General features: G+C 36.2%; 45 protein-coding genes and 4 tRNA genes (2 of these 49 cut by a window edge). 24 read left to right on the forward strand and 25 right to left on the reverse strand.

What is annotated here, in order from left to right; genetic code table 11:
- The 17 genes from ACHRV5_RS20525 to ACHRV5_RS20605 all read left to right on the forward strand — a co-directional run.
- Positions 1 to 879 carry the 3' portion of a tyrosine-type recombinase/integrase gene (locus ACHRV5_RS20525; RefSeq protein ID WP_395427996.1) on the forward strand. Its footprint begins 15 nt before the window's first position, so 879 of the gene's 894 nt are visible here — the last part of the coding sequence; its start codon lies beyond the left edge, outside the window; the stop codon is at positions 877 to 879.
- 34 nt (positions 880 to 913) lie between these two features.
- Positions 914 to 1,216, forward strand: a complete 303-nt coding sequence (gene hpf, locus ACHRV5_RS20530) for a ribosome hibernation-promoting factor, HPF/YfiA family (RefSeq protein ID WP_041517713.1) — start codon at positions 914 to 916, stop codon at positions 1,214 to 1,216.
- Between the two features lie 100 nt (positions 1,217 to 1,316).
- Positions 1,317 to 1,390: transfer RNA gene (locus ACHRV5_RS20535), tRNA-Thr, on the forward strand.
- Between the two features lie 123 nt (positions 1,391 to 1,513).
- Positions 1,514 to 1,594, forward strand: a tRNA-Tyr gene (locus ACHRV5_RS20540).
- Between the two features lie 89 nt (positions 1,595 to 1,683).
- Positions 1,684 to 1,755 (forward strand) — tRNA-Thr (locus tag ACHRV5_RS20545).
- Positions 1,756 to 1,810: 55 nt separating this feature from the next.
- The gene (gene tuf / locus ACHRV5_RS20550; RefSeq protein ID WP_047777914.1) at positions 1,811 to 2,998 is read left to right on the forward strand and encodes an elongation factor Tu; all 1,188 of its coding nucleotides are present in this window, start codon (positions 1,811 to 1,813) and stop codon (positions 2,996 to 2,998) included.
- A gap of 59 nt (positions 2,999 to 3,057) precedes the next feature.
- Positions 3,058 to 3,128 (forward strand) — tRNA-Trp (locus ACHRV5_RS20555).
- Between the two features lie 18 nt (positions 3,129 to 3,146).
- The gene (secE, locus tag ACHRV5_RS20560) at positions 3,147 to 3,344 is read left to right on the forward strand and encodes a preprotein translocase subunit SecE (RefSeq protein ID WP_047777913.1); all 198 of its coding nucleotides are present in this window, start codon (positions 3,147 to 3,149) and stop codon (positions 3,342 to 3,344) included.
- 10 nt (positions 3,345 to 3,354) lie between these two features.
- Positions 3,355 to 3,906: a transcription termination/antitermination protein NusG gene (gene nusG / locus ACHRV5_RS20565; protein ID WP_029273444.1), complete on the forward strand. Its 552-nt coding sequence runs from the start codon at positions 3,355 to 3,357 to the stop codon at positions 3,904 to 3,906.
- Positions 3,907 to 3,973: 67 nt separating this feature from the next.
- The gene (gene rplK, locus ACHRV5_RS20570) at positions 3,974 to 4,411 is read left to right on the forward strand and encodes a 50S ribosomal protein L11 (RefSeq protein WP_007807442.1); all 438 of its coding nucleotides are present in this window, start codon (positions 3,974 to 3,976) and stop codon (positions 4,409 to 4,411) included.
- A 13-nt stretch (positions 4,412 to 4,424) separates the two neighbouring features.
- Positions 4,425 to 5,114: a 50S ribosomal protein L1 gene (rplA, locus tag ACHRV5_RS20575; protein WP_007807440.1), complete on the forward strand. Its 690-nt coding sequence runs from the start codon at positions 4,425 to 4,427 to the stop codon at positions 5,112 to 5,114.
- Between the two features lie 22 nt (positions 5,115 to 5,136).
- On the forward strand, positions 5,137 to 5,643 hold the full coding sequence (gene rplJ / locus ACHRV5_RS20580) for a 50S ribosomal protein L10 (RefSeq protein WP_047777912.1): 507 nt from the start codon (positions 5,137 to 5,139) through the stop codon (positions 5,641 to 5,643).
- Positions 5,644 to 5,732: 89 nt separating this feature from the next.
- Positions 5,733 to 6,104, forward strand: coding sequence for a 50S ribosomal protein L7/L12 (rplL, locus tag ACHRV5_RS20585; protein ID WP_007807437.1), 372 nt, complete (start codon positions 5,733 to 5,735; stop codon positions 6,102 to 6,104).
- Between the two features lie 265 nt (positions 6,105 to 6,369).
- A complete protein-coding gene (rpoB, locus tag ACHRV5_RS20590) occupies positions 6,370 to 10,182 on the forward strand; it encodes a DNA-directed RNA polymerase subunit beta (RefSeq protein ID WP_047777909.1) in 3,813 nt (1,270 codons plus the stop codon).
- 272 nt (positions 10,183 to 10,454) lie between these two features.
- A complete protein-coding gene (rpoC, locus tag ACHRV5_RS20595; RefSeq protein WP_230004746.1) occupies positions 10,455 to 14,765 on the forward strand; it encodes a DNA-directed RNA polymerase subunit beta' in 4,311 nt (1,436 codons plus the stop codon).
- 11 nt (positions 14,766 to 14,776) lie between these two features.
- On the forward strand, positions 14,777 to 15,088 hold the full coding sequence (locus ACHRV5_RS20600; protein ID WP_047777907.1) for a DUF3467 domain-containing protein: 312 nt from the start codon (positions 14,777 to 14,779) through the stop codon (positions 15,086 to 15,088).
- Positions 15,089 to 15,777: 689 nt separating this feature from the next.
- Positions 15,778 to 16,518 (forward strand): hypothetical protein, encoded by a 741-nt coding sequence (locus ACHRV5_RS20605; RefSeq protein WP_395427997.1) that lies wholly within the window; start codon positions 15,778 to 15,780, stop codon positions 16,516 to 16,518.
- 274 nt (positions 16,519 to 16,792) lie between these two features.
- Here ACHRV5_RS20605 and ACHRV5_RS20610 read toward each other — a convergent pair whose 3' ends face one another.
- Positions 16,793 to 18,382, reverse strand: coding sequence for a peptide chain release factor 3 (locus ACHRV5_RS20610; protein WP_047777904.1), 1,590 nt, complete (start codon positions 18,380 to 18,382; stop codon positions 16,793 to 16,795).
- 346 nt (positions 18,383 to 18,728) lie between these two features.
- Positions 18,729 to 20,171, reverse strand: coding sequence for an alpha-amylase (locus ACHRV5_RS20615; RefSeq protein ID WP_395427998.1), 1,443 nt, complete (start codon positions 20,169 to 20,171; stop codon positions 18,729 to 18,731).
- A gap of 541 nt (positions 20,172 to 20,712) precedes the next feature.
- On the opposite strand from ACHRV5_RS20615, the gene ACHRV5_RS20620 reads away from it, so the two are divergent.
- The 4 genes from ACHRV5_RS20620 to ACHRV5_RS20635 all read left to right on the forward strand — a co-directional run bounded on the left by ACHRV5_RS20620 (position 20,713) and on the right by ACHRV5_RS20635 (position 29,269).
- Entirely contained in the window at positions 20,713 to 22,143 is a 1,431-nt protein-coding gene (locus ACHRV5_RS20620; RefSeq protein WP_230004750.1) for a peptidylprolyl isomerase, read from the forward strand.
- A 77-nt stretch (positions 22,144 to 22,220) separates the two neighbouring features.
- Positions 22,221 to 23,174 (forward strand): MoxR family ATPase, encoded by a 954-nt coding sequence (locus ACHRV5_RS20625; protein ID WP_230004751.1) that lies wholly within the window; start codon positions 22,221 to 22,223, stop codon positions 23,172 to 23,174.
- A 935-nt stretch (positions 23,175 to 24,109) separates the two neighbouring features.
- On the forward strand, positions 24,110 to 26,881 hold the full coding sequence (locus tag ACHRV5_RS20630) for a bifunctional aconitate hydratase 2/2-methylisocitrate dehydratase (protein WP_047777898.1): 2,772 nt from the start codon (positions 24,110 to 24,112) through the stop codon (positions 26,879 to 26,881).
- A gap of 123 nt (positions 26,882 to 27,004) precedes the next feature.
- Positions 27,005 to 29,269, forward strand: coding sequence for an aconitate hydratase (locus ACHRV5_RS20635; RefSeq protein ID WP_395427999.1), 2,265 nt, complete (start codon positions 27,005 to 27,007; stop codon positions 29,267 to 29,269).
- Positions 29,270 to 29,750: 481 nt separating this feature from the next.
- Here ACHRV5_RS20635 and ACHRV5_RS20640 read toward each other — a convergent pair whose 3' ends face one another.
- From ACHRV5_RS20640 to ACHRV5_RS20655, 4 genes are read right to left on the reverse strand one after another with little or no spacing between them, the layout of a single operon-like run.
- Positions 29,751 to 30,149: a hypothetical protein gene (locus ACHRV5_RS20640; protein ID WP_395428000.1), complete on the reverse strand. Its 399-nt coding sequence runs from the start codon at positions 30,147 to 30,149 to the stop codon at positions 29,751 to 29,753.
- On the reverse strand, positions 30,146 to 30,646 hold the full coding sequence (locus tag ACHRV5_RS20645) for a hypothetical protein (protein WP_395428001.1): 501 nt from the start codon (positions 30,644 to 30,646) through the stop codon (positions 30,146 to 30,148). The genes ACHRV5_RS20640 and ACHRV5_RS20645 overlap by 4 nt, the downstream gene beginning before the upstream one ends.
- A gap of 1 nt (position 30,647) precedes the next feature.
- Positions 30,648 to 31,265: a hypothetical protein gene (locus tag ACHRV5_RS20650; protein ID WP_395428002.1), complete on the reverse strand. Its 618-nt coding sequence runs from the start codon at positions 31,263 to 31,265 to the stop codon at positions 30,648 to 30,650.
- Between the two features lie 56 nt (positions 31,266 to 31,321).
- A complete protein-coding gene (locus tag ACHRV5_RS20655; RefSeq protein WP_395428003.1) occupies positions 31,322 to 31,915 on the reverse strand; it encodes a Crp/Fnr family transcriptional regulator in 594 nt (197 codons plus the stop codon).
- Between the two features lie 394 nt (positions 31,916 to 32,309).
- Here ACHRV5_RS20655 and ACHRV5_RS20660 point away from each other — a divergent pair, with 394 nt between their 5' ends.
- Complete coding sequence (locus ACHRV5_RS20660; protein ID WP_395428004.1) at positions 32,310 to 33,458, forward strand: NlpC/P60 family protein; 1,149 nt, start codon at positions 32,310 to 32,312, stop codon at positions 33,456 to 33,458.
- A gap of 12 nt (positions 33,459 to 33,470) precedes the next feature.
- Here the strand turns inward: ACHRV5_RS20660 and ACHRV5_RS20665 are convergent, their stop codons facing one another.
- The 5 genes from ACHRV5_RS20665 to ACHRV5_RS20685 form a co-directional block, all read right to left on the reverse strand.
- The gene (locus tag ACHRV5_RS20665) at positions 33,471 to 33,866 is read right to left on the reverse strand and encodes a response regulator (protein ID WP_230004759.1); all 396 of its coding nucleotides are present in this window, start codon (positions 33,864 to 33,866) and stop codon (positions 33,471 to 33,473) included.
- Entirely contained in the window at positions 33,856 to 35,280 is a 1,425-nt protein-coding gene (locus tag ACHRV5_RS20670) for a HAMP domain-containing sensor histidine kinase (protein WP_230004760.1), read from the reverse strand. The genes ACHRV5_RS20665 and ACHRV5_RS20670 overlap by 11 nt, the downstream gene beginning before the upstream one ends.
- 495 nt (positions 35,281 to 35,775) lie before the next feature.
- Entirely contained in the window at positions 35,776 to 37,170 is a 1,395-nt protein-coding gene (locus ACHRV5_RS20675; RefSeq protein ID WP_395428005.1) for an alpha/beta hydrolase family protein, read from the reverse strand.
- 436 nt (positions 37,171 to 37,606) lie between these two features.
- Complete coding sequence (locus ACHRV5_RS20680) at positions 37,607 to 38,365, reverse strand: methyltransferase domain-containing protein (protein WP_395428006.1); 759 nt, start codon at positions 38,363 to 38,365, stop codon at positions 37,607 to 37,609.
- A 147-nt stretch (positions 38,366 to 38,512) separates the two neighbouring features.
- Entirely contained in the window at positions 38,513 to 38,911 is a 399-nt protein-coding gene (locus ACHRV5_RS20685) for a hypothetical protein (protein ID WP_395428007.1), read from the reverse strand.
- Between the two features lie 350 nt (positions 38,912 to 39,261).
- Here ACHRV5_RS20685 and ACHRV5_RS20690 point away from each other — a divergent pair, with 350 nt between their 5' ends.
- Entirely contained in the window at positions 39,262 to 40,674 is a 1,413-nt protein-coding gene (locus tag ACHRV5_RS20690; protein ID WP_395428008.1) for an APC family permease, read from the forward strand.
- 307 nt (positions 40,675 to 40,981) lie between these two features.
- Here the strand turns inward: ACHRV5_RS20690 and ACHRV5_RS20695 are convergent, their stop codons facing one another.
- The 5 genes from ACHRV5_RS20695 to dinB all read right to left on the reverse strand — a co-directional run bounded on the left by ACHRV5_RS20695 (position 40,982) and on the right by dinB (position 47,998).
- Positions 40,982 to 41,443, reverse strand: a complete 462-nt coding sequence (locus ACHRV5_RS20695) for a DUF1810 domain-containing protein (RefSeq protein WP_047777879.1) — start codon at positions 41,441 to 41,443, stop codon at positions 40,982 to 40,984.
- A 165-nt stretch (positions 41,444 to 41,608) separates the two neighbouring features.
- Complete coding sequence (locus ACHRV5_RS20700) at positions 41,609 to 42,232, reverse strand: alpha-ketoglutarate-dependent dioxygenase AlkB (protein WP_047777878.1); 624 nt, start codon at positions 42,230 to 42,232, stop codon at positions 41,609 to 41,611.
- 11 nt (positions 42,233 to 42,243) lie between these two features.
- On the reverse strand, positions 42,244 to 43,635 hold the full coding sequence (locus tag ACHRV5_RS20705) for an exonuclease domain-containing protein (protein ID WP_395428009.1): 1,392 nt from the start codon (positions 43,633 to 43,635) through the stop codon (positions 42,244 to 42,246).
- Between the two features lie 125 nt (positions 43,636 to 43,760).
- On the reverse strand, positions 43,761 to 46,817 hold the full coding sequence (locus tag ACHRV5_RS20710) for a DNA polymerase III subunit alpha (protein WP_395428010.1): 3,057 nt from the start codon (positions 46,815 to 46,817) through the stop codon (positions 43,761 to 43,763).
- Positions 46,817 to 47,998 (reverse strand): DNA polymerase IV, encoded by a 1,182-nt coding sequence (gene dinB / locus ACHRV5_RS20715; RefSeq protein ID WP_395428011.1) that lies wholly within the window; start codon positions 47,996 to 47,998, stop codon positions 46,817 to 46,819. Before dinB ends, ACHRV5_RS20710 begins: the two co-directional genes overlap by 1 nt.
- A gap of 86 nt (positions 47,999 to 48,084) precedes the next feature.
- On the opposite strand from dinB, the gene ACHRV5_RS20720 reads away from it, so the two are divergent.
- A complete protein-coding gene (locus tag ACHRV5_RS20720) occupies positions 48,085 to 48,861 on the forward strand; it encodes a LexA family transcriptional regulator (RefSeq protein ID WP_047777870.1) in 777 nt (258 codons plus the stop codon).
- A gap of 10 nt (positions 48,862 to 48,871) precedes the next feature.
- On the opposite strand, the gene ACHRV5_RS20725 is transcribed toward ACHRV5_RS20720, so the two are convergent.
- The 9 genes from ACHRV5_RS20725 to kdpB form a co-directional block, all read right to left on the reverse strand.
- Entirely contained in the window at positions 48,872 to 49,312 is a 441-nt protein-coding gene (locus ACHRV5_RS20725; RefSeq protein ID WP_395428012.1) for a DinB family protein, read from the reverse strand.
- A 17-nt stretch (positions 49,313 to 49,329) separates the two neighbouring features.
- Entirely contained in the window at positions 49,330 to 49,650 is a 321-nt protein-coding gene (locus ACHRV5_RS20730; RefSeq protein WP_230004768.1) for a helix-turn-helix transcriptional regulator, read from the reverse strand.
- The gene (locus tag ACHRV5_RS20735) at positions 49,650 to 50,078 is read right to left on the reverse strand and encodes an SRPBCC domain-containing protein (protein ID WP_395428013.1); all 429 of its coding nucleotides are present in this window, start codon (positions 50,076 to 50,078) and stop codon (positions 49,650 to 49,652) included. Before ACHRV5_RS20735 ends, ACHRV5_RS20730 begins: the two co-directional genes overlap by 1 nt.
- Before the next feature lie 284 nt (positions 50,079 to 50,362).
- Positions 50,363 to 51,130 carry a phosphatase PAP2 family protein gene (locus ACHRV5_RS20740; RefSeq protein WP_395428014.1) on the reverse strand — a complete coding sequence of 256 codons (768 nt, stop codon included), beginning with the start codon at positions 51,128 to 51,130 and terminating at the stop codon, positions 50,363 to 50,365.
- A 251-nt stretch (positions 51,131 to 51,381) separates the two neighbouring features.
- Complete coding sequence (locus ACHRV5_RS20745) at positions 51,382 to 53,103, reverse strand: ATP-binding protein (protein WP_395428015.1); 1,722 nt, start codon at positions 53,101 to 53,103, stop codon at positions 51,382 to 51,384.
- 242 nt (positions 53,104 to 53,345) lie between these two features.
- Positions 53,346 to 54,473, reverse strand: a complete 1,128-nt coding sequence (locus ACHRV5_RS20750) for a sensor protein KdpD (RefSeq protein WP_047777860.1) — start codon at positions 54,471 to 54,473, stop codon at positions 53,346 to 53,348.
- Positions 54,474 to 55,022: 549 nt separating this feature from the next.
- A complete protein-coding gene (locus tag ACHRV5_RS20755) occupies positions 55,023 to 56,099 on the reverse strand; it encodes a porin (RefSeq protein ID WP_395428016.1) in 1,077 nt (358 codons plus the stop codon).
- 99 nt (positions 56,100 to 56,198) lie between these two features.
- A complete protein-coding gene (locus tag ACHRV5_RS20760; protein WP_395428017.1) occupies positions 56,199 to 56,750 on the reverse strand; it encodes a K(+)-transporting ATPase subunit C in 552 nt (183 codons plus the stop codon).
- A 126-nt stretch (positions 56,751 to 56,876) separates the two neighbouring features.
- Positions 56,877 to 57,671: the final stretch of a potassium-transporting ATPase subunit KdpB gene (kdpB, locus tag ACHRV5_RS20765; RefSeq protein ID WP_395428018.1), read on the reverse strand. 1,263 nt of this gene lie beyond the right edge of the window; 795 of the gene's 2,058 nt are visible here — the last part of the coding sequence; its start codon lies off the right edge, out of view; it ends in the stop codon at positions 56,877 to 56,879.

Below are 57,671 nucleotides of genomic sequence, written 5' to 3' on the forward strand. Positions count from 1 at the left end.
GAGGCATTTCGTGATTATCTGCAATTAGAGAAAAAATATTCCCTTCATACGGTTAATGCGTATCTGGGTGATATCTCATTTTTTGAAATGTTTAATCAGTCTCAATTTGAGCAGGAAAATATAGAGCAGGTTCATTACGGTCAAATTAGAAGTTGGATTGTTTCTTTGGTGGATCAGGGTGTTTCTAATGTTTCTGTGAATAGAAAAATGGCTTCTCTGCGGGCTTTTTATAAGTTTCTTTTAAAAACAAAACAAATAGAAGTAAATCCGATGTTGAAGCATAAGGCTTTGAAAACGCCTAAAATTGTTCAGATTCCATTTTCTGAAAAAGAACTTGTTGATTTGATGGAGGAGGTTAGTAGTCCGATTGGTTTTGAGGAGATCAGGGATAAGCTTGTTGTGGAGTTGTTTTATGCGACCGGAATTCGAAGAGCAGAGCTGATTAGTTTGATGGTTTCTAATGTGGATTTGTCTTCAGGGGTGATAAAGGTTTTGGGTAAAAGAAATAAAGAGCGCATAATTCCGGTTCTTCCTGTTGTTTTAGGGCAGTTTGAGTTGTATTTGAAGGAAAGATCTTCTTTAGAGAAAATAGTGGATCAGAATTATTTTTTTATTTCAAGGAAAGGGTTAAAATTGAGTGAATCTTTTGTGTATCGTTTAATAAATTCATACTTTAGTAGGGTCTCTGAAAAGGTAAAAAAAAGTCCACATGTCCTCAGGCATACTTTTGCGACTCACTTGTTAAATAACGGAGCGGATTTGAATTCAGTTAAAGAATTATTAGGGCATTCGAGTTTGGCGTCTACGCAAGTTTATACTCATAATAGTTTGGCAGAGTTGAAGAAAGTGTATGGTGACGCGCATCCGAGAAATAAATAATAGTTCTTAAATGTTTAACCCTAAAATTTATATTATGAAGGTAGATGTTCATGCAGTTAACTTTACTGTTGACAGAAAGTTGGTAGATTTTATTCAGGAAAGAATGGATAAGTTGGAAAAATACTACGATCGAGTGGTTTCGGCAGATGTTTTTTTGAAAGTGGAAAGAACAAGTGATAAGGAGAATAAGGCGGTAGAGATAAAGATTAATGTTCCTGGGGATGATTTTTTGGTTAAAAAGCAGTGTAAAACGTTTGAAGAGGCGATTGAGCTTTCGGCAGAATCTTTAGAACGATTGCTTGTAAAGAGGAAAGAAAAAATTAGAACACATATATAATTGAATTTAATTGAAATTTTTTTCAAAAAATGTTTTGATTAAAGGATAAATTAGCTACATTTGCAGTCCGTTAGAAATAGCGGACTTTTTTAATGAGTTTGCCAGCGTAGCTCAGTTGGCTAGAGCAGCTGATTTGTAATCAGCAGGTCGTGGGTTCGAGTCCCTCCGCCGGCTCAAAAAAAGTTTCAAATGCGATTTGAAACAGGTTCTTTTAAATTATTGAAAAAAGTATTTATGATCAAAGAAAGATTTTAGGTTTTAATCTAAAATCAGAAATCTAAAATCATAAATTATTTCGGGGAGATACTCAAGCGGCCAACGAGGGCAGACTGTAAATCTGCTGTGTGAACTTCGCAGGTTCGAATCCTGCTCTCCCCACAAAAAAAGAAGTTAAGATTTCGGGTTGTAGGTTAAGGATATTGAAAGTCTTAAATCTAAGATTCAAAAATCTAAAATCAGAACTCTCTGCCGACTTAGCTCAGGGGTAGAGTGCTTCCTTGGTAAGGAAGAGGTCACGGGTTCAATTCCCGTAGTTGGCTCAAGTAAGTAGGAAATTGAAAATTAATATATAACTAAGATTAAAAATTAAGTAAAATGGCAAAGGAGAATTTTAATCGTTCCAAACCGCACTTAAACATAGGTACAATTGGACACGTAGATCACGGAAAAACTACATTAACTGCAGCAATTACAAAAGTATTGTCTGACGCTGGTTACTGTCAAGCTAAATCGTTTGATCAAATCGATAACGCTCCAGAGGAGAAAGAAAGAGGTATTACTATTAATACATCACACGTAGAGTATGAAACAGCTAACCGTCATTACGCTCACGTTGACTGTCCAGGTCACGCGGATTACGTAAAGAACATGGTTACTGGTGCTGCTCAAATGGACGGTGCTATCTTAGTAGTTGCTGCTACAGATGGTCCAATGCCACAAACTCGTGAGCACATCCTTTTAGGTCGTCAGGTTGGTATTCCAAGAATGGTTGTATTCATGAACAAAGTGGATATGGTTGATGATGCTGAATTGTTAGAGCTTGTTGAAATGGAAATTAGAGATTTATTATCTTTCTACGAATATGATGGAGATAATGGTCCTGTAGTTCAAGGTTCTGCTTTAGGAGGATTGAATAATGATCCTGCTTGGGTTCCTAAAATTATTGAATTAATGGAAGCTGTTGATGCTTGGATCGAGGAGCCAATCCGTGATACTGCAAAACCTTTCTTAATGCCTGTTGAAGATGTATTTACAATTACTGGTCGTGGAACTGTTGCTACAGGTCGTATCGAAACTGGAATTGCTAATACTGGAGATGCAGTTGAAATTATTGGTATGGGAGCTGACAAATTAACTTCTACTATTACAGGAGTTGAGATGTTCCGTAAAATCCTTGACAGAGGTGAAGCTGGAGATAACGTAGGTTTATTGTTAAGAGGTGTTGATAAAGAATCTATCAAAAGAGGAATGGTTATCATTAAGCCAGGATCAGTAAAACCACACGCTACTTTCAAAGCTGAGGTTTATATCTTGAAAAAAGAAGAAGGTGGACGTCACACTCCATTCCATAATAACTACCGTCCACAGTTCTACGTACGTACAACTGACGTAACAGGAGTTATTACTTTACCAGAAGGAGTAGAGATGGTAATGCCAGGAGACAACTTGACAATTAATGTTGCTTTATTAAGCCCAATCGCAATGAGCGTTGGTTTGCGTTTCGCTATCCGTGAAGGTGGTAGAACTGTAGGAGCAGGTCAGGTGACTGAAATCGTAGGATAATCCTATAAAATTATAAGAAGCCAGTTGATTTTCTTAACTGAAATCACTGGCTTTTAATTACGGGCGTAGTTCAAGGGTAGAATAGCGGTCTCCAAAACCGTTGATGGGGGTTCGAATCCCTCCGCCCGTGCAATAAAAAATATATCAAATGACAAAAGTTACGAATTATTTATCAGAGGCTTTCGAAGAGTTAAAGTCAAATGTTACTTGGCCGGCTTGGGCTGAGGTTCAGAAATTGACAATTGTTGTGGCTGTATTTTCGATACTGTTTGCTTTGGCAACATGGGGAACAGACGAATTTTTTGCAAAAGCTTTAGCTGGATTTTTTAACTGGTTAAAAGGATAATTTTTTTGTGATGGCAGATAATAATGTGAAAAAATGGTACGTAGTTAGAGCTGTAAGCGGACAAGAAAATAAAGTCAAAGCTTATATCGAAACTGAGATTGCCAGATTAGGTATGGGTGATTATGTTTCCCAAGTTTTAGTACCTACAGAAAAAGTAGTTACTGTAAAAGAAGGAAAGAAAATGTCTAAGGATAAAGTTTATTTCCCTGGATATGTTATGATCGAAGCCAACTTGGTTGGTGAGATACCTCATATTATTAAGTCAATTACCAGTGTAATTGGTTTTTTAGGAGAGATCAAAGGGGGCGAGCCTGTTCCATTGAGACTTTCTGAAGTAAATCGTATGTTAGGAAAAGTAGATGAGCTTGCTGTAAATACAGATACTCGTGCAATTCCGTTCAACTTAGGTGAAACTGTAAAAGTGATCGATGGTCCTTTTAATGGATTTAACGGTACGGTTGAGAAAATAAACGAAGAGAAGCGTAAACTTGAAGTAATGGTTAAGATTTTCGGAAGAAAAACACCATTGGAATTGAGTTTTATGCAAGTTGAAAAAGTATAATTTTTGTTACATCTATAATAACCACTATAATTGCTTCCTATGATTATGGTGTTAAATTTTTTAAAAAATGGCTAAAGAAATTAGTAAGGTAGTTAAACTACAAGTTAAGGGAGGTGCTGCGAACCCGTCGCCACCGGTTGGACCTGCTTTAGGAGCTGCTGGGGTTAATATCATGGAGTTCTGTAAGCAGTTCAATGCTAGAACACAAGATAAACCTGGCAAAATATGCCCAGTACAAATTACTGTGTATAAAGACAAATCATTTGATTTTGTTGTAAAAACTCCTCCAGCTGCTGTCCAATTATTGGAAGCTGCAAAGCTAAAGTCTGGATCAGGTGAACCAAATCGTAAAAAAGTAGCTAGCGTTACTTGGGACGTTATCAAAGCAATTGCTGAAGATAAAATGGTAGATTTAAATGCATTCACAATCGAATCTGCAATGAGCATGATCGCTGGAACTGCTAGATCTATGGGTATAACTGTATCAGGAGATGCTCCTTTTTAATTAAGAGAAAGAAATGGCAAAATTAACAAAAAAGCAAAAAGAGGCTGCTTCAAAAATTGAAAAGAACAAACTATACTCTTTGAAAGATGCTGCTGCATTGATTAAAGTTATAGCTTCTGCAAAATTTGATGAGTCTGTTGATATCGCAGTTCGTTTGGGTGTTGATCCAAGAAAAGCGAATCAAATGGTTAGAGGTGTAGTTACATTACCTCACGGAACTGGTAAAGACGTTAAAGTATTAGCATTAGTTACTCCAGATAAAGAAGCGGAAGCTAAAGAAGCTGGAGCTGATTATGTAGGTCTTGACGATTACTTACAAAAAATTAAAGATGGTTGGACAGATGTTGATGTAATCATCACTATGCCAGCTGTTATGGGTAAATTAGGTCCATTAGGTCGTATTTTAGGACCTAGAGGTTTAATGCCAAACCCTAAAACAGGTACTGTAACTATGGATGTTGCAAAAGCTGTTGCAGAGGTTAAAGCTGGTAAAATTGACTTTAAAGTTGATAAAACTGGTATCGTACATGCAGGAATTGGTAAAGTTTCTTTTGGAGCTGAGCAAATTTATGACAATGCACACGAAATTATTCAAACATTAATCAAACTTAAACCAACTGCTGCTAAAGGTACCTACATTAAAGGTATTCACCTTACAAGCACTATGAGTCCAGCAATTGCTTTGGACCCTAAAGCAGTATAATTGGTAGTTAATAATTTTTAGTATGACTAGAGAAGAAAAATCAATCGCGATTGAAGATTTAACTGCGCAGTTAGCTGGTACAAATATTATTTATGTATCTGATATTTCTGGATTAAATGCAGAAACAACTTCAAACTTGAGAAGAGCTTGTTTTAAAGCAGGTATTAAATTAGAAGTTGTAAAAAACACTTTGCTTGCAAAAGCAATGGAAGCTTCTGCTAATGACTATGGTGATTTACCTTCAGTATTGACTGGTAACAGCGCTATCTTTATTTCAGACGTTGCAAATGCACCTGGAAAAATAATCAAAGATTTCAGAAAAAAATCAGCTAAACCTTTATTAAAAGGAGCTTATATCAATTCTGAAATTTACATTGGAGATGATCAATTAGATGCGTTAGCAACTATTAAATCTAAAGAAGAACTTCTTGGAGAGCTTATCGGATTGTTACAATCACCAGCTCAAAGAATTATTTCTGCACTTCAAAACAAATTTGCTGGAGAAGAAGCAGCAACTGAAGAAGCATAATACAAAAGACAGCTACTGTCTCTTGTGTTGATAAATTCGCACACACAAATAAATTATAATTTTACAAATCATTTTAAACGATAGAAAAAATGGCAGATTTGAAACAATTCGCAGAACAATTAGTTAACCTAACAGTTAAAGAAGTTAACGAATTAGCAACAATATTAAAAGATGAGTATGGTATCGAGCCTGCTGCTGCAGCGGTTGTAGTTGCTGCTGGTGGTGGAGAAGGTGCTGCTGAAGAAGCACAAACTGAATTTACAGTAGTATTAAAAGAAGCTGGAGCTTCTAAATTAGCTGTTGTAAAATTAGTTAAAGAACTTACAGGTTTAGGTCTTAAAGAAGCTAAAGATGTAGTTGACGGTGCTCCAAGTAACGTTAAAGAAGGTGTTTCTAAAGAAGAGGCTGAAGGTCTTAAAAAATCATTAGAAGAAGCTGGAGCTGTAGTTGAACTTAAATAAGTTTACTCGGTTTTAAGAACTAGGTTTAGGTCTTGAGTCAAAACTCAATGGCCTAAACCATTTTTCGTATAATAAAATATAGCATGTTTTATTATCAAATAGTTTAAAATACGAAAAAGTTTTTGATCAATACGAAGAAAAAAAATTAAGCCTTATTTTCTTGGTTTATTTTTAAAGATGTATTGATTACAATAAGAAAGTATACATTAAACAATGTGTTTTTACACAAAAAACTACTTTTTTTTAATCAAAATTTTGTTCATTGATGATAACAAATCAGACTGAAAGATTGAATTTTGCCTCTACAAAAAATATTCCTGACTATCCGGATTTTCTAGATGTTCAGGTTAAATCCTTTAAAGATTTTTTTCAATTAGAAACTAAATCTGACGAGAGAGGCAACGAAGGGTTGTACAACACCTTCATGGAAAACTTTCCAATCACAGATACAAGAAATAACTTTGTATTGGAGTTCCTGGATTATTTTGTAGACCCGCCACGTTATACAATTCAAGAATGTATAGAGAGAGGACTTACTTATAGTGTGCCTTTAAAAGCCAGGTTAAAACTATACTGTACAGACCCGGAACACGAAGATTTTGAAACTATTGTACAAGATGTTTATCTTGGAACAATTCCTTACATGACGCCAAGTGGTACCTTTGTAATTAATGGTGCTGAGCGTGTTGTAGTATCTCAACTACACCGTTCTCCTGGGGTTTTCTTTGGACAATCATTCCATGCAAATGGAACAAAATTATATTCTGCCAGAGTAATTCCTTTTAAAGGTTCTTGGATAGAATTTTCTACAGATATCAACAGCGTTATGTACGCATATATCGATAGAAAGAAAAAATTACCGGTTACAACTTTATTCCGTGCAATCGGATTCGAAAGAGATAAGGATATCCTTGAAATTTTCGACCTTGCTGAAGAAATTAAAGTTTCTAAAACAGGTATCAAAAAGTATATTGGAAGAAGACTTGCTGCACGTGTATTGAATACATGGCATGAGGATTTCGTTGATGAAGATACCGGTGAGGTAGTTTCTATCGAGCGTAACGAAATCATCCTTGATCGTGATACTATTATCGACAAAGATAATGTGGAAGAGATCATCGATTCTAACGTTAAATCTATTTTGTTACACAAAGAGGATAATAACCAAGCAGATTATGCTATTATCCACAATACATTACAAAAAGATCCAACAAACTCTGAAAAAGAAGCTGTAGAGCACATTTACCGTCAGTTGCGTAACGCTGAACCGCCTGATGAGGAAACGGCTCGTGGTATTATAGATAAATTGTTCTTCTCTGATCAACGTTACAACTTAGGTGAGGTAGGTCGTTACAGAATGAACAAAAAACTTGGTTTAGATATCCCGATGGAAAAGCAAGTGCTTACCAAAGAAGATATCATTACCATTGTAAAATATTTGATCGAATTGATCAACTCTAAAGCAGAGATTGATGATATTGATCACTTATCTAACCGTCGTGTTAGAACAGTTGGAGAACAATTGTCTCAACAATTCGGTGTAGGTTTAGCACGTATGGCTAGAACTATTAGAGAGCGTATGAACGTTAGAGATAACGAGGTGTTTACACCAATTGATTTGATTAATGCTAAAACATTATCATCAGTTATCAACTCTTTCTTTGGAACAAACCAGTTGTCTCAATTTATGGATCAAACGAATCCATTAGCTGAGATTACACACAAGAGAAGATTATCTGCACTTGGACCAGGTGGACTTTCGAGAGAGAGAGCCGGTTTCGAGGTTCGTGACGTTCACTATACACACTATGGTCGTTTATGTCCGATTGAAACTCCAGAGGGACCAAACATTGGTTTGATTTCATCTCTTGGTGTTTATGCAAAAGTTAACGGAATGGGTTTCATCGAAACTCCTTACCGTAAAGTTACTGAAGGTGTAGTTGATTTGGAAAGTACTCCTATTTATTTGAGTGCTGAAGAAGAAGAAGGAAAAATGATTGCTCAGGCAAACATTGAAATGGATGCTACAGGTAAAATTACAGCGAGCAATGTTATTGCGCGTGAGGAAGGTGACTTCCCGGTTGTTGAGCCATCAGCAGTACATTATACAGACGTTGCTCCTAACCAGATTGCTTCGATTTCGGCTTCATTGATTCCTTTCTTGGAACATGATGATGCGAATAGAGCCTTGATGGGATCTAACATGATGCGTCAGGCGGTTCCTTTGATCCGTCCGGAAGCACCAATCGTTGGTACAGGTTTAGAGCGTCAAGTAGCTTCAGATTCTAGAGTATTGATTAATGCTGAAGGAGATGGAACTGTAGAATATGTTGATGCTAATATCATTACTATCAAATACGACCGTACTGAAGATGAAAGAATGGTTAGTTTTGATGCTGATGAGAAAACATACAACTTAATTAAATTTAGAAAAACCAATCAAGGTACAAGTATTAACCTGAAACCAATCGTAAGAAAAGGAGACAGAGTTAGTCTTGGTCAAGTATTATCAGAAGGATATGCTACTCAAAATGGTGAATTAGCTTTAGGTAGAAACTTAAAAGTTGCGTTCATGCCATGGAAAGGGTATAACTTTGAGGATGCGATTGTAATTTCTGAAAAAGTAGTTCGTGATGATATTTTTACTTCTATCCACGTTGATGATTATTCATTAGAGGTTAGAGATACTAAGTTAGGAAATGAAGAGTTAACAAACGATATTCCTAACGTTTCTGAAGAAGCTACTAAAGATTTAGATGAAAACGGTATGATCAGAATTGGAGCAGAGGTTAAACCTGGCGACATTTTGATTGGAAAAATTACACCAAAAGGAGAATCAGATCCAACTCCGGAAGAGAAATTGCTTCGTGCAATCTTCGGGGATAAAGCGGGTGATGTAAAAGATGCTTCATTAAAAGCTTCTCCATCTTTACATGGTGTAGTTCTTGACAAAAAATTATTTGCAAGAGCCGTAAAAGATAAACGTAAACGTACTCAGGATAAAGATGCTTTAGGTGCTTTAGAAATGGAATTTGAAACTAAATTTGTTGAATTAAAAGACAGATTAGTTGAAAAATTATTCTTGATCGTTAACGGAAAAACATCTCAAGGTGTAATGAATGATTTGGGTGAAGAAGTTTTACCAAAAGGTAAAAAATATACTCAAAAAATGCTTTACGCAGTAGAAGATTTTGCTCACTTAAGTAAAGGTCAATGGGTTGCTGATGATGCTACAAATAAAATGGTGAATGATTTAATTCATAACTATAAAATTAAGCTTAACGACTTACAAGGATCTTTAAGAAGAGAGAAATTTACGATTACAGTTGGAGATGAATTACCATCTGGAATCTTGAAATTAGCTAAGATTTACATTGCTAAAAAACGTAAATTGAAAGTTGGGGATAAAATGGCAGGACGTCACGGTAACAAAGGTATTGTTGCAAGAATCGTTCGTCATGAAGATATGCCTTTCCTTGAAGACGGAACACCGGTAGATATCGTATTGAATCCACTTGGGGTACCTTCACGTATGAACATTGGTCAGATTTATGAAACTGTTCTTGGATGGGCCGGTATGAACTTGGGTAGAAAATTTGCTACTCCAATTTTTGACGGTGCTTCTTTAGATCAAATTAATGAATTAACTGATGAAGCTGGAGTTCCACGTTTCGGACATACACACCTTTATGATGGTGGTACTGGAGAGCGTTTCCATCAAGCAGCGACTGTGGGTGTAATTTACATGCTTAAATTAGGACACATGGTTGATGATAAGATGCACGCACGTTCTATCGGACCATACTCATTGATTACGCAACAACCTCTTGGAGGTAAGGCGCAATTCGGAGGTCAGCGTTTTGGAGAGATGGAGGTTTGGGCACTTGAGGCTTATGGAGCATCAAGTACACTTAGAGAAATCTTAACTGTTAAATCGGATGACGTTATTGGTAGAGCTAAAACTTACGAAGCTATCGTTAAGGGAGAGTCTATGCCAGAACCAGGTTTACCAGAATCATTCAACGTATTGATGCACGAATTAAAAGGTCTTGGACTAGATATTCGTTTAGAAGAATAAATAAGTTTTCAGTCGCAGTCTCAGTATTCAGTTCAACACTGAAAACTGAGACTGTAGCTGTTTACTAAAATTAAAGTTTTTAGGATTTATACCCGTAAACCGTTCCGATTTTTTATAAAACTGAATATGTTTTATATCTAGCGCTTCAAAATTTAAAGGTTTGAAGTTTAGAGAAGTAACCCGAGGTAGTGTTAACAGTCATAAAGTCAGCAGTGGCTTTCGACTTAAACAAAAATCAATTTTTAATTGCAAATAAATCAATAGTAAAAACTATGATGAATAATAGAAACAATAATAAAGATAAAAATCCGGTAAAAAGATTTAATAAAATCTCTATTGGATTAGCTTCACCTGAATCTATCTTGAAAGAATCAAGAGGAGAGGTTTTAAAGCCAGAAACAATCAACTACAGAACACACAAACCTGAAAGAGACGGACTTTTCTGCGAAAGAATCTTCGGACCTGTTAAGGATTTTGAGTGTGCTTGTGGTAAATATAAAAGAATTCGTTACAAAGGGATCATCTGTGACCGTTGTGGTGTTGAAGTTACTGAGAAAAAAGTACGTCGTGATAGAGTAGGACACATCAACCTTGTTGTGCCAATTGCTCACATCTGGTATTTCCGTTCTCTTCCAAACAAAATTGGTTATATCCTTGGTCTTCCATCTAAGAAATTAGATATGATCATTTACTACGAAAGATACGTAGTAATTCAAGCTGGTATTGCTAAAAATGCAGATGGAGAATCCTTACAAAGATTAGATTTCTTAACAGAAGAAGAATATTTGAATATTTTAGATACTCTTCCACAAGAAAATCTTTATTTAGATGATATGGATCCTAATAAATTTGTTGCCAAAATGGGAGCAGAGTGTATTATGGATTTATTAGCGCGTATTGACTTAGATGAGTTATCTTACCAACTAAGACACAGTGCTAACAACGAAACGTCTAAACAACGTAAAACTGAAGCATTAAAAAGATTACAAGTTGTTGAGTCTTTCCGTGAGTCTAACTTAAACCGCGAAAACCGTCCGGAATGGATGATTATGAAAGTGGTTCCTGTTATTCCACCAGAATTACGTCCGCTTGTGCCACTTGATGGAGGTCGTTTTGCAACTTCAGATTTAAATGATTTATACCGTCGTGTAATCATCCGTAACAATCGTTTGAAAAGATTAATGGAGATTAAAGCCCCTGAAGTGATCTTAAGAAACGAAAAACGTATGTTACAAGAATCTGTAGATTCATTATTTGATAACACTCGTAAAGCTTCTGCTGTTAAAACAGAATCTAACAGACCATTAAAATCATTATCAGATTCATTAAAAGGTAAACAAGGACGTTTCCGTCAAAACCTTTTAGGAAAACGTGTGGATTATTCTGCTCGTTCGGTAATTGTTGTTGGTCCTGAATTAAAATTATTCGAATGCGGATTGCCAAAAGATATGGCAGCTGAATTATACAAACCTTTCGTTATCCGTAAATTGATTGAAAGAGGTATTGTTAAAACAGTAAAATCGGCTAAGAAAATCATAGACAAAAAAGAGCCGGTAGTTTGGGATATCCTTGAAAATGTAATTAAAGGACACCCTGTATTACTTAACCGTGCTCCTACGTTGCACAGACTTGGTATCCAGGCTTTCCAACCAAAATTAATTGAAGGAAAAGCAATCCAGTTACACCCGTTAGTATGTACGGCATTTAACGCGGATTTTGATGGGGATCAGATGGCAGTTCACTTGCCATTAGGACCAGAGGCTATTTTAGAGGCACAATTATTAATGTTGGCTTCTCACAATATTCTTAACCCTGCAAATGGTGCTCCAATTACGGTACCTTCTCAGGATATGGTCTTGGGTCTATATTATATGACCAAAGAACGTATCTCTACACCAGAACACATTATTTTAGGTCAAGACTTAACATTCTATTCTGCTGAAGAAGTAAATATTGCATTAAACGAAGGAAGATTAGAATTGAATGCTCGTGTAAGAATTAGAGCAAAAGATTTTAATGAGGCTGGAGAATTGGTGTATAAAATTATCCAAACAACTGCAGGACGTGTATTATTTAACGAAGTAGTACCGGAAGCAGCAGGATATATCAATGACGTATTGACTAAGAAAAACCTTAGAGATATTATCGGACACATTTTAAGTGTGACGAATGTACCTACTACAGCAGCTTTCTTGGACAATATGAAAGACATGGGGTATAAATTCGCATTTAGAGGAGGTTTATCATTCTCTTTAGGTGATATTAGAATTCCAGAACAAAAAACAAAATTAATTGCAGATGCCAGAGAGCAAGTTGAAGGTATTTCTGTAAATTATAACATGGGTCTTATCACGAATAACGAGCGTTACAACCAAGTTATTGACGTTTGGACTTCTGCGAATGCACAGCTTACAGAATTAGCAATGAAAAATATTAGAGAAGACCAACAAGGTTTCAACTCTGTATATATGATGCTTGACTCTGGAGCGAGGGGTTCTAAGGAGCAGATTCGTCAGTTAACAGGTATGCGTGGTTTGATGGCTAAGCCTAAAAAATCTACTGCCGGTGGTGGTGAGATTATTGAAAACCCGATTCTTTCTAACTTTAAGGAAGGACTTTCGATCCTTGAGTACTTCATTTCTACTCACGGTGCTCGTAAAGGACTTGCGGATACGGCTCTTAAAACGGCTGATGCCGGATACTTAACAAGAAGGCTTCATGACGTTTCTCAAGATGTTATTGTAAACATCGAAGATTGTGGAACTTTAAGAGGTGTTGAAGTATCTGCTTTGAAGAAAAATGAGGAAATTGTTGAATCTTTAGGAGAAAGAATTTTAGGACGTGTTGCGTTGCAAGATGTTATTAATCCTCTTACTAATGAAGTAATTGTTCAATCAGGTCAACAAATCACTGAAGCAATTATGAAGGTTATCGAAGCTTCTCCTATTGAAAGAGTAGAAGTTAGATCTCCATTAACTTGTGAGGCTTTAAAAGGTATTTGTGCGAAATGTTACGGTAGAAACTTAGCTACCGGTAAGATGACACAAAGAGGTGAAGCAGTTGGAGTTATTGCAGCTCAATCTATTGGTGAGCCAGGTACACAGTTAACACTTCGTACGTTCCACGTTGGAGGGGTTGCAGGAGGTATTTCTGAAGAATCTAGTATTGTTACAAGATTCAACGGTAGACTTGAGATTGAAGATTTAAAAACAGTTAAAGGAGAAGACAGCGAAGGTAATGCAGTTGATATCGTGGTATCACGTTCAACAGAATTAAAATTAGTTGACGAGAAAACCGGAATCGTTTTAAATACACATAATATTCCTTACGGATCTAGTATTTTCGTTAAGGATGGTGAAGTAGTTACTAAAGGATCTGTGATCTGTAAGTGGGATCCATATAATGGTGTAATTGTTTCTGAATTTACAGGTAAGATTGCTTACGAAGATTTAGAGCAAGGACAATCGTTCATGGTTGAAATCGATGAGCAGACAGGTTTCCAGGAAAAAGTAATTTCTGAAGCAAGAAATAAAAAATTAATCCCAACTTTATTGGTTTACGGTAAAGAAGGTGAATTGATTCGTTCGTATAACTTACCAGTAGGAGCACACTTAATGGTTGAGAACGGTGAGAAAATTAAAGCAGGTAAAGTATTGGTAAAAATCCCACGTCGTTCTTCTAAAGCAGGCGATATTACAGGAGGTCTTCCAAGAATTACCGAGTTGCTTGAGGCTCGTAACCCTTCTAACCCAGCAGTTGTTTCTGAAATTGACGGTGTTGTTTCTTTTGGAAAAATCAAAAGAGGTAACCGTGAGATTGTTATCGAATCTAAATTTGGTGAGATTAAAAAGTATTTAGTTAAACTTTCAAGCCAAATCTTAGTACAAGAAAATGACTTCGTAAGAGCAGGAGTACCATTGTCTGACGGTGCAATTACACCGGACGATATTTTAAGAATTCAAGGACCGGCTGCTGTTCAACAGTACTTGGTAAATGAAATTCAAGAGGTATACCGTTTACAAGGGGTAAAAATTAATGACAAGCACTTTGAGGTAGTTATTCGTCAAATGATGCGTAAAGTAAGAGTTCAAGATCCAGGTGATACTTTATTCTTAGAAGATCAATTAATTCACACTAAAGACTTTATCGTTCAAAATGATAAATTATACGGTATGAAAGTAGTTGAAGATTCAGGAGATTCTGCTGTATTGAAACCAGGTCAGATTATTACACCTCGTGATTTACGTGATGAAAATTCATTGTTGAAACGAAATGATAAAAATCTGGTTGTAGCCAGAGACGTAATTACTGCAACTGCAACGCCAGTTTTACAAGGTATTACAAGAGCTTCGCTACAAACTAAATCATTCATCTCTGCTGCTTCTTTCCAAGAAACAACAAAAGTACTTAACGAAGCTGCTGTAGCTGGTAAAGTAGATGATTTAGAAGGATTGAAAGAAAATGTAATTGTTGGACACAGAATCCCTGCCGGAACCGGTATGAGAGAATACGATAACACTATCGTTGGTTCTAAAGACGATTACAATGAAATGATGGCTAATAAAGAAGAATATATTTATTAATTTAGGACACTATGAGTAATTCGAAACAACAACAAGAGCAAATTAATATTGAGTTAGACGAAACAATTGCAGAGGGAATTTATTCTAATCTTGCGATTATCAATCACTCTTCATCAGAGTTTGTTTTAGATTTTGTGAGCATTATGCCCGGTATTCCTAAAGCCAAGGTAAAGTCAAGAATTGTATTGACACCACAACATGCTAAAAGATTATTAAAAGCAATAGGTGAAAATATTCATCGATTTGAAGCAGCCCACGGCGAGATCAAAGAGACGGAACAAGCACCAATACCGCTTAATTTTGGTCCTGCGGGACAAGCATAAATTTTAAAAGCCCCAGTAATGGGGCTTTTTTTATGGAAATAAATGAACGATACAGAGACGGGTAGTTTAACTGATTTTCATTACGTTCATCGAGTAAATTTCGTGGTATGATTCTATTGTTTTAATTTGCAACATCTAATAAAAGGATTTATTTTTAGAATATAGAAACTAATAAAGGTTGGTTTAATTCAAATTTTAAAAAAAGCGCTGATTTTTTAATTAGCGCTTTTTTTATGCCGTATTTGTTGTGAAATTTTTTTGCGTTTGATTTTCTAACCGTAAAACGCGCAAAGCTTTTCTTTTGCACGCAGATTTAGCAGATTAGGCGGATCTTATTTACCCTTTATTAAAAATCTGCGCAATCTGCTAAATCTGCGGGTAAAAAAATTGGGGACAGAATTAAAAAAGGAGTTGTAATGCTATAATTAGACTTTACGAATCTTGCCCTTTATGAAAAATCTGCGCAATCTGCTAAATCTGCGAGCAAAAAAATTAGGTAAAGAATTAAAAAAGGAGTCGTAATGCTATAATTAAACTTTGTCGTATAATCACCTCCGGTTTTGGCAAACCTAATACGATTTCTGAAAATTAAAAAAATATTTCACGCTCTTCCCAACCTTTTTGACAAAAATGTACTCTATATAAATAAGTGGTTATTCATGAACCGCTTTAATCTAAAAATGTAGTGTATGAAAAAGAAATTCACCTTAGAAATAGCAAGTCCTTGTTCTGAAAATTTTGATAAAATGACGGTTAATTCAAACGGTTCATTTTGTGATTCTTGTATGAAGAATGTAATTGACTTGAGTGCCAAAACAAATTCAGAAGTGGCTAAATTCATTGCAGGAAATAAAGATAAAAATATTTGTGCGCGACTAAAAACGACTCAGTTAGAAGAAGAATTTGAGCACAATGAGATTTCTAGAATCAATACTTTAAAATATGCTGCCGTAGCAGCATCAGTTTTGTTGACGTCGAATCTGGTGGCACAAGAAAAAAGATCGGTTGCAACCGAAGTGAGTTGTCCAAAACCTAATGTTCTTATAATGGGTGCAGTAGTCTCAAACCAAGTTGTTGAAAAAGAAGTTTCAATATTGGTGAAAGGAAAACTAATCGAAACAAAAACAAACAAACCTTTTGATGGTAAAACCTACCCGAATTTGATGCTTAGCATTAATGGTTATGAAAGTGTAGTGAAAATAAATCCAAAAACAGGGGAGTTTTCTGTTCCGATGCGCGTTTTAAAAACGGACAAAACGCTTGAGATTGTTTTAAAAGGAGACGATTATTATCTTTCAAAAGCGATACCTTTTACTTTTAGTTCGGTTAAGAATAAGGTTTTGTTGCAGGACATTAGTATAGCTGCAGAGGAACTTTCCAGAATTTATATTGCCGGAGGATTAGGGATTAATTATTCAAATAAGAGATAAATAAAAGCGGGGGCAATTACTTTTAACACATGGAGGCATAGTCGGTAAGGCTTAAAAGAGGTGTTTTGCTACTACTATAATTCATAAGACTTTGGGGGGAATTGTGATTTTCTTGAAACGCCTTAGTAGGTTCTTTTGTAGCTATGTTTCTGTGCGTTAAGTAGTATTTTTTTTAATTACAATAAAGGGTTTATTATTCAGGTTTTTATGAAGAAAAAAAGGCAGTCTAAAAATTTTAGACTGCCTTTTTGTTTTTTCTTAACTCGATTAGTGTTTATTCAAATTCAGAGGTGAAAAATAATTTCACACTTGGATATTTATTTTGTGTCATTTGAATTGTAAAATCAGAATCGGCTAAAAACACCAATTGACCGTACTTATCATGTGCCAGGAATTTTTGCTTGATACGCTTAAATTCTTTGAATTCATTATTTTTAGCATCATCAGGTTTTACCCAACATGCCTTGTGTACCGGGAAGTTTTCATAGGTACATTTTGCACCGTATTCGTGTTCTAAACGGTATTGAATTACTTCATATTGAAGCGCTCCAACGGTTCCGATTACTTTACGATTGTTCATTTCTAAAGTAAACAACTGCGCAACCCCTTCGTCCATTAACTGATCAATTCCTTTGTCAAGCTGTTTGGCTTTCATCGGATCAGCATTATTGATGTATCTGAAGTGTTCCGGAGAGAAACTTGGAATTCCTTTGAAACTCATGATTTCACCTTCTGTCAAAGTATCACCGATTTTAAAGTTTCCGGTATCGTGTAAACCTACGATGTCTCCAGGATAGGAAATGTCTACAATTTCTTTTTTCTCAGCAAAAAAAGCATTTGGACTCGAGAATTTTAAATTTTTCTTCTGACGAACGTGGTAGTACGGTTTGTTTCTTTCGAAAGTACCAGAAACGATTTTAATGAATGCCAGACGATCACGGTGTTTCGGATCCATATTAGCGTGGATTTTAAATACAAATCCTGTCATTTTTTCTTCTTTCGGATCAACCAAACGCGTTTCAGAATCTTTTGCTCTTGGAGATGGTGCAATGGCAACAAAACAATCTAAAAGTTCACGAACTCCAAAATTATTTAAAGCGGAACCAAAAAACACCGGTTGAATTTTCCCGTCTAAATAATCCTGACGGTCAAATTTAGGATATACTTCGTCAATTAATTCTAATTCTTCACGGAGTCTGTCAGCAGGTTTCTGACCAATAATTTTTTCCAGTTCCGGATTTTGAACGTCTGAGAAAGCAATGGTTTCCTCAATATTTTTACGGCTGTCTCCACTAAAAATATTAATGTTTTGTTCCCATAAATTATAGATTCCTTGAAAATCGTACCCCATTCCGATTGGGAAACTTAAAGGAGTAACCTTCAAACCTAATTTTTGCTCTACCTCATCCATCAAATCAAAGGCATCTTTACCCTCACGATCTAATTTATTGATGAAAACAATCATCGGAATGTTTCGCATTCTACAAACGGCAACTAATTTCTCCGTTTGTTCCTCAACCCCTTTTGCAACGTCGATTACAACAATAACACTGTCAACAGCAGTTAAAGTTCTAAAAGTATCTTCTGCAAAATCCTTGTGACCAGGGGTATCAAGAATGTTGATTTTTTTGTCTTTATAGTTAAAAGCAAGGACAGAGGTTGAAACCGAAATACCTCTTTGGCGTTCGATTTCCATGAAATCACTCGTTGCTCCTTTTTTAATTTTATTGTTTTTTACAGCACCAGCCTCTTGAATAGCCCCTCCAAACAATAGTAATTTTTCTGTTAAAGTGGTCTTACCGGCATCGGGATGCGATATAATTCCAAACGTTCTTCTGCGTTGTATTTCTTTTAAAAAGCTCATATTTCGTATAAATAGGTTGCAAAAGTACTATTAATTACGGCTTAATAAAAATATTCACTTCTTAAATTGGAACTCTTTGTCGTTTAAAATAAAAGTTTTGCAGAATAAAGAAGGCTGTTTTTTTAGAACAGCCTTGTTTGTTATTGTTAACCCGTTGGGAGTATTTATTTTTACTACATAGAGCCCTAGTTTATAAAGCTCAAAAAAAGACGTTTCATTCAAAATAAATCATATAAGACTATGTGAAAAAAATAGGAGTTTCTTGAAACGTTTCAATTTTAAAAAATTAAAATCTATGTTTCTATGTGTTAAAAAAGTTTTAGCTGAATTACATCCAACTGGTTTATTATTGATTAATTGACCAAACAGTATATCCTTTAGGCGGACATTGGATTTTTACCCATTGATCTCCCTGAGTTGTCGGGTACCAAGAAGAGTTTCCTGTGAAATCTTTGATTTGAGTATTGGCCCAATTCGTCTGAATCCATCTTTCCTGCCAGGTAGTCGAATTGTTAATGTAAACGACCAATCCCGGGTTTCCATTGTAACCGTTTCTTCTGGCGATATATTCATCATTATCAGAATATAAAATGGAAGTGTTTCCGGTAGCTTTGTTGTTATGAATCCAGATAAGATTGTTTAATTTACTTTTATCCAGCCATTCTTCATAATCCCTGTAAAAGATTGTCGGATAACCTTCATGAGTTAATATATAAGAGTAGGCAAGTAGCTTGTTCGAAATTTCATCTGTATCGTGATTGCTGACGAAAGTAACAGCTTTATACGGATTTCTTTTCCACATCATATCATCATTCAAAAGAGCCAGATTGTTTCCGTCAAAAGCATCATTCATTTTATAATAACATGCAAAATCAAAAACAGAACTGTTGGCATTGTTCGCCCAATCATTCAGTGTATTTACATTAGAATCCCATAATTCACCAACAGAAAATCCACCAACATTGGCATTCCAATCGCGTACGACCCAAGAACCAAAACCTTTTACATAATCAAATCTCCAGCCATCAAATTTCATGGTGTTTTTGTAATATTTACCAACTCCGTCCGCTCTAAGCCACAACCAATCTTGTACATAAGGACTTGCATGACATAAATCCGGAAAACCTCCAAATGCGCCTTCGTCATTATTGCCGTAGCTGTTTTTGTAAAAATCATTGTACGAACGTTTGAATTTTCCGGAAGCAACTCCGTTAAAGTTAGTCCAGGTATTTGTTCCGGTAAACGGATTGGCTTCAGACTGACCTCCACTATTGTGATTAATAACAATATCGGCATACACTTTCATGTTTTCGGCATGTGCTTTTGTGATCAGACTTACTAATTCTGTTTTTGATCCAAATCGGGTTTCTGTAGTTCCATTTTGATTAAAATCTCCAAAATCAAAATAATCCGTTGGGTCGTAACCCATAGAAAAAGCGCCATTTTGAGCTTTAGATGCTGGAGGTAGCCATATCGAGCCAATTCCGGCATTAGACCAGGCCGTTACTTTGCTATTTACGGTGTCCCACCAGGTCCCGCCAGCAGGAACGTCCCAATAGAAGGCCTGCATCATAACACCGCCACCAGGATTGTCTACATATTTTCCGGTGCGTGTTGTTTTTGAATCTCCGGTACTAAAAGGTTTTCCATCGTGGTTTGTAACATTGATAATTTTAAATTGTTGACTTTCTGCTTTTGCATCAATTTCATTGGTCTCATTTTGCGAGCAAGAACACAAAAACGCTGTAAGAGCCAAAAAAGAATAGATTTTTGGGATTGGTTTTTTCATAATTAAGGATTTGGTTTGGTTAGATTAATAAAGTTGTAATTGTAATTTATCGGGTCTTAAAACATAAATATTCGTAATTTTTAAGCGCAAAAATTATCAATCATCTATCTAAAGTAGGAGTTTTTTGTTCCGATTTTAATTATATGAAAATATCTATAGCGCGAAAACGTTGTAGTGTTGAAAACTTTTTTTTATTTCGCTGTGAAGTAGTAGTTTATGGTTTGCTAAGGATAATTGAACGAAAGTATAATCCCGTTTCGTAATTTGTAATTTTTACGTTCTTTTTTGAAGGTTTTTTGTCTTCAAAAACAGCACTTTAGTTGTTGGATTTAAGAGTTATCATATAATTTTTTGTTAATAGTATAGCTGATAGTTGTATTATGTAATTGAATTGTTATTTTTGTTCGTTATAAGTTATAAGAAACCAGGTGCTAATTCGGTAGTATTTCCTGAAAATTCAGGTCAGCGCTATGAGATTACTACTTGTTTTAAAAATGAAATTCTAAAGCAAGATCTTTACATTCAAATTAAATTTAAAATAATGTTATTAAAAAAATTACAGCTAAAAACAATTGATTACAGATTTGGGTTAACAATGTGTTTTTTACTTTTTTTCAACTCTGTCATTTCTGCACAGGAAATAATTAAAGATGTTGTGGCTGAAAAACCAGCTGAAGTGCCTTCAACGCAGAAGCGAAAAATTGATGGTATTATTGCTACTGTTGGAGATTATATTGTTTTAGATTCAGATATTGATAAAGGATTTCTGGAAATCAGTGCTCAGGGTGGTTCTGTAAAAGATATTACCAGATGCCAGATGCTAGGTAAACTGTTAGAAGATAAATTGTACGCACATCAGGCTGTTCAGGATAGTATTATCGTAAGTGATGCCGAGGTGAGAAGCATGATGGAAGAGCGTCTGACTTATATGACCCAACAAGTTGGTGACATTAATAAAGTGGTTGCTTACTATAAGAAAAACTCGGTAGAAGAGTTTAAAACTTATTTTGCTGACATCTTAAAAGAGCAAAAGTTAGCATCAGAAATGACTAAAAAGATTGTTGATGCGGTAGAAATTACACCGGAAGAGGTTCGTAATTTCTTTAAAAAAATCCCTAAAGACGAATTGCCAACTTTTGGAGCTGAAATGGAAGTAGCACAAATTGTGATCGAACCTAAAGTTTCAGATGCCGACAAACAAAAAGTGAAAGACAAATTAAATGCAATTAGAAAAGATGTCTTAGAAGGTTCCAGTTTTGCTACGAAAGCTGTTTTGTATTCACAAGATCCAGGGTCTTCTCCAAACGGAGGTTATTACAAAATGACGAGAAAAACACCTTTTGTAAAAGAATTTAAAGATGTTGCTTTTAGTTTGCAACAAGGAGAGATTTCTGAGCCGTTTGAAACTACTTTTGGATTTCATATTATTATGATCGATAAAATTAAAGGTCAGGAAGTAGAATTAAGACATATTTTGATCTCGCCAACAGTATCTGAAGATGCTTTAAAAGAAGCTAAAGAGAAAATTACGAATATCAGAAGTAAGATCATAAACAAAGAAATTTCGTTTGCAGATGCAGCAAGAACAGAATCTGACGAAAAAGAAACAAGAGCAAACGGAGGAACATTAGTAAATCCTACTTCTCAGGATACTCGTTTTGAATTGACTAAAATGGATCCGACGTTATACAGTCAGGTTTCGAATTTAAAAGATGATGAAATTTCTCAACCGCTTTTGAATACAGACGATAAAGGTAAAAAAACATACAAATTGATTACCGTAACGAATAGAATTGATGCCCATACCGCTGATTATGCTAAAGATTACACTAAGATTAAAGAATTAGCATTAAAAGAAAAACAAATCACTGCGATTGCAAAATGGTTTGATACAAAAATTAAAGACACGTACATTAAAATTATTGGAGAATACAGAGATTGTACTTTCACAAACAATTGGTTGAAAAAATAATTTTTATTAAATAAAGAAAAAGAGTTAGTTTTATGAATTCATAGAGCTAACTCTTTTTAATTTTAAAATATATTTAAATGTCTGACGTAACAGCAATTCATAATTTAGTTCAAAAAAGAAATGAACTAAAAACAGAAATAGCGAAAATTATTGTAGGCCAGGATGAAGTTATCGATCAGATTTTGATCTGTATTTTTTCCGGTGGACATGCACTTTTAATAGGTGTGCCGGGATTGGCAAAAACATTATTGATTAATACTTTGTCACAGGCTTTGGGATTGGATTTTAAAAGAATTCAGTTTACACCCGATTTAATGCCTTCGGACATTTTAGGAAGTGAAATTCTAGACGAAAACAGAAAGTTTAAATTTATAAAAGGGCCCATTTTCTCTAATATTATTCTGGCTGACGAGATCAACAGAACGCCACCTAAAACGCAGGCCGCTTTACTTGAAGCCATGCAGGAGCGTTCGGTAACCATAGCGGGTGAAAATCACAAGTTAGATCTGCCTTATTTTGTTTTAGCAACTCAAAACCCAATTGAACAGGAAGGTACCTACCCGTTACCGGAAGCACAGTTGGATCGTTTTATGTTTGCCATAAAATTAGAATACCCTAGTTTTGAAGAGGAAGTACAAGTTGTAAAACGTACAACATCTGATGTTAAAACAGATATAAATCCGTTGTTTACGGGACAGGAAATAATCGATTTCCAGCATTTGATTCGCAGAATTCCTGTAGCGGATAATGTTGTGGAGTATGCCGTAACATTGGTGAGTAAAACAAGACCCGACAATGCTCTGTCAAATGATTTTGTGAAAAATTATCTGGATTGGGGAGCAGGACCAAGAGCCTCTCAAAATCTAATTTTGGCTGCAAAAGCACATGCTGCTTTCAAAGGTAAATTCTCTCCGGATATTGAAGATGTAAAAGCCGTTGCAACCGGAATTTTGAGACATCGAATTATTAAAAATTACAAAGCCGATGCTGAAGGAATTACAGAAGAAATTATCATACAGAAATTGATGTAGTTTATTTGCAAAACAGATATAAAAGCCCAAACCGATACGTATTTCAGGTTTGGGCTTTTTGTTTTAGTGGCTACATGTCGCCAATACAGGGAACCAAGTTCAAAAGTTGTGGGGTATCGCAGGAAAAACCTTTTCGTGGAAGCTGCTATATCGTGTTGCTTGTCTATGTGAGAGCTATTTCGTTTAATTGGTCTTCGTATTGAAGGTTCGCTATTTTTAGTGTCGATTTTTTAGCTCTTATTTTTTGAACTCATATCATTTCGGATGAAATTAGTTCGTACAATACAAAAGACACCTTTCCTTAAATCTAATTTTAAAATAGAATTAATTACCCAAAAGTCAAATCTGACAGGTTTCAAAAACCTGTCAGATTTAATTCGTAAAGAGGAAGGAAACAATTTTGCGATATAATATTATTTCTCGTTTGATTTACTTCGTCTATTCGTTTTTATTGGCGTCTGCTTCGTCGAAAGAAAAGACAAACAGAGCGTTTAATCTTTTTTAACTTTACTGCAATTCTGCGAGATTTTTACTTCTCTAGAACTTTCGGACTTGATCCTTCTTTTTCTAAAATTAGATTTTAAGAAAAGAAGCAAAAGAATACTGCAAAGTTTTGCTCTTCAAAGTTTATGACAGGGGGTAGAAACACCTACTATAACGTTATAGATGCTAATTTAGAAAGGTTCTTTACTTAAAAAGGCTTTAAAATGACCTTAGTCTGCAACACCCGATTTCGACTTTAATAAAGAAAGGATTTTAAAATAGTAATAAATCATTTTTTTAATACAAAATTGAAATTTTAGCAAAAAATGGCAGTGAAAATCGTTTTTTAGCAATAATAATTTTTGAAAAGCCGACTTCTATTATATTTTTTTTAATTCTCGTCTTTAATATTTAAATTTGCGTACAAAAAAACAAAAAGACTTCTATATATTATGAATACGTATAACGATTACATTAAAGAGATCGAAGAAAGAAAAGGTCAGGGTCTTCACCCGAAGCCTATCGATGGTGCTGAATTAGTAAGCGAAATCATCGCACAAATTAAAGATTTGGAGAATCCATATAGAGCAGATTCTCTTCAATTTTTTATTTATAATACGTTACCTGGAACTACTAGTGCTGCTGGTGAGAAAGCTAAGTTTTTAAAGGAGATTATCCTGGGAGAAGCTGTAGTAAAAGAAATCACACCTGCTTTTGCTTTTGAATTATTATCGCACATGAAAGGTGGACCTTCTATCGAGGTATTGCTTGATTTGGCTTTAGGTAATGATGTTGCTATTGCAAAAGAAGCGGCAAAAGTTCTTAAAACTCAGGTTTTTCTTTACGAAGCAGATACAGATCGTTTAGTGGAAGCCTACAAACAAGGTAACGAAATAGTTAAAGATATTCTGGAAAGCTACGTACAAGCGGAGTTTTTCACAAAACTTCCGGACGTGGCAGAAAAAGTAGAGATCGTTACTTTTATTGCCGGTGAGGGAGATATTTCAACAGATTTACTTTCTCCGGGTAATCAGGCGCACTCTCGTTCAGACCGTGAACTTCACGGACAATGTATGATCACGCCTCAGGCACAACAGGAAATTAAAGCACTACAGGCACAACATCCGGATAAAAGTGTGATGTTGATTGCTGAAAAAGGGACAATGGGTGTAGGTTCTTCAAGAATGTCAGGTGTAAACAACGTGGCACTTTGGACCGGTAAACAAGCAAGTCCTTATATTCCTTTCGTAAATATTGCTCCAATTGTTGGGGGAACAAACGGTATTTCTCCGATTTTCTTAACTACGGTTGACGTTACGGGTGGTATTGGTCTTGACCTTAAAAACTGGGTTAAAAAGCTTGATGCTGATGGTAATATCGTTCGTAATGAAAATGATGAGCCAATTTTAGAAGAAACGTATTCTGTAGCAACAGGAACGGTTCTTACAATCAATATTAAAGAGAAAAAATTATATAAAGGCGACCAAGAGCTGATTGACATTTCTAAGGCATTTACTCCTCAGAAAATGGAATTCATTAAAGCTGGTGGTTCCTACGCGATTGTATTTGGTAAAAAACTTCAAACATTTGCAGCTAAGACTTTAGGAGTTGATTTTCCACTTGTATATGCTCCGTCAAAAGAAATTTCTATTGAAGGGCAAGGTCTTACAGCAGTTGAGAAAATCTTCAACAGAAATGCTGTTGGTACCATTTCAAATAAAGCGTTACATGCAGGTTCAGATGTACGTGTGGAAGTAAATATCGTAGGTTCACAAGATACGACTGGTCTTATGACTGCTCAGGAATTAGAATCTATGGCGGCTACCGTAATTTCACCAATCGTTGACGGTGCTTACCAATCAGGTTGTCATACGGCTTCGGTTTGGGATAAAAAAGCGCAGGCAAACATTCCAAAATTGATGAAATTTATGAACGATTTCGGTTTGATCACAGCTCGTGACCCGAAAGGCGTTTATCATGCTATGACGGATGTAATTCACAAAGTACTTAATGATATCACGATAGACGAGTGGGCGATCATCATTGGTGGTGACTCACACACAAGAATGTCAAAAGGTGTTGCTTTTGGTGCTGACTCCGGAACAGTGGCTCTTGCACTTGCTACAGGTGAAGCTTCAATGCCAATCCCTGAATCAGTGAAGGTAACGTTCAAAGGAGACATGAAAGGATACATGGACTTCCGTGATGTGGTTCATGCTACACAAGCTCAAATGCTTCAGAAATTTGGAGGAGAAAATGTATTCCAAGGTAGAATCATTGAGGTTCATATCGGAACTCTTAATGCAGATCAGGCCTTTACATTTACAGATTGGACTGCAGAGATGAAAGCAAAAGCTTCTATCTGTATTTCTGAAGATTATACTTTGATTGAATCATTGGAAATTGCTAAAGGCAGAATCCAGATCATGATCGACAAAGGTATGGATAATGAAAATCAGGTTCTTCAAGGATTAATTGATAAAGCAAACAAGAGAATCACAGAAATTATTTCTGGAGAGAAACCAGCTTTAATTCCAGATGCAAATGCGAAGTATTACGCTGAGGTTGTTGTTGATCTTGATGTGATTGCTGAGCCAATGATTGCAGATCCGGACGTTAATAATATTGATGTTTCTAAACGATATACACACGATACCATCCGACCATTATCTTTTTATGGAGGAGTGAAAAAAGTAGATCTTGGATTTATTGGTTCTTGTATGGTTCACAAGGGTGATATGAAAATCCTTGCTCAAATGTTGAAAAATATTGAAGAGCAACACGGTAAAGTAGAGTTCTTGGCACCGCTTGTAGTGGCACCACCTACTTATAACATTGTTGATGAATTGAAAGCAGAAGGAGACTGGGAAGTTTTACAAAAATATTCCGGTTTCGAATTTAACGATAGCGCTCCTAAAGGTGCAGCACGTACAGAATATGAAAACATGTTGTATTTAGAGCGTCCCGGATGTAACCTTTGTATGGGGAATCAAGAGAAGGCAGCAAAAGGAGATACTGTAATGGCAACTTCTACGCGTCTTTTCCAAGGAAGAGTTGTAGAAGATTCTGAAGGTAAAAAAGGAGAGTCTTTACTTTCTTCTACTCCGGTTGTAGTATTGTCTACAATTTTGGGTAGAACGCCTACTATCGAAGAATATAAAGTAGCTGTAGAAGGAATCAACCTTACTAAGTTTGCACCTTCTCACAAGTTATTGGTGAAATAAGCATACGATTAAACAATCATAATTCAAAAGCCCGAGTCACAAACTCGGGCTTTTTCTTTTATAGCGACTCTATTTTTCGTATCTTGGATGTTCAAAAAAAAATAACAAAACAATTTTATAATTATGGCATTTGATATTGAAATGATTAGAAAAGTGTATGACAACATGCCGGGTCGTGTTGATGCAGCACGCAAGATTGTTGGTCGTCCACTTACTTTAACAGAGAAAATTTTGTACAATCACCTTTGGGACGGAACTCCGTCTAAGGCGTTTGGAAGAGGAATCGATTATGTTGATTTTGCACCCGATCGTGTAGCATGTCAGGATGCCACGGCACAAATGGCATTATTACAGTTTATGCATGCCGGTAAATCTAAAGTGGCAGTTCCGACAACGGTTCACTGTGATCACTTGATTCAGGCAAAAGTAGATGCGGCAACTGATTTGGCGAGAGCAAAAACACAAAGTAATGAAGTTTTCGATTTCTTATCGTCAGTTTCAAATAAATACGGAATTGGTTTCTGGAAACCAGGAGCCGGAATTATTCACCAGGTAGTGCTTGAAAATTATGCATTTCCGGGAGGAATGATGATTGGTACCGATTCGCACACTGTAAATGCAGGTGGTTTAGGAATGGTAGCGATTGGTGTTGGTGGAGCTGATGCCGTTGACGTGATGTCCGGTATGGCTTGGGAACTAAAATTTCCTAAATTAATCGGAGTGAAATTAACCGGTAAATTATCCGGTTGGACTGCTCCTAAAGATGTTATTCTTAAAGTGGCCGGTATACTTACTGTAAAAGGAGGAACCGGAGCTATCGTTGAATATTTTGGTGAAGGAGCAACTTCGATGTCCTGTACCGGAAAAGGAACGATTTGTAACATGGGAGCTGAGATTGGAGCGACAACCTCAACTTTTGGTTACGATGCTTCAATGGGACGTTATTTACGTTCTACCGACAGAGCAGATGTTGCCGATGCTGCAGATAAAGTAGCCTCTTACTTAACAGGAGACCCGGAAGTATATGCTAATCCCGAACAGTATTTTGATCAAGTTATCGAAATTAACTTATCGGAATTAGAGCCACACTTAAACGGTCCATTCACACCGGATTTGGCTACTCCAATTTCTAAAATGAAAGAAGAAGCTATCAAAAACAACTGGCCCTTGCAAATTCAGGTCGGTTTAATAGGTTCTTGTACCAACTCTTCTTATGAGGATATTGCTCGTGCGGCTTCTTTAGCGAAACAAGTTTCGGCTAAAAATTTAAAAACCAAAGCCGAGTTTACAATCACTCCGGGTTCTGAGGTAGTGCGTTCTACTATTGAAAGAGACGGATTTATTGAAACTTTTCATAAAATTGGAGCTACTGTTTTTGCCAACGCCTGCGGACCTTGTATCGGTATGTGGGACAGAGAAGGGGCAGAGAAAGAAGAAAGAAATACAATCGTGCACTCTTTCAACCGTAACTTTTCAAAACGTGCCGATGGTAACCCAAATACACTGGCTTTTGTTGGTTCTCCGGAATTAGTAACCGCTATGGCTATTGCAGGTGATTTAGGTTTTAATCCGTTAACAGATACCTTAATCAACGAAGATGGTGAAGAAGTAATGCTTGAAGCGCCAACAGGTGATGAACTTCCTGCAAAAGGATTTTATGCCGAAGATCCGGGATTTCAGGCTCCCGCTGCTGATGGTTCAGGAGTTCAGGTTGTTGTAAGTCCAACATCTGAGCGTTTGCAATTGTTGGCTCCGTTTGATGCGTGGGATGGTAAAAACATCACAGGTGCTAAATTGTTAATCAAAGCCTTTGGAAAATGTACTACAGATCATATTTCTATGGCAGGACCGTGGTTGCGTTTCCGTGGACACTTAGACAATATTTCGAACAATATGTTGATTGGTGCCGTAAATGCATTCAATCAAAAAACAAATTCAGTTAAAAATCAATTGACAGGCGAATACGATGCCGTTCCAGCTGTAGCTCGTGCCTATAAAGCAGCCGGAGTTCCGTCTATCGTTGTTGGAGACCATAATTACGGTGAAGGTTCTTCACGTGAGCATGCTGCAATGGAGCCACGTTTCTTAGGTGTTAAGGCGGTATTGGTAAAATCATTTGCCCGTATCCACGAAACAAACCTTAAAAAACAAGGTCTTTTAGGATTGACTTTTGCTAATGAAGCAGATTACGATAAAATTCAGGAGAATGATACAATTAACTTTACTGATTTAGTTGCTTTCGCTCCCGGAAAACCGTTAACCTTAGAATTTGTTCATGCAGATGGAACTAAAGATACTATTCTGGCAAACCATACGTACAACGAAGGGCAAATAGGTTGGTTCGTTGCAGGTTCAGCATTAAATTTAATTGCTGCCGGAAAAGCTTAATCGTTAAGATTTTAATTATACTAAAAACGCGCTGTGAGAACAGTGCGTTTTTTATTTAAGAGCTTTTTCGGTTGTTTAAAATAGTTAAGTTGCCTCAGTTATTTTATAGCTATAATCAAATGATTTGAATAGCCTCCTGCTCTCAATGTTATTATGTTGAGAAAATTTTTCACGCAGATTTTGCTGATTTTGCTGATTTTTTTTATTTCAATCTGCAAAATCTGCGTGAGACTTTTTTTGATAATACTTTTGAATCTTTTGGATGATTACAAATATTTTATAGCTATGATCAAATGATTTGAATAGCCTCCTGCTTTAGCTCAATGTCATTAAGTTAAGAAAATTTTTCACGCAGATTCTGCGGATTTTGCGGATTTTTTTTATTTCAATCTGCTAAAATCTGCGTGAGACTTTTTTTGCTAATCCTTTTGAATCCTTTGTATGATTACAAAACACAATTGTGAAGTTGTGATGAAATTGTTTAGTTTAATCCCCAGTAAATTAATCCGCTGATCATCCATAGTAAAATCCATTGTCCTAATTTTAAATAGTTGTTTGGGAATTTTTTCGAGATTGCGATTCCGATTAGCCACACTATTCCATATCCCAGAAAATAAACGGCTGCTAATTGAAGTAACATTCTTTCACTGATCAAAAAATCGGTAAAATTGATTAGTGCGAGTCCGATGGTGGCAAATAATAAGTCAAACGAAACCCAATGCCATCCACACCTTGCCATAGTCCATTTTTCCTGTTTCAGATCTTTTTCATTAAGTCCGTCTTTGGGTTCTATTGTTCTCAATTCTTTGTCGCCTATAAAGGTGTGGATGAGGAATGCGAATAAAGTGAGAATGTTGGCTAATAAAATAGGTATATTCATGTTGTTCTTTGTTTTTGTTTACGGGACATTGTCTTTCTTAGTATTCTTACCCATAAACTCCAGGGGGTATTTACTTTGTTTTTTGTAAAATGATTTTCTACTTTATCAAACGAATCTTCTACTACGGCATCGTGTAACCAGCGAATGACTATTGCCCATCGCAAAGAGGTTTTTCCGGTGGTTCTCATGTCAATAGTATGAGAAAGTTCTGTTTTATCCATCGTTATGGGTTTTAAATCAAATCGGTGAAAACCGTCAAAACCAGTCATATCAAACTGAAATGTTACAGATTGACCAGGGAGATATTCTGTTACAAAATATCGTATTGGCCCGTGCCCGCCTTTGGAACCAACTTGTAATCCTTTGTCTAATTTCATCGAGAACCATTTTTCATTAGCAAATAGCATATCGTTTTCGGTGGATAAGGTGCTTAACAATTTTGCTAGTTCTTCGATAGGCTGATTGATTTCTCGTTTATGAATGTTGAGTACTTTCATTTTATTTTCCGATTAAGATGTGATACTGTTTTGGGATTTCAACTCCGCTAAAATGATTGGTCAATCCATATAGTATTAATGTAGTATTGAAAAATCCAATCATTAAAATTAATATAGCCTGACTATTTGGTGTTATACCAATAAGAGTCCGTTTCATTTTTTTGCTGTGAATGGCGGCTATGTGTCCAAAGAATGAAATAATGGCAAGGCTGTAATATGGAATGAAAAATAAGTTTAAGGGAAAGGTGTTTAACCCGGCTACGCCAAAATAAAAGTTGGTTTCAAGATTCAGATAGAGGCGACCTATGAGAATAACGGGTACATGGATAAGAAGAAAAACAGCCAGATAGAGCCCCGTCCAAATCTGTAATTTGTCAAAGTTTGTTACCGTAGTTTTTCGATTTTTTCTAAAAAGCGTAAGACCTGAAATAATCTGAACTAAAATGGCGGCCAATAGAATGGTTTCAACGAAAATATTGCGATAAAAATGCCGCAAGAGGTTCATTATTTCAATGTGTTTTGCTGCGCCATTAATACTGCAAATGTGATTGAATAAATGCAGTCCGACAAACAGCGTGATGGTGATTCCGGATAAACGATGTAGTTTTTTGATTGTCATTCGGTTTCTTTTCCTGTAAAATAAAGCCTAATAATCCTGATTACATTTGATTTAAATCAAATTCGTTTTTTTGGATTGCGAATTCTGCTTAGTGTTTCAAGCGTGATTCCTAAATAAGAGGCAATGTGTGTGAGCGGAACTCTTTGTGTAATATAGGGACGGATTTTGAGTAAACTTTCGTATTTCTGCTGGGCAGATTCAAATTGAATGGAAACAATACGACTCCGCAATTGCAGCATTATTCGGGTAGTGATCATTCTCCCCAATCGGTCAAAATCGTGGTGTTTATTGCATAGTTTATTAATATTTTGCATTGATATTTCCAAAAAAGTAGTGGGTTCAAGAAGCTCTATAAAATAAGAACTTGGTGTGCCCTGAAAAAAGCCATCAATAGAAGTAATAAATTCATTTTCGAAAGCAAACCAATCGGTAATGTCTTTGCCGTCTTTGAGGTAAAATGCCCTTGCAGCACCTTTCACAATAAAATAGGTTTTGCTTACATGTTCCCCTTCTCTTATCAATATGGTGGATTTTTCAAGTGTAAAAAGTTCAGCTGCTTGTTTGAAATCTGCCTTGGTGTTTTCTGTTAAAGGAGAATAAGTATCGCTAACCAATTTTATTGCCTGCTCTAGTCCCTGTGGGTTTTCCATAAGTTAGAAATTGTAAAAACGCGCACCATTTCATAAATATATCTGATGCAAAATGATTTGGATTTGTTTTTGCGTATTCCATTACAGCAAGGTCTTGCAGGCATTGAGACAGTTGTCATTGCTGATCATTGAAAATACGGTTACTCAAATATACTACAAAAATGGAATAGAATTAAAAGCTTAATTGAAGATGCGGCTAAAAAAAAGTAGCTTTTTTTTTATGGATTTGATATAAATAAGGCTTGTTTTAGTGTAAAATTGTTAATTTCGGCAAAAACAAGTGTTAAAAACTAGGCTTTTTTGTTTAAAAAAGTTAAATTCGCTTTATAAGTAATAGAATTGTGTTTTTTACTAATGGAACACAAAATTGAGAATAAAAAAATCCCCCCAAATAATGATTTTTAGGTTAACTGTTGTATTATTTTTTTTTAGTTTGAGTGCGTTTTCACAGGAGAAATATACGAAACATATTATTTCAGAAGGTGAGAATTTATCTGTAATAGCACAAAAATACGGAGTAAAAACCAGAGAAATTATTGAAGCAAATCCGAATAGTCCTAAGATACTAAAATTAAAATCGGTTTTGTTGATTCCAAACAAAAAGCAGAAAGTAGTTGCCAGTAAAAAAACGGTTGCCAGTAAAAAGGAAACAGCGGTAGTTGCTGATATTCCCGGATCGCATGTTATTCTTGCTAAAGAAACACTTTGGGGTATTGCTAAGAAGTACAATGTTTCGGTAGAAGAGTTAAAGGGAGCCAACCCGCTTTTGGAAACTGAAGGTTTAAAAATAGGACAGCAGATTGCGATTCCTTCCAAAGTAGTAGCAGAAGCAGAAAAACCGGTTGAAACTATTGACGCTGCAAAACCGGAAGAGGTTGAGGTTGCCAGAGAAGTTTTGTCTAAAGAAACCAAATACGCAATTGCAAAAGAATTCGGGATTACTGTTGCAGAATTAGAGAAACAGAATCCGGCGATAAAGAAAAGATTGAAGGTCGGTTATGTGCTTAAAATAAAGACTTCCAAAGAAAAAGCAGAGGCATTACAAGCTTTAAAACCTATTCCAGAAATAAAAGATCCTACATCAACTCCTGGTGGGATTGCCGAGAACCCAGTTGTTGTTGTCGACTCGTCAACAGTTATTAAGGTTAGTAATTATTCCGATTTAGTTAATCAACTAATTGAAAGTGCTACTCAGAATATCGGAATTCGGTATCGTTCAGGTGGAACTACCAGAGCAGGTTACGATTGTTCCGGTTTAATGATTTCAACTTTTAGTGGTTTTGACATTAAGTTACCCCGAAGTTCTATTGAGCAGTCTCGCATCGGAATGAGAGTTAGCGCTGATGAGGCACAAAAGGGAGATTTGATTTTCTTTAAAACCAATGGTAGACGTCGTATTAATCACGTTGGTATGGTGGTAGAAGTAGCTGATGGTGAAATTAAATTTGTACATTCCGCAACTCATGGCGGAGTTATGATTTCTTCTACTAAAGAGGCGTATTACGGAAGAAATTTTTCACAGGTAAATCGTGTGCTGAAATAATTGCAACAAACACTATGCCTTTAAAAAAAGTGATTTTTTAAATTCTTCAATAGGTAGTGGTTTGTTTAAAAACGCCGTTACATAATTATTTTTATTTATTTGTTCGATTTCATCCGGGTCTAAAGTAGAGGAGAGCACATAAATTTGAACTTCTTTTTTAAATTCACTACTTAATTTATCGTAGGCATTCAGAAATTCAAAGCCATTCATTACAGGCATTTGAATGTCTAATAAAATAATCAGAGACTGTTGCAGGTTTTTGTGGTTAGAAAGCCATTGTAGCGCTTCCAGACCATTATTCGTAATGTTTACCTCCGTCACATCAAGAAACTTTTTTAGCAATTGTTTAATGACCAGTTGATCGATCAGATTGTCTTCGATTAATAAAAATACAGGTTTATGTTCCATTTGAGTTTGGTATTGTTACAATAAATTTACTTCCAATACTATTTTCTGAGGAGACGAAAATGGTACCTTTAATATTTTCGACGGCTTCTTTTACGATATAAAGACCTAATCCGGAGCCTTTGTTTTTGTTAGTTCCAAAGTACATTTCAAAGATGTGTTCTTTGAATTCATCTTTAATTCCAATTCCGTTATCTGCTATTTCAATTTTATTAAAACCATCCGAAATATAAGTTTTAATAGAGATAAACATTTCTTGTTTACTACTGTCTGCATATTTTATGGCGTTTGAAAGTAAATTTGAAATGATAATTTTTAAACGCAAGCCATCACTCTGAATCTCGTCAATTAAAAGTTCTTTTTTAATTTCGATGCGGTTGGCATTTTCGATATGCATCAATTGCGCAATGGCTTCATTAAATATTTCCTGAAGGCTTACCGGTTCGATAATAATAAGTTTACGTTTGTTTTTAGAATAGTCTATAATGTCGCTAATAAACTGATCTTGCCTAGTAAGACTTTGGTGCATTAAAGTCAGATAATCTCTAATCTGATGGATGTTGTCTTCTAATTGTGTAATCTCAATAAGTCCTTGCAAAGACGTGATGGGTGATCTCAAATCGTGCGATGCACTATAAACGAAACGATCCAGTTCGTGATTTACCAGCAGTAGATTTTCGTTTTTAACTTCGATTTCTTTTTTAGAAGTAAGCAGTCTTCTTACCATTATCGAGTAGTAGCAACTTACACTGCAGATGATCACGAGGATGAAAAAAATATTTGTGATCGTTAAGAGGGTTTTTATTTTCCTGGTTCCTTCTCCGAGTGTGTTCGAGAAGTTGCGTTCGTTGATCGTAAGTTTGTCGCTAATTTGGCTAATTTGAAGCAGGTACTTTTGCTGATCCTGGAGGGTAAGGATGTTGCGTTTGACTTTTGCATTGATCTCTGTTCCAATGACGTATAATTCGTCGATTAATTGATCCCCTTGTTCCCATTCGTGAATGGCTTTTGCCAAAAAAGGAATTTCTTTAAAATGGATGAACAACCAAACAAGATCATCAATGTCTTCTTTGTGATTTCGGCCTGTTAAAAAACCTTTTCGGGCAGCAATATTATCGCCTGCCTTCAAAAGTGTTTTACGGGCAATACCATCTCCTTGCGGGACTTTTAATTCTTCGTTGTATAATTTCCATTGTTCAGCTTCGCGGGTATACAGATAAGTAATAAGGTGTCGGGAAGCATCTTTTTGACCTTTTGAATAATGTGATTCCCCATTTACATAGGCTCTGTTGGCGGATAGTATTTTGATAGTGAAAAAATTAATACAGATCAATAAAGCGCATGAAATGAATACAATCAATAGCAGTATAAATACATTTGGAAAACGTAAATTCTTTAAAACCTGGCCCTTCAACATAGTTTTTTAATTTGTAGGTTACTGATTCGGATTCCTTATTTTAATGAGTATCTGACAGCTTTGTTTTTTATTGACACTTTTGGAGCTTGATTGTTTATTTGGTGAAAAATAAACAATTGTTAATTAATTCTTAAGGTTAAGGGCTTTTATGTGACTCCTCTCAAAATTAATAAAAAAAAAGAAAAGTTTTACAAATGACAAAATATTTCTTTTTTGTTATATTTAGTTTAATTTGTTTACATGTAACTGGTTGGTTTTTAGTTTATTGTTTGTTTTGGTGTAAGAATTTTTTGTATGGATTGAAATTTGAAGAATAAACCTAGAAATGAAGACTGATAAAAGAGGTTATCAATTAAAATTCCTGTTTTGTAGCCTTTTTTGTTTAATCTTTCGGTTTGTTTTTATGATCTTTTGCAATACCATCGTGGTTCAGTTGGGGCCAAAAAAAAACTGCAAATGGTGAATTTGCAGTTTTCTGGTTTTTTATGTAGGAAGTTATTTCGTTTGCACTTTAATCCATTGCAGGACTTCGTTCATTGCAATTGGTGATAAGGTTTGTTCGATTTTTGAATATTCATCGGGAGAACCCGTTTGACATTCCTGAAACAGATGATTTAAATTTGGGATCTCTTTTATAGTTACCTTTTTATTGCCCCCTTTTGCAAGTGCCTTTTGAATTATTTCTAAATTTTCTTTAGGAGCGATCTGTAAATCTTTCTCTCCGTTTAGGGCTAAAACTGGGCACTTCACTTTTTCTAATACCGGTTCGGGATTATATCTTAAAAAATAAGCCATCCATGGATTTGTTACTTGAGCAACTCGTAAATTGACATAATCTTCTAAGGTCATACTTCCGGGTTTGTCCGGATTATTTTGGGATACTTCGGTTAGATAAGTTGTTAGCTGCGTTTTTAATTCCTGCGGGTCCTTATACTTATTTACAATTTCAAAAGTTTTTTGATTGATGATTTTTGTTCTTTCAATGTCAGAATCAAAAGCTCCTCCTGCTTTTGCTATTAATTTTTGCTGTAGTAGAAGTAATTGATCGCCTTGTAATCCAGGCCCTGCCATCAACACGATAAAAGCAATGTCTTTGGATTTACTGGCAAGGATAGGAGCGATTAATCCACCTTCGCTATGTCCCACTAATCCTATTTTCTTTTTATTGATCTCTTTTCTGGAAAGCAAAAATTGAACTCCGGCTTCTACATCTGTAGAAAAATCTAATGAAGTTCCCGTTTTAAAATCTCCTTTTGAAGCCGCAGTTCCTCGGTCATCAAAACGTAAAACAGCAATGCCATTTTTAGTTAAGTAATCCGATAATACCAGAAAAGGTTTGTGTCCCAGAAGTTCTTCGTCTCTGTTTTGTGGTCCGCTTCCGCTGATTAAAATTACGGCAGGGAATACGCCTTCTTTTTTCGGTAATGTCAAAGTTCCGGCTAAATTTATTCCGGCTGACTTGTTTTCAAAAACAACATCTTCGCTATAATATGGAAATGGTTTTACAGGTTCCTGAGGACGCACGAGCTTTTCTTTTTCAATTTTTTCTTTGGATAAATTCAATGGAAAAGATTGTCCGCCTTGTTTAAAAATTCCTGTAATAGTATTGTCTTTCCCTAAAACACCTTCATACTCAATTCGGAAATTAGCTAAGGCAATTTTCAAAGTCGAATTTTCATAGCTGGTTGAGGTGGTAGGGATTCCGATCGCTTTTTGATCCGGACTGTCCATAGTGGAGCTAAATCCGTTCTCGTTTTTGTTTACATTAAAAACAACGGTTAATTGTGTTCCCTGCACTTTTAAAATTCCGTTCCACTGCCCAGTGATATCTTGTGCAAAAACAGTTGTAATGCTACTAAAAGCAAGTAATAATAGAAGTAATTTCTTCATGGTTTAATAAGATGGTTTTAAGGTTGGTTTTATAAGAACACGAATTTACAGTAAAGTAATATAGAAGCAGTATATTTTTTAATACAATTTAGAAGAGATCAAGTCCAAAAGTTGTGGAATAATTTTTAGAAATTTTCTTTTGTTAGAAGTAGCGCATCTTATACTTTTTCATCGTAGTTTTTTAAGTCTTATTTTGCCAACTTCTCGCTTTAACGCTCTCGCAAAGACGCCAAGTCGCCAAGTTTTTTCTTTTTATTTTAAGCTTTACCTTTCTGTTTTCCGCTTTCTCACTTTGGGTTTCTCGATGTATCATGGAGTCACAATTTTTTTCTACTTTTTAATTAAAACTTTGCGACTCTGCGACTCTGCGAGATTTTCACTTCCCCGCAACTTTTTAATTTGATCCCTTTAAAAGCAGAAAAGCATCACTATTTTCTTAAAAAGTCGCATACATAAGCAATCGTTTAAACGCATAAATTGAAGGAACTATCGGAAAATAGAGATTAATTCGTCTCTTGAATTCATTTGATAATTCTTGAAACTCCGAATCTTTAAGACGTTCCTGATAAACTGTGAGTGCAGAGCCCGAAATAAAGTCAAAAAAGGAATCCTGCTGAGTTGAAATCAGCGGATATACTTTTTGGTATAAAACCAAATTTTCCCCGCCATTATCAAAAAGGATTTTAGCATATTGATCCAAAGTCAAAACCGGAGAAGGACGTGTCCAATGATTTAAATAAGAAGCATAAGGGTCTTCCTGTACTAAATCCAGCAAAATTTTGTTCAATACATTTTCCGTTTGCTGTGGCATTTGTACAGCCAATTGTCCGCCTGAGTTAATACGGGATATTATTTTGGTGAAAAGTTCCTCATGATGATCGACCCATTGTAAGGCTGCATTCGAAAAGATCAAATCCCATTTGGTTTCCTGTTCCAGTTGTTCTGAAATAGAAAATTGTCTGAATAGTATATTTTCCTGATGAGGTGCTTTTGCCAGCATTTCAGCAGAAGAGTCGATTCCAAGCACAACAGGATCCGTAAGTTGATTAGACAGCTTTTGGGTTAATTCACCGGTACCGCAACCTAAATCAATAACGTTGAGATTGGGTCTGTCAACGATATGACGGGTAAGGTCTCCAAACGGTTTGTAACGGTCTTCTTTAAATTCGTTGTATTTGCTTGGATCCCAGGTCATGATGTTTTGTTTTGTAGTTTATAAAAATCAACTTAACTAAAATACAAATTAAAATTCTGCTAAAAAGTCCAAATTCAGAATAATGCAAACAAGTACGAATTATTTTTTAGTTTTTTATTCTGGATGATAATTTCCTTTGTAAGATGATCATCGTCTTCTGGCAGCGCTTCTGGTATGTGACCTTACATAAGTACCGTCTTTTCTTGTATACCCTTTTACCGAAACACTTCCTCCAGATGAAGTTGTAGTTGAAGAGCGATTATAATTTTGTGTTGAAGAATCCGGTCTATTGGAACTGCTTGATAAAGAACTATTATTGTATACAGGATTAATCACCCATCCTTTATAGTCTCCCCATTTTATTTGTCTTTGTTTTTTATCACTTCGATTGATATAGGCACCAGATCCTTTTGGAATTAATGCAACAGATTGAGTTCCTTCTTTTGAACTGTAAATAGTAGTATCTTCATCGATATTGACATAATAATAATTTGTAGCACAAGAATTTAAGATAAACAATAGTGCAATCAGTAAAAATTTTTTCATAAAAAATTTTTTAAATTAAGTTAGTTCAAATTTAAAGAGCTGATTTAATCGGATCTTACGGAAAACCATAAACTCAGTTTTTATTCTGAATTTTTTAAGCGAATCGTTTTTATCAGGAATAAGAATGATATCCCTTTGTGTTGGGTTTACTACAAAAGAGATACTGATAGCTCAACCCGCAAAGAAACCGTTAAAAATATTTTGAGGTATGAAAGAAGTTTATAAGCTGTATTTGTTCTACACTAACCCACATGCTGTTTGGAATTTGGAATTTTAATATTTGGAATTTCACAACCAGATTATAAAATTTCCAAAAAAGGTATATCTTTAACCAACCAAAAATTAGAATAATGCAAGAAGACAACCAAGAACATTTTAAAAGAGAACTCGGATTATTAGATGGAACCATGCTTGTGGTAGGTTCTATGATCGGGTCAGGAATTTTTATAGTAAGTGCTGATATTACCAGACAAGTAGGTTCTGCCGGATGGCTGACACTGATTTGGCTGCTTTCAGGATTAATTACAGTTATTGCAGCTGTGAGTTATGGCGAACTAAGTGCTATGTTTCCAAAAGCGGGTGGACAGTATGTGTACCTGAAAGAAGCATACAATAAATTGATTGCGTTTCTGTACGGCTGGAGCTTTTTTGCTGTCATACAAACCGGTACAATTGCTGCGGTAGGAGTGGCTTTCTCCAAGTTTGCCGCTTATCTTTATGAACCTTTGAGTGACGAAAACGTATTGTTTACATTGGGGGCTTTTAAACTCAATGCCGCTCAGATTGTTTCGATTTTCACGATTATCTTATTGACGTATATTAATAGCCGTGGCGTAAAAAACGGAAAGATTCTGCAAACGGTTCTTACGATTATCAAAATTTTATCCTTGTTGGGCTTAATCGTTTTTGGATTAACGCTGGCTGCGAAAGCTTCGGTTTGGGATGCCAACTGGGCGGATGCCTGGACAACACGTGCTTATAATGCCGAAACAGGTTCATGGCTTCCGATTGGGGGAACGACCTTGATTACCGGTATCTCTGCGGCGATGGTAGGATCTTTATTTTCAAGTGATGCCTGGAATGGGGTGACTTTTATTGCAGGAGAAATTAAAAACCCAAAACGTAACGTTGGTTTCAGTTTGTTTCTTGGAACTTTTATAGTGACGATTATTTATGTGTTAACCAATTTGATGTATCTGGCTGTAATTCCGCTTAACGAAATTGCAACAGCAAAATCAGATCGTGTAGCCGTTGTAGCTTCAGATTATATTTTTGGAGATATCGGAACGTTGATTATCGCAATCATGATTATGATCTCAACTTTTGCCTGCAACAACGGATTGATTATGGCTGGTGCAAGAGTTTATTATACGATGGCAAATGATGGTCTGTTCTTTAAAAAAGCAGCTGTTCTAAACGAATCCAGTGTTCCGGAGTGGGCACTTTGGGCGCAATGTTTCTGGGCTTCGGCTTTGTGTTTGACAGGGAAATACGGAGATTTATTGGACTTCGTAATTATCATCGTTTTGATTTTTTATATTTTAACGATTTACGGAATCTTTATCCTACGCAGAAAAATGCCAGACGTAGAGCGACCTTATAAAGCGTTTGGATATCCGTTTTTACCATTGCTCTATATTGTAATTGCGACTGCCATTTGTATTTCGTTATTAATCACAAAATTCTCAACCTGTGGCTGGGGAATCTTAATTATGTTAATTGGAATTCCGGTGTACTATTTGACGAAACCTAAAGAGGTTTAGCTAGGAATTGCTGAGGTTCTGAGATGCTGAGATGCTGAGTTTTTTTGTTTCAGGTTTCAAGTTTCAAGTTTCAGGTTTCAAGTGGAAGACTTTGCGATTTTGCGTCTTTGCGAGAAATTTAACCGTAAAGAGCGCAAGGCTTTTTTAAGGTGCACAATTTTTTGTTCGCAAAGACATAAAGCTTTTACCTCTGCAGCTCAGAATCTTAGAACCTCAGTGCCTCAGAACCTTAGAAACTAAAAAAAAACGACACTACTTTAAGAAAAGATAGTGTCGTTTAAATCAAATGATCAATTGTCGCAGTAGTTTAAACTACTTCAGGCTCAACAGACGATTTTATTGTTGAATTAATAATAGACATTGTAAAAGGATCCATTTCGCCGGAGAAAAAAGCATCCAATACATTCTGAAATATAGGATTCGTATTTTCTACCAGGAAAAAAAGTGTCATGCAAGAACGCAATTTGCGAGCATCTAAGTCTCCCAAAATAGCTTCGGCAGATTTTCTATTATACGTTAATAATAGTTCTGAAATTTCGATAAGGTGTTTTCCTAATATAGGATGCTCCAGAAAATCAGCCGCTTCTTTCAGGTCGTTAATGGCATAATAATTTGCAGTATCGCTCTTGCCTAATCCTTTGATTTGAGGGAAGATAAACCACATCCAGTGGGTTTCTTTTTTCCCTTTGTTAATCTCAGAAAGAGCAGTAAGATAAAGTTTGTTTTGCGCATCTAAAAAGCGCATTAAATCATTGTTTGAATAAGCCATTTTGGTATTTTATTTATAAAAAAAAGGGTTGCAAAAGTACAAAAAAAATCGGGTTTATCTAGTAAAAGCTTCATACAGTGTGCGTTTTAACTTTTGAAGGAAGGTATCTCTTACGCTAATACACGTGTAAAAAAGCCTGTTATTTACTTTATTGGGTCATAATCATCACTTTCGGAAGGTTCTTCTAAAAGTCAGATTGATTCGGGGTAATACGTTTTTGGCGGTCTTGGGAACCTGATGTTGCCAAAAACTATTTGTTGTTCCCGCCATCAATAAAAAAGAACCATGATGTAATGGAATTTCCACCTGACCAATGTCTTTTCTAAACTTATGACGCAAGCGAAACATTCTGGTATCTCCAAAAGTCACTGATGCAATAATTGGATTTGAACCGGTATGGTGTTCTTTATCACTGTGCCAGGCAACGCTGTCGTTGCCGTTTCGATACAAGTTAAGGAGCAGACTATTAAAGTCAAGTTGGGTTTCTTTTTCTACCCGGCTTCTGATGCTCAATAAATCATAAGACCAGTCCGGGCCTTTTGGGTCTGCACCCTTATTCTCTTTATCCTCATACCAGGCAATCATTCTGGGTGCCGTAACGGTTTTATCAAACATTTCCATTTCATATTCTCTCCATTTGGTTTGATGAAGCAGTTTTTCATAATATTGATCCGATTCTTCTTTGCTGAAAAAATTATCAATCAGAATCAGTTCGCAGTCAGGCAGGTCAAATACGGTTTTTCCGCGAAGGCCTGAAGTAAATAATTCGGTATCGTTAAATAGTGTCATGACTCAATTTTTTAAGATAAAGCTTGTTTGGAGAACTGTTTGTTAAATAGAATTTTATTCGGGTGCTTTTCTGCGTAAGCAAAAATTAAATGCATAATGTATTGATTGCTTTTGTAAGGTGTAACATAATTTTTGACTTCTGATGGTTCTGTAATGGAAGCGTCTGAAGGAATATATCCCATACCGTAAAAGTGTCCTTTTTCAACCCAGATACAACTGCGCTCGTCAGTAGACCTGCCTTTGTCTATAATGGCGAAGCTGGGTCTTTGGTTTAATAAAAAATCAATTGCATTGTCAACTTGTTCGTTGTGCAGTGAGACGTCAGGGGAGTCTTCAATGTCATTATTTTGAAAAACCACACCCTCTTCAGGTTTTGAATATTTACAAAAGCGCTGATCGATTTTAAATTGTTCAGATAAACTTCTCAATAAGTTGATAGCATCATAAAGGCTGTTAAATTCATAAGTACAAACCTGAAATTTGTTGACTTTACCGATTGCTAAATATTTATAACCATTTCGGGCTTCATACTGATAAAGGCCATATTTGGGTTCAAAACGTTTTAATGCCCGATTGTAGGTGGGCCATAATTGTTTGATTTCGGTACATTCTAAAAGCAACGCCATTAATTCAGTAGCACAAATTTCAAAAGAAATCCCGTAAATATCCCGCAGGAAATTTTGCCTTTGCGAGTTAATGTTATGCCCACTGAAATGAGAAGCAACACGTTTTTTTATGTTCACGGCTTTACCAACATAAATGACTTTTTTTACCTGATTATAAAAATAATAGACTCCCGGTTTTTCCGGTAATTGAGTAAAATCGTCGGGAGGCAGATTGGGAGGTAAACGTTGGTCTTGTGCCGTTTTTAGAATCATTTTTTCTATTTCTCCCGTATCATCCCATTCAAGTAATAAAGAAAATAAAAGGGCAGTAGCATCTGCATCTCCGCCGGCACGATGCCTGTTTTCTAGAACTATATCTAATGAATTACAAAGATTACCCAAACTATACGAACTTAATCCGGGTTTGATTTTTCGTGCTGCGCGAACGGTGCATAGTTTTCTTGCTGTCCATTTGAATCCCGCTTGTTCAAGTTGGTGCCGTACAAACGAATAATCAAAGTTCACATTGTGTGCCACGAATATACGATCAGTAAGCATTTCCAGTACTTTATCTGAAATAGCATCGAAGACAGGTGCATTTGCGACCATTTCGTTATTGATTCCGGTTAATCCAAAAATAGCTGCGGGTATTTCTCTTTCCGGATTTACAAGTGTTTCATAACGGTCGATTACATTTATGCCGTCATGAATAACGATGGCAATTTCTGTAATGCGGCTGCCACTGGCATTACCGCCGGTGGTTTCGATATCTACTATGGCATATTCCTGCTTTTTCATTTTTATATAACGTAAATTCTTCTTGTGTTATTTAGATGTTTAATACGTGGGGCTATGTTTATTTGAATAAGTGAGCGTTACAAAGACTATGTTTTTATCTGTTAAAAAATAATGGTTTTCCTGTTTTAAAATTTCATTCGATGTCGGGGCAGATGAATTTCATGTTCCTGCGGATAAGGTTTTCGATGCGTATTACTGACATCTTCTTTAATTTGATTTTGAGTTTTAAACTGATGTTCTTTCGAATCGCTGTAACGCGGATCAGGAATAAAAGGCATTTTAGCCATTTTGTTAATGGTAATAGTCGGAAAGTGATAATCAACTTCTACAGTACCTAATAACAAATAACAGCCACCACCCTGAAACGGGTACTGGATGAGACTATCCGGGAAATGTGCCGTATCAAAATAAGTTCCTTCATTATCCACCCAGGTTCCGAAATACATGGCTCCTTTTTTAGTGGGTACGTGTTTTCTTGAAATTAAATACGCCAACATTCGGATTTGTTTTTTATGATACACCACAAGATCTTTGGCCATAACATCACCACGATATTTGGTTTGCAATAAATCAAAAGGAGAACAGGAAACGGGGAAACTGAGCAGCTCTATTTCATCAAAAGCATCTTCAAAAAAAGAACGTTCCAAAGTCGGAAGTTTGTATTCTTTGGCTGGTTCCTGCAAGAGCATGAGGCTTCTGTTTTCGGGTTTGAAATTGGTTAATAGCAAACTGGCCACAACCAGAAGCTGATTTTTGGTTTTTCCTGTAAAGCGAAAAGCACCAATAAAAATCAAAATTTTAATACCTTCCAAACCAATTGGAATGCGATTGATGAAATCCTCCAAAGAGGCAAAATCGCCATTTTTAGTACGATCGGATATGATGAGTAAGGTTATTTTTGATTCTAAACGCTCCAGATGCATAAAACCTAAATAAACAGCAGTGCCATATAAAGTGGTTTGGTAATCGCTTTTGTTGACACAAGGATTCTCAATTGTTGCTCCCGACATACGTGTTTCGTGTACGTAAACTTCGGTTCTGTAAAAACCACCCTGATTGTTGATTACCGCCACCATAAATTCGATAGGATAATTAACCTTCAAATACAAACTCTGATAACTTTCTACGGCATAAGAAGCGGAGTGCGCTTTACAAAAAGAATAACCCGCAAAAGATTCAATTTGACGGTAAATTTCTTCGCTAAGCGCTTGAGGATGCCCTTTTTGGGCACAACAGGCAAAGAAATTGTCTTTTACTTTTTGTAACGCTGTTTTAGATCTGCCTTTACCGGACATGGCACGACGCAGGATATCTCCGTCGGCAGCAGGAAGACCTCCGTAATGCAGGGCGATTTTAATCACATCTTCCTGATACACCATAATGCCGTAGGTTTCTCCGAGCTGCTCTTTAAATACCTCATGGAAATACTCAAACTGATTGGGGTGATTGTGACGAAAAATATATTCCTTCATCATTCCGGATTGTGCTACACCGGGGCGAATAATAGAGGAAGCGGCCACCAGAATTTTATACGTATCACAATTCAAACGGCGCAATAAGCCTCGCATGGCGGGACTTTCAATATAAAAACAACCAATGGTTTTTCCTTGAGCCAGATAGGTATTGCAAACGGCTTCGTCTTTAGAAATAGCAGTGTTGCGAATATCAACTTTAATGCCTCTGTTTTTTTCAATAAGTTTCACACTGTCATCAATATGACCAATACCGCGCTGGCTTAGAATATCAAATTTTTCAAAGCCAATATCTTCCGCTGTATGCATGTCAAAAAGAACAATGGGGAATCCTTTTGGAGGCATTTCCAGAGGCGTGTAGTTCGTTATCGGTTCTTCGGATACGATAATGCCGCAGGAGTGCATGCTGCGTTGATTGGGATATTTTTCGAGAAGCATACCATATTCCTGCACGAGTTTTACAATTGAATTTGGTTCGTGCAGATTCATTGGATTTTTGGCGAGTTTGTCAAGTTCTTCTTTTGGAAGGCCAAATACTTTACCCACTTCGCGAAAGATAGAGCGGTATTTGAATTCGACATTAGTACCGCAAAAAGCCACATGATCCCTGCCGTATTTATCGAATATATAATGAAGAATGGTATCGCGTTCTTTCCAGCTCCAATCGATATCAAAATCGGGAGGGCTTTTACGGTTGAGGTTTAAAAAACGTTCAAAATAAAGATCCAATTCTATCGGGCAGATATCTGTAATGCCTAAACAATAAGCAATAATACTATTGGCACCGCTACCACGGCCAATGTGCATAAAACCCTGACTGTTGCTGTATTGTATGATATCCCAGGTGATTAAAAAATAACCGTTAAACTCCAGTTCGTCAATTACTTTGAGTTCTTTTTCGATGCGTGATTTTGCTAAAGTATGATTTTCGCCATAGCGCCAAATCAATCCTTTTTGCGCCAGCTCCGTTAGTAAAGCAAAGTCGGTCTTGCGATCGGTAGTAAAAAACTTTTTATTTTTTGGAGTTTTAAAGTCGTAGGTGAAATTACATTCGTCAATAACCCTTTGTGTATTGGCAATAATTTCCGGATAATCGTCATAAGCAGATAAAAGGGACGAAAGAGGAAGCATTACTTCAGAAGTGCTGCAATAATCCGTTTCAGTAAGTTTAGACAGTATGTTGTTGGTGTCTATGGCACGTAAAATTTTATGAAGATTAAATTCTTTTTTGGTTTGAAAAGTTACGGGCTGTAAAACAACCATTTTTTTGATTTTAGTTTTCCATTCTTTTAGAAAAAGTTTTGGTAAATCTTCAGGCCGAATTCCGATAAATTCATTTTCGCGAAGAACAGCAGGAGCATTTTCTAAAGGATAGATAAGAAAGACAGCTTCAAATTCGGGTGCAATTTGAGGCAGCGTTTCTCCGCTGAAATTATTTGCCGTCAAAAACCGATTCATTTCTGCAAGACCGTCTGCATTTTTTGCCAAACCGATATAACGCAATTGATGTTCGGAGCGAAATTCGATACCAATTAAGGGCTTTATACCTTTTGGTTCACAGCCTTTTATAAAATCATAAATTCCGGTGATGGTATTAATGTCGGTAAGTGCCATGGCTTTTACATTGCATTCGACGGCCTGCTCAAGAAGTTTCTCAAGAGAAATAGTGCCATAACGCAGCGAATGAAAAGAATGACAGTTGAGATACATTAGAGATGGCGTTTTAAAATTTCATTTTTAGTGTTGGGTTTAATAGATGCTCCGGCGCAACGCATAACGGCATCAAAACCATAACGGCTTTTCATTTTATCCATGGCGGCATATAAGGACAACATTTCCTGAGTATCTTCGAAAAGATCAATTTGATAGGTACCGCGAACGAGTCCGCTAAAGCGAATGCCAATCAAGCGAAGACGCATACGACGCTGATAAACTTTATCGAATAAATCGTTTACGTTTTTGTTTAAAATATGATCTGCTGATGTGTACGCAATTTTGCATTGCTTGGTCTCGGTGTCAAAATTGGCGTAACGAATTTTAACCGTAATTGTAGAGGTTAACCATTGTTCAGAACGGAGTTGAAAAGCCAGTTTTTCGACCATTCCCATCAGTATTCTTTTCAATTTTGGAATATCGATGGTGTCCTGAGAAAAAGTATGTTCGGTAGAAATCGATTTTCGTTCAGAATAAGGTTCCACCGGAGTATTGTCAATGCCATTTGCTTTTTTCCAGATGTCAAGACCATTTTTTCCGATCATGCGCTGCAGTACTTCGGCAGGCATTTCGGAGAGGGTTTGTATCGTGCGAATTCCGATTCGGGATAAGAGCTGAAAAGTTACATTACCAACCATCGGTATTTTCTGAATCGATAATGGATTTAAAAAGGCTTGTACTTCATGTTCCGGAATTTCTAAATTTCCTTTTGGTTTGCCTTCTCCGGTTGCAATTTTAGAGACGGTTTTATTGACAGATAAAGAAAAACTAATGGGAAGTCCCGTTTCTTTATTGACGGCTTGCGCCAGTTCATTGGTCCATTTATAACTTCCGTGAAAACGATCCATACCGGTGATATCAAGATAAAATTCATCGATACTGGCTTTTTCCATAATGGGCGCCTTTTCTTGAATTACCTGAGTGACATTATGTGATAATTGAGAATATAATTCCATATCCCCTTTGATGATTTTGGCTTGCGGACAGAGTTTCATCGCCATATAAATGGGCATGGCAGAACGAACTCCGAAATGACGTGCTTCATAGGAGCAGGAAGCAACCACACCACGGTCACCGCCACCGATAATTAGCGGAATACCTTCTAATTGAGAATTGGTGAGCCTTTCGCAGGACACAAAAAAAGTGTCCAAATCCATGTGTACAATTGCCCGTGCCATTTTTTTGTTTTTGAATAAGACAAAATTAGTACAGGTTGTAACAAAAATGATTATATTTGTTGTTCCAAATTATAACAAAATAAATTATGTCTTTATTTTCAGATAATATCAGGGCCCTACGGGTAAAGCATAAAATTTCGCAGGAAAAACTTGCAGAAAACCTTTGTATCACAAGAGGAAGATATGTTAAATATGAAGACGGAACTTCTGAAGCGCCGTACGATATTTTAAAACTGATTGCTTTATATTTTCATACCAGTATTGATTTGTTATTGTCTGTTGATATCCGCAAAATTGATATTGAAAATTTGATAAAACTGGAAGGCAACCGACTTATTTTACCCATTCAGGTGGATCATTTTGGAGAAAATTATATCGAAATTGTCACCCAAAAAGCCAAGGCTGGTTATTTAAACGGTTATTCAGATCCGGAGTATATCGAAAATTTGCAGCAAATTTCATTGCCTTTTTTGGGACCAGGAAAACACAGAGGATTTCCGGTAGAAGGAGATTCGATGCCGCCACATGAAGACGGAAGTATTATCATTGGCCGATATGTAGAAAGGCTGGGAGAGGTGTTGGATGGAAAAACTTATATCCTGATTACCAAAAACGAGGGAATGGTGTACAAACGGCTGAATAAAAACAAAAAAAATGCATTGGTTTTAGAATCCGATAATCGTTTTTATCCTAATTATGAAGTCAAAGCTTCTGATATTTTGGAAATTTGGGAATACGAATGCAATATTGGCCGCAGCGATAAACGTCATGAATTAACAGAAACTCAGAGTATGAAAGAATTGCTTTTGGAGGTCAAACGGGAAGTCATGGAGATTAAAAGCAATACTCTGAGTGGGAGTTAAAGTTTTTAGGTTAATTGCCTTTTACAATAGCCGAAGCAATTTGCCCGCAATGATGTGAATTGTGAAAAAGAATGATAGACAATAGTCTGATTCTTGATACCGTTCCCAAAAAAGGAGCTTCTGTTTCTTCGAACCAATCTTTGTCCGAAGAATTTTCTATTACAGCTTCGAGTGCTTGGTATCCTTGTTCCAAAAGGGCGCGACTTGTTTGCAGATCGTACTCTTTTCCCGTGTCTGACTGTCCTATGGTTGTGTTCTCTACGTTGGTTTCAATCCCGAATGATTGGCCTAAAATAAGGGCAGTTTCTCCAATATGTCTGTAAATGAATCCGACAGAAGCTGTTTTTTCATTCAATCTGAAACGAATGTTTTCTGAACTTATGTTTTTAAAAGTAGCATAACAATTAGATCGGTTTTGATCTAAAAGAGCAAGTAGCATTTCTTTTTGCATGATTTTTAATTTTGAAATTAATCTTTCTTTTTGTTTAAAATAGTTTCCAGTTTACTGAGTTTATTTTCCCAGAATTGATCAAAATGACTGATCAGCGCTTTAACGTCATTAAACCCTTTTTGGTTTAAAATGCAATGGCGTTCCCGTCCGATTTCCTGAATCGAAATAAAGCCGGCCTGCTGTAATATTTTAATATGTTTTGAAACCGCAGGGCGACTCATATCAAAATTTTCAGCCAAAGCATTTATGTTGTAACTCTCTTGAGTAAGTAATTGCAGAATTTGCCTGCGACTTGGATCTGCAATTACTTGTAAAGCATCAAAATTTGGGATTGACATTATTTTGTATTTAAAGCATTAACTAATTTTTCCATGATTTTAAGCCATCCGTCGGTCATTCCGTTAAGGATTGAGATATTGGCTTCTTTAAATCCGGTGTGGAGAAGATGTAATTCGGTTCCGTTATCTTTCTTTTCGAGTGTCCATTCTACAACGGTATCAAGTGTGATTACTTTATTTCCGGGGCCGGCTGTCCAGCTGTAAACCAGTTTTTGATGAGGGATGATTTCTAAAACTTTACAGTGCATAATTCCGTCAAGATCTAAACTCGGAATCGGATTGGTGCGAAAGGTAAACTCGTGTCCCAAGGCAAGTTTAAAATCATTGGGCATGATCCATTGTGCGATTAAATCGGCATCGGTTAAATAAAGCCAGATTTCTTCGGGAGATTGGTTGTAAAACCATTTGTGTTTAATTTCTGTTTTCATAATTAAGTAACTTTAAGGTTACGTAAAATTACACGTAACTTTTGAGTTACGCAAATATTTTTGAAGTTTTTTTTCGTTGAACGTTTTTTAAGTGCTTTGAATGTCAGTTGTTTATGATGGGTCTTCGGCTTCGCTCAGACTGACAGCGTTAGTTTGATGAGTGTTAGTTTGATGAGTATATGTGATAAACGGAGTGTCCCCCTGAGCGAAGTCGAAGGGCTTATTAGCAAGAAGGGTCTTCGGCTTCGCTCAGACTGACATTAGTGTTACAAGTGGATTATGGTTTAGAAAACTTTTACATAACTTAGACCGTATTGTTGTCCGTTGTAGAAGGGCGCAATCATCGAAGTCGAATTATGTTCAGAAGCTGATTTGCCGAATAGTTTTTTGGTGATATAAGGATTCATCCAATAGGCGATTTTGGTACTCAGTATTCCGATTCCTGCTCCGGCTGCCACATCGGTTAACCAATGGCGATTGTTGTAGATTCTAAAAAGTCCGGTTCCTGTGGCTACGGCATAACCGGCAATTCCGTACCAAATGGATTTGTCTTTGTATTCCTGCCATAAAAATTCGGCTCCCGCAAAAGCAGTTGCGGTATGGCCGGAGGGAAAAGAATTATTCGAACTTCCGTCAGGTCTGTCTACGTGTACAATTGATTTTAAACCCAGAACAGTTGTGGCCATAATAACATACGAAGTCACAAAGATCACGGAACGGTCGCGCATGTTATTTTTTCCTTTTACACCAAAAGCATTCAAAGCATAAACCGAAACAGCAGGCGCGTATTGCGAGAAATCATCAATGGTAATCTTCTGATCGATGTCTTCTGTAACTTCTTTGTTGATCTGCGAATTAAAACTTAAAAGCTGATCACTTTCCAGACCAATTACACCATAGCCAATTAAAACTCCCGGAATAATCAATTGCTTGTAATTGAACTTCAGATTGTGTGATGCTGTGCTGTCAATTGCAGCAATAGAATCTGTTTTCTGTGCTGTAGCAGAAAAAACACCGAATAACAATACCAGGGAAATCGTTTTGTAAAACATAGCTGATTGTCTTTATAATTTGCAAGTATAACGAATGATTTTGGGAACTATTTTTCGCTTAATTCAACCTTAAGTGAATATTAATCTGCTGGCTTTTAAAGAGGCATTATATGGAGGATACAGAATAAATATACATGATATTCCGAGTAAGAGATAAGGACTTTAGAAACATAGAAGTCCTCAGCTTCAATCAGACCGATGGTGCTAATAGAAACGACAATGTAAGAATAATAATAGTAATAAACAATAGGCTAGGCGTTTAGTGAAAACCAAAAAGTACTTCCCAAGCCTAAATTACTTTCTACACCAATGGTACCGTTTTGGGCTTCGATAAACTCTTTACTGATGGCTAAACCTAATCCGGTTCCGGATTTCTGACTGCCCGGGATTTGAAAATATTTGTCGAAAACTTTGTTTTTGTATCTCGCATCAATACCTTTTCCGGTATCGATAACCTGAAATACGATTTGGTTGTTTTCTCTTTTTAGTCTGATGATAATGGTACTTTTTTCAGACGAATAGGTAATGGCATTTGATAAATAATTAATCAGAACCCAGCCCGTTTTTTCACTGTCGGCTTTTACTTCGTTTAAGTTTTCATCGGCCTCAACGACTAATTTTATCTGCTTTTGCTCGGCTTGTACTTTTACGGCTTCGGTAGCGTAATGTACAATAGCGTAGGGGTTGCTTTTTTCGATATTCAATTGAATATTTCCCGTTTCTAATTGCGATAGGTTAAGTAATTCGCCCGTGATTTTCAGTAACCGCTGACTATCGTCTTTAATGCTCTCAACCAACTGATTCTGATCTTCATTCATTGCACCGGTTTTAGCATTTTGCAGCAATTGGAGACTCAGTTTTATAGAAGCAATTGGCGTTTTTAATTCGTGAGAAACGGTTGCGATAAAATTAGTTTTGGCAAAATCAAGTTCTTTAAAAAGGGTAATATTTCGAAGAATAATAACATCGCCAATATTGATTTCTGTTTCTTCCCCTGTTGGAGTTATCGTAATATTGATCGTTTCTTTATCAAAATAACTTTCTTTTCCGTTGGCGAAAATTTTCATAGGCTGCTTTTTCTGCAATTCACTAGCGGGTTCTTTTAAAATCAGTGAACGCATTAAATCATTCGACAAAGCGAGGTCAGGAGCCAATTTCCCGATAATATCTTCCGATTTTAAACCTACAATTTTCAAGGCTTCATCGTTTGCAAACAAAATCAGTCCTTCATTATCTAAACCAATAATGGGATCGTGCATATTATTGATGAGCGTTTCCAGTCGTTTTTTCTCAAAGAAAAGCTTATACAAGTTACTGCTATTGTATTCCTCGAGTTTCTGCGCCATTGTATTAAACGATTTGGCGAGATCACCGTACTCATTATGGCTGGTGAAATGTACCCGTTCGGAATAATTTTTATTGGCAATTTCCTTGATACTGAGTGTTAATTCCTTAATTGGATTCGCAATGTTATTCGGCAGATTAATCAGTAAATTAAAAGCAATCAGAAAGCATAAAGTACCAACAACGGCAATCAGTATATTGGCATTTTCGGCGGTATGTTTGGCGATATCACTTTTTTGCTTAATTGAATTCAGATTCAATTTCATAATCATAAAAATGTTCTGTCTGATTTGTTTTTTGACTGTTTCATCGGAATTGCTTTTTTCTAAAAGAGCAAAATTCTTTTCGAGGCTATCGGTTGCCTCTTTTTCTCCGGGCTCGGTAATATTTTGAGTTTGTTTTTCGAGATTACCTTTAAAATTATGAATGGATTTATTCGTATCTGCTACAGCTTCATCTAAAGACAAAATCATATTTCTGGAATATTCCAGCGTATTATAATTGTCTTCCAGAATATTTTCGGTGTCTTGTTTTATTAAAAAGACAGAGTAGGCACTCACTAGCGAAAGTATAATGATCATTAAAAATAACAATCCAACTCCAAGATTCAATTTGGTTTTAATTCTCATGACTTATGTTTTTTTGAACCATATAAGTGATGTAAGTAAATATAAGTGCTATTTAAAAACAAGACTTGAACGAGTTCATATGACTTATATGGTTTATTTTTTTTGCAATAGCCAAATTCAATTTGGTTTTAATTCTTATGATTTATGTTTTTTTGAACCATATAAGTGATGTAAGTAAATATAAGTGCTATTTAAAAACAAAACTTGAACGAGTTCATATGACTTACATGGTTTAATTTTTTTTAAGATAAAATAACAAGGTCAACATTCGATAATGACAGACTATTTAATAAACGTCTGAAAATCGTTGTTGACAAAATTACTTTAAATAAATTCAAATGTGGTTTTCCAATGCAGACAGTTGTAATTTGTTTTTGTTCAACTGTCATTAGAATGGCATCGGCTATGTTTTTATGTTCAATTTTAATTACTTCTGCTCCTAATTGTGTGGCCAGTTTAAAATTATTAATTAAATGGCGTTGTTTGTCTAAAGGGATTTTTATTGGGTTTTCTTTAGGTGTTTCTACATACATTACACACCAGCTACCGTTGTAATAACCTGCCAAACGCGCCGCTTTTCGGATTACAATTTTGGCTGTTTTATCATTACTACTAATGCATGCCAGAAGTCTTTCATGTTTCAGAGCGTGTAATTGCGGGACTTCATTCTCTACTTTTCGGACTACCTGACTTGCGACTTCTTTCAAAGCCAGTTCCCTTAGCTGCAGAATCTGTTCTGATTTAAAAAAGTTTGTCAAAGCCGTCTGAATTTTATCAGCCGTATAAATTTTTCCTTCTTTCAAACGGGCAATTAAATCCTCTGCAGTCAAATCGATATTCACAACCTCATCTGCAATTCGCAATACATTATCGGGAATTCGTTCCTGTACATCAATACCGGTAATGCGTTTTACATCTTCGTTTAAACTTTCAATATGCTGAATATTAACGGCCGAAATCACATTGATTCCAGCTTCGAGGATCTCTAAAACATCTTGCCAGCGTTTTTCATTTTTGCTTCCTTCTACATTGGTATGTGCCAGTTCATCTACAATTACGACTTCGGGTCTCAGGTTGATGATGGCTTGTACATCGAGTTCTTCGAGCTCTTTGCCTTTATAGAAAATAGTCCGCCTCGGAATCAGGGGCAGACCAAATAATAATTCATGTGTTTCTTTTCGGAGGTGTGTTTCTATGTAGCCGATTTTCACATCAATTCCGTTTTTCAATAGCGAATGTGCTTCCTGAAGCATTCGGTACGTTTTGCCCACACCGGCGCTCATGCCGATATAGACTTTAAACTTTCCTTTTCTTGATTTCTGAATTAAATCGAGAAAGTGTTGTGCGTTATTTTCTTTTTCCTGTTTCATAGTGTTTGCCACGAAGGCGCTAAGACACAAAGTTTTTTTTATACCACAGATTTTAATAAAGTTCGTTTTGGACCTTGTTAAAGAGTTGCCAATTTGGTATATCTATGCGCAAAAAAACAGCCACGAATTTCACCAATTGGCACGAATTAATTAGTGTAATTAGTGCAATTCGTGTCTAATTTTTTTGCGTCACAAATTATTAATTATTTTAATCTATGGCAGATACTATTAAAATCTTTAAACTTTCCTTTTCGTGATTTCTGAATTAAATCGAGAAAGTGTTGTGCGTTATTTTCTTTTTCTGTTTCATAGTGTTTGCCACGAAGGCGCTAAGACACAAAGTTTTTTTTATACCACAGATATTTTAAGAAAGTGCTTTTTGGACCTTGTCAAAGCGTTGCTAATCTGGTATATCTATGCGCAAAAAAACAGCCACGAATTTCACCAATTGGCACGAATTAATTAGTGTAATTAGTGCAATTCGTGTCTAATTTTTTGCGTCACAGATTATTAATCATTTTAATCTGTGAAATCTGTGGCAGATACTTACTAAAAAGAAATCGCCAACGAAGTCGTCACAAACGTATTCGTATCCGTTGGAAGATCATTTTTTGTAAAAATTTCATCTTTACTCGAAAGATTTCTGGCTTCTATTCTAAACATTACATTATCGGTAACCAGGTAATCAAAGTTAGCTGAAAATCCGTAAGTTTTAAAACCATTCGGAGTTTTGGTCGAGATAATAACTCCTTTTTCATCGCTGTAATATTCACCTCTTGCTGCCAATTGAATTTTATCAGTTGGTTTGTACTGTAGAATCAGAACAGGAGAAAACCAAGTATCGTATTTGTTACTGTTTTTAGCCGATTGCTGAGAACCTACATCAATACCGGCTGTTAGGTTTGTTTTATCCGTTAGTTTAAATTGTCCGTAAAAATTATTAAAATAGCGCCATTTTTTGTCAATGTCAGGTTGTTCATTTCCCACATAAGTACTCCAGTTTAGCGTTGCTCTGTCCGATGGTTTGTAGGTAACCTGTGTCCCGAAAGCAGGTGTTTGATTTCCTTCTATTTTCTGGATTCTTTGCCATCCGTTCAGATACATTCCGGCCAAATACCATTTTCCGGATGCTGAGGTATAGCCAATTTTTACTCCTGCTTCATAATAAGGGGAGTTTTCTGCTAAAATACTTCTGGTTAAGTTGGCACAATCTTTTCCAATAGCGCTTTCAAAACCAAGATGGGAAGGCATGATTCCGGCATCGATCCATAAGTCATGATTTTTTGAAATCTTTACACCAACATTTGCTTCATATACGTTTTTTAATAAGTCCTGTTCTGCTGAGAGATTATATTGGGCGTATGTCCCAGCCATCAAGGCAAAATTCCCACGGACATTTTCTTTGCTGTAATTCACTTTTGCTAAACCCAAATTTAGGTTTACTTCATTACTTCTGTTGTAATTGTAGATAAAACCGGGGCGGGTATGATCTTCCGGTTTTGCAAAATCATAACTATAATAAACCTCAACATAGCCGGAAAACGTAAACGGACTTTTGGATGTTTCCTGAGCGTGTAAATTGGTAAAGCCAAAAGCAATTAAAGCGGTAAGTATTATTTTTTTCATTTTATTTGATATTCAGGTTTTAGAACCTTGTAGGGATTTATTATTTCGATATTCAAACCTGACAGGTTTCCAAAACCTGTCAGGTTTAGATTTGTTTTTTTATTTTAAAGCATCTAAAGCGACATTCAATTCCAGAACATTAACTGTTGAAGGTCCGACAACAGCCGTATTAATTTTAGATTCAACCAAGGCCTTTACTTTTTCTTCAGGCAATTTTCTTTCTTTGGCGATACGTTTTACCTGAATTAAAGCGCCTTGTGGAGAAATATTCGGATCCAGTCCGCTTCCGGATGCTGTAACCATATCAGCGGGAATTTCAGATTTTCTTAAGTACGGGTGTACAATCAAGAAAGTATCAATTCTTTTTTGAACCAAAGCCAAGTACTCTTTGTTATCAGCTGCTTTGTTGCTTCCGCCACTTCCTGCAGCATTATAATCTACAGCCGAAGGCCTTCCCCAGAAATAATTGGACTTATCGAATTTCTGACCTATTTTTTGGTAACCAACCACTTTTCCGTTAACCGAAATAGTTTCTCCTTTTCCTTGATTTGGGGCAAATTGGGCAATTCCGTAAACTGCTAGAGGATAGACAACGGCGAATAAAATCACTATTAAAAGAGTGAATTTTAGTATTGAGAATATATTTTTCATTTTGAGTTTTTTTTATTTTTTAAGATTCTAAGAGACTAAGTGTCTAAACAGCTGAAATTTTTCGGGGGACATGCAGATTTGGGTTCTCAGTGACTTAGCAACTCAGAGTCTCAGAATCTTTTTCAGTTACATAAACAGTGCTACCAATAAATCAATTAATTTAATTCCGATAAAAGGGACAATCAGACCACCTAAACCATAAATCAACAAGTTTCTTTTTAGGATTGCACTTGCACCAATTGGTTTGTAGTCAACACCCCTTAAAGCAAGCGGAATTAATATTGGAATAATAACCGCATTAAAAATCACCGCCGATAAAATGGCGCTTTCTGGACTGTGCAGTCGCATAATATTCAAACCTTCAAGAGCAGGAATCGCAGTAATAAAAAGGGCAGGGACAATAGCGAAATATTTAGCAACGTCATTTGCGATAGAGAAGGTGGTAAGCGTTCCTCGGGTCATTAATAACTGTTTTCCGATTTCGATGATCTCAATTAATTTGGTTGGATCATTGTCCAGATCGACCATGTTTCCTGCTTCTTTGGCGGCTTGTGTTCCACTGTTCATTGCCACACCAACATTAGCCTGAGCAAGTGCCGGTGCATCATTGGTACCATCACCCATCATGGCAACAAGTTTCCCTTGATTTTGTTCGTTTTTAATGTAGTTCATTTTATCCTCCGGTTTCGCCTCAGCAATAAAATCATCTACACCGGCAGCTTCAGCAATAAATTTGGCTGTTAGAGGATTATCTCCCGTAACCATTACCGTTTTTACCCCCATTTTGCGTAAACGTTCGAAACGTTCTTTCATTCCTGTTTTAATGATATCTTGTAATTCGATAACCCCTTGAACCTGACTGTTCTTGATCACCACCAATGGAGTTCCTCCTTTAGAAGAAATAGCAATTACTCTTTGGTC

The organism is Flavobacterium sp. FlaQc-52, assembly GCF_044007495.1.
Lineage (GTDB): Bacteria > Bacteroidota > Bacteroidia > Flavobacteriales > Flavobacteriaceae > Flavobacterium > Flavobacterium cupriresistens.

What these genes read in the sequence shown, in the direction of transcription:
- ACHRV5_RS20650 (WP_395428002.1), bottom strand. Translation starts at nt 31,265, where the DNA reads ATGACAATCAAAAAACTACATCGTTTATCCGGAATCACCATCACGCTG.
- ACHRV5_RS20655 (WP_395428003.1), bottom strand. Translation starts at nt 31,915, where the DNA reads ATGGAAAACCCACAGGGACTAGAGCAGGCAATAAAATTGGTTAGCGAT.
- rplA (WP_007807440.1), top strand. Translation starts at nt 4,425, where the DNA reads ATGGCAAAATTAACAAAAAAGCAAAAAGAGGCTGCTTCAAAAATTGAA.
- ACHRV5_RS20725 (WP_395428012.1), bottom strand. Translation starts at nt 49,312, where the DNA reads ATGCAAAAAGAAATGCTACTTGCTCTTTTAGATCAAAACCGATCTAAT.
- ACHRV5_RS20735 (WP_395428013.1), bottom strand. Translation starts at nt 50,078, where the DNA reads ATGAAAACAGAAATTAAACACAAATGGTTTTACAACCAATCTCCCGAA.
- ACHRV5_RS20680 (WP_395428006.1), bottom strand. Translation starts at nt 38,365, where the DNA reads ATGACCTGGGATCCAAGCAAATACAACGAATTTAAAGAAGACCGTTAC.
- ACHRV5_RS20745 (WP_395428015.1), bottom strand. Translation starts at nt 53,103, where the DNA reads ATGAGAATTAAAACCAAATTGAATCTTGGAGTTGGATTGTTATTTTTA.
- ACHRV5_RS20605 (WP_395427997.1), top strand. Translation starts at nt 15,778, where the DNA reads ATGAAAAAGAAATTCACCTTAGAAATAGCAAGTCCTTGTTCTGAAAAT.
- ACHRV5_RS20635 (WP_395427999.1), top strand. Translation starts at nt 27,005, where the DNA reads ATGGCATTTGATATTGAAATGATTAGAAAAGTGTATGACAACATGCCG.
- secE (WP_047777913.1), top strand. Translation starts at nt 3,147, where the DNA reads ATGACAAAAGTTACGAATTATTTATCAGAGGCTTTCGAAGAGTTAAAG.
- rpoB (WP_047777909.1), top strand. Translation starts at nt 6,370, where the DNA reads ATGATAACAAATCAGACTGAAAGATTGAATTTTGCCTCTACAAAAAAT.
- rplL (WP_007807437.1), top strand. Translation starts at nt 5,733, where the DNA reads ATGGCAGATTTGAAACAATTCGCAGAACAATTAGTTAACCTAACAGTT.
- ACHRV5_RS20755 (WP_395428016.1), bottom strand. Translation starts at nt 56,099, where the DNA reads ATGAAAAAAATAATACTTACCGCTTTAATTGCTTTTGGCTTTACCAAT.
- nusG (WP_029273444.1), top strand. Translation starts at nt 3,355, where the DNA reads ATGGCAGATAATAATGTGAAAAAATGGTACGTAGTTAGAGCTGTAAGC.
- ACHRV5_RS20730 (WP_230004768.1), bottom strand. Translation starts at nt 49,650, where the DNA reads ATGTCAATCCCAAATTTTGATGCTTTACAAGTAATTGCAGATCCAAGT.
- ACHRV5_RS20610 (WP_047777904.1), bottom strand. Translation starts at nt 18,382, where the DNA reads ATGAGCTTTTTAAAAGAAATACAACGCAGAAGAACGTTTGGAATTATA.
- ACHRV5_RS20760 (WP_395428017.1), bottom strand. Translation starts at nt 56,750, where the DNA reads ATGAAAAATATATTCTCAATACTAAAATTCACTCTTTTAATAGTGATT.
- dinB (WP_395428011.1), bottom strand. Translation starts at nt 47,998, where the DNA reads ATGGCACGGGCAATTGTACACATGGATTTGGACACTTTTTTTGTGTCC.
- ACHRV5_RS20685 (WP_395428007.1), bottom strand. Translation starts at nt 38,911, where the DNA reads ATGAAAAAATTTTTACTGATTGCACTATTGTTTATCTTAAATTCTTGT.
- ACHRV5_RS20740 (WP_395428014.1), bottom strand. Translation starts at nt 51,130, where the DNA reads ATGTTTTACAAAACGATTTCCCTGGTATTGTTATTCGGTGTTTTTTCT.
- ACHRV5_RS20660 (WP_395428004.1), top strand. Translation starts at nt 32,310, where the DNA reads ATGATTTTTAGGTTAACTGTTGTATTATTTTTTTTTAGTTTGAGTGCG.
- ACHRV5_RS20675 (WP_395428005.1), bottom strand. Translation starts at nt 37,170, where the DNA reads ATGAAGAAATTACTTCTATTATTACTTGCTTTTAGTAGCATTACAACT.
- hpf (WP_041517713.1), top strand. Translation starts at nt 914, where the DNA reads ATGAAGGTAGATGTTCATGCAGTTAACTTTACTGTTGACAGAAAGTTG.
- ACHRV5_RS20600 (WP_047777907.1), top strand. Translation starts at nt 14,777, where the DNA reads ATGAGTAATTCGAAACAACAACAAGAGCAAATTAATATTGAGTTAGAC.
- rplJ (WP_047777912.1), top strand. Translation starts at nt 5,137, where the DNA reads ATGACTAGAGAAGAAAAATCAATCGCGATTGAAGATTTAACTGCGCAG.
- ACHRV5_RS20625 (WP_230004751.1), top strand. Translation starts at nt 22,221, where the DNA reads ATGTCTGACGTAACAGCAATTCATAATTTAGTTCAAAAAAGAAATGAA.
- ACHRV5_RS20695 (WP_047777879.1), bottom strand. Translation starts at nt 41,443, where the DNA reads ATGGCTTATTCAAACAATGATTTAATGCGCTTTTTAGATGCGCAAAAC.
- ACHRV5_RS20720 (WP_047777870.1), top strand. Translation starts at nt 48,085, where the DNA reads ATGTCTTTATTTTCAGATAATATCAGGGCCCTACGGGTAAAGCATAAA.
- rplK (WP_007807442.1), top strand. Translation starts at nt 3,974, where the DNA reads ATGGCTAAAGAAATTAGTAAGGTAGTTAAACTACAAGTTAAGGGAGGT.
- ACHRV5_RS20705 (WP_395428009.1), bottom strand. Translation starts at nt 43,635, where the DNA reads ATGAAAAAGCAGGAATATGCCATAGTAGATATCGAAACCACCGGCGGT.
- rpoC (WP_230004746.1), top strand. Translation starts at nt 10,455, where the DNA reads ATGATGAATAATAGAAACAATAATAAAGATAAAAATCCGGTAAAAAGA.
- ACHRV5_RS20700 (WP_047777878.1), bottom strand. Translation starts at nt 42,232, where the DNA reads ATGACACTATTTAACGATACCGAATTATTTACTTCAGGCCTTCGCGGA.
- ACHRV5_RS20645 (WP_395428001.1), bottom strand. Translation starts at nt 30,646, where the DNA reads ATGAAAGTACTCAACATTCATAAACGAGAAATCAATCAGCCTATCGAA.
- tuf (WP_047777914.1), top strand. Translation starts at nt 1,811, where the DNA reads ATGGCAAAGGAGAATTTTAATCGTTCCAAACCGCACTTAAACATAGGT.
- ACHRV5_RS20750 (WP_047777860.1), bottom strand. Translation starts at nt 54,473, where the DNA reads ATGAAACAGGAAAAAGAAAATAACGCACAACACTTTCTCGATTTAATT.
- ACHRV5_RS20670 (WP_230004760.1), bottom strand. Translation starts at nt 35,280, where the DNA reads ATGTTGAAGGGCCAGGTTTTAAAGAATTTACGTTTTCCAAATGTATTT.
- ACHRV5_RS20710 (WP_395428010.1), bottom strand. Translation starts at nt 46,817, where the DNA reads ATGTATCTCAACTGTCATTCTTTTCATTCGCTGCGTTATGGCACTATT.
- ACHRV5_RS20640 (WP_395428000.1), bottom strand. Translation starts at nt 30,149, where the DNA reads ATGAATATACCTATTTTATTAGCCAACATTCTCACTTTATTCGCATTC.
- ACHRV5_RS20690 (WP_395428008.1), top strand. Translation starts at nt 39,262, where the DNA reads ATGCAAGAAGACAACCAAGAACATTTTAAAAGAGAACTCGGATTATTA.
- ACHRV5_RS20630 (WP_047777898.1), top strand. Translation starts at nt 24,110, where the DNA reads ATGAATACGTATAACGATTACATTAAAGAGATCGAAGAAAGAAAAGGT.
- ACHRV5_RS20615 (WP_395427998.1), bottom strand. Translation starts at nt 20,171, where the DNA reads ATGAAAAAACCAATCCCAAAAATCTATTCTTTTTTGGCTCTTACAGCG.
- ACHRV5_RS20620 (WP_230004750.1), top strand. Translation starts at nt 20,713, where the DNA reads ATGTTATTAAAAAAATTACAGCTAAAAACAATTGATTACAGATTTGGG.
- ACHRV5_RS20665 (WP_230004759.1), bottom strand. Translation starts at nt 33,866, where the DNA reads ATGGAACATAAACCTGTATTTTTATTAATCGAAGACAATCTGATCGAT.